This window comes from Sphingomonas sp. OV641, assembly GCF_900109205.1.
Taxonomy (GTDB): Bacteria; Pseudomonadota; Alphaproteobacteria; order Sphingomonadales; family Sphingomonadaceae; genus Sphingomonas.
Genome location: NZ_FNZB01000004.1, coordinates 1 through 57,671 on the forward strand (window position 1 = coordinate 1; position 57,671 = coordinate 57,671).

At 68.1% G+C, this 57,671-nt stretch carries 50 protein-coding genes (1 of these 50 running past the window's edge); 25 read left to right on the top strand and 25 right to left on the bottom strand.

Annotation, left to right across the window (positions count from 1 at the left end):
- A partial coding sequence (locus BMX36_RS16010) for an acyl-CoA dehydrogenase family protein (protein ID WP_256210850.1) occupies positions 1–243 on the top strand: 243 nt, incomplete at its 5' end.
- 43 nt (positions 244–286) lie between these two features.
- On the opposite strand, the gene BMX36_RS16015 is transcribed toward BMX36_RS16010, so the two are convergent.
- The 10 genes from BMX36_RS16015 to BMX36_RS16055 all read right to left on the bottom strand — a co-directional run bounded on the left by BMX36_RS16015 (position 287) and on the right by BMX36_RS16055 (position 10,416).
- Positions 287–688 carry a hypothetical protein gene (locus tag BMX36_RS16015; protein WP_218142188.1) on the bottom strand — a complete coding sequence of 134 codons (402 nt, stop codon included), beginning with the start codon at positions 686–688 and terminating at the stop codon, positions 287–289.
- A 255-nt stretch (positions 689–943) separates the two neighbouring features.
- Positions 944–1,303 carry a DUF4019 domain-containing protein gene (locus BMX36_RS16020; RefSeq protein WP_218142189.1) on the bottom strand — a complete coding sequence of 120 codons (360 nt, stop codon included), beginning with the start codon at positions 1,301–1,303 and terminating at the stop codon, positions 944–946.
- A gap of 179 nt (positions 1,304–1,482) precedes the next feature.
- Positions 1,483–2,079 (bottom strand): hypothetical protein, encoded by a 597-nt coding sequence (locus BMX36_RS21370; protein ID WP_143058594.1) that lies wholly within the window; start codon positions 2,077–2,079, stop codon positions 1,483–1,485.
- 229 nt (positions 2,080–2,308) lie between these two features.
- Positions 2,309–3,013, bottom strand: coding sequence for an MOSC domain-containing protein (locus BMX36_RS22395; RefSeq protein WP_371262922.1), 705 nt, complete (start codon positions 3,011–3,013; stop codon positions 2,309–2,311).
- Positions 3,014–3,453: 440 nt separating this feature from the next.
- Positions 3,454–5,100, bottom strand: coding sequence for a PepSY-associated TM helix domain-containing protein (locus BMX36_RS16030; protein ID WP_093067062.1), 1,647 nt, complete (start codon positions 5,098–5,100; stop codon positions 3,454–3,456).
- 4 nt (positions 5,101–5,104) lie between these two features.
- The gene (locus tag BMX36_RS16035) at positions 5,105–5,419 is read right to left on the bottom strand and encodes a hypothetical protein (RefSeq protein ID WP_066775906.1); all 315 of its coding nucleotides are present in this window, start codon (positions 5,417–5,419) and stop codon (positions 5,105–5,107) included.
- Positions 5,416–5,688: a hypothetical protein gene (locus tag BMX36_RS16040; RefSeq protein ID WP_156455330.1), complete on the bottom strand. Its 273-nt coding sequence runs from the start codon at positions 5,686–5,688 to the stop codon at positions 5,416–5,418. The genes BMX36_RS16035 and BMX36_RS16040 overlap by 4 nt, the downstream gene beginning before the upstream one ends.
- Positions 5,688–6,563, bottom strand: a complete 876-nt coding sequence (locus tag BMX36_RS16045; protein ID WP_093067064.1) for an alpha/beta hydrolase — start codon at positions 6,561–6,563, stop codon at positions 5,688–5,690. The genes BMX36_RS16040 and BMX36_RS16045 overlap by 1 nt, the downstream gene beginning before the upstream one ends.
- A gap of 2 nt (positions 6,564–6,565) precedes the next feature.
- The gene (locus BMX36_RS16050) at positions 6,566–8,839 is read right to left on the bottom strand and encodes a TonB-dependent siderophore receptor (RefSeq protein WP_093067066.1); all 2,274 of its coding nucleotides are present in this window, start codon (positions 8,837–8,839) and stop codon (positions 6,566–6,568) included.
- A 575-nt stretch (positions 8,840–9,414) separates the two neighbouring features.
- Entirely contained in the window at positions 9,415–10,416 is a 1,002-nt protein-coding gene (locus tag BMX36_RS16055) for an NAD(P)H-dependent flavin oxidoreductase (protein ID WP_093067068.1), read from the bottom strand.
- A 334-nt stretch (positions 10,417–10,750) separates the two neighbouring features.
- Between BMX36_RS16055 and BMX36_RS16060 the strand changes: the two genes are divergently transcribed.
- Positions 10,751–11,359 carry a hypothetical protein gene (locus tag BMX36_RS16060; protein WP_093067517.1) on the top strand — a complete coding sequence of 203 codons (609 nt, stop codon included), beginning with the start codon at positions 10,751–10,753 and terminating at the stop codon, positions 11,357–11,359.
- A 230-nt stretch (positions 11,360–11,589) separates the two neighbouring features.
- On the top strand, positions 11,590–13,188 hold the full coding sequence (locus BMX36_RS16065) for an ABC-F family ATP-binding cassette domain-containing protein (protein WP_093067070.1): 1,599 nt from the start codon (positions 11,590–11,592) through the stop codon (positions 13,186–13,188).
- 39 nt (positions 13,189–13,227) lie between these two features.
- On the opposite strand, the gene BMX36_RS16070 is transcribed toward BMX36_RS16065, so the two are convergent.
- Together BMX36_RS16070 and BMX36_RS16075 are read right to left on the bottom strand one after the other, a co-directional pair.
- Entirely contained in the window at positions 13,228–15,279 is a 2,052-nt protein-coding gene (locus BMX36_RS16070) for a M13 family metallopeptidase (protein WP_093067072.1), read from the bottom strand.
- 1,136 nt (positions 15,280–16,415) lie between these two features.
- Positions 16,416–17,855, bottom strand: coding sequence for an NAD-dependent succinate-semialdehyde dehydrogenase (locus BMX36_RS16075; RefSeq protein WP_093067074.1), 1,440 nt, complete (start codon positions 17,853–17,855; stop codon positions 16,416–16,418).
- 191 nt (positions 17,856–18,046) lie between these two features.
- On the opposite strand from BMX36_RS16075, the gene BMX36_RS16080 reads away from it, so the two are divergent.
- Positions 18,047–19,093, top strand: a complete 1,047-nt coding sequence (locus BMX36_RS16080; RefSeq protein ID WP_066781344.1) for an amidohydrolase family protein — start codon at positions 18,047–18,049, stop codon at positions 19,091–19,093.
- On the opposite strand, the gene BMX36_RS16085 is transcribed toward BMX36_RS16080, so the two are convergent.
- The 4 genes from BMX36_RS16085 to BMX36_RS16100 form a co-directional block, all read right to left on the bottom strand.
- Complete coding sequence (locus BMX36_RS16085) at positions 19,066–20,694, bottom strand: PepSY-associated TM helix domain-containing protein (protein WP_218142190.1); 1,629 nt, start codon at positions 20,692–20,694, stop codon at positions 19,066–19,068. The genes BMX36_RS16080 and BMX36_RS16085 overlap by 28 nt on opposite strands.
- A 41-nt stretch (positions 20,695–20,735) precedes the next feature.
- Positions 20,736–22,943, bottom strand: coding sequence for a TonB-dependent receptor (locus BMX36_RS16090; RefSeq protein WP_093067520.1), 2,208 nt, complete (start codon positions 22,941–22,943; stop codon positions 20,736–20,738).
- 307 nt (positions 22,944–23,250) lie between these two features.
- A complete protein-coding gene (locus BMX36_RS16095) occupies positions 23,251–23,703 on the bottom strand; it encodes a hypothetical protein (RefSeq protein ID WP_093067078.1) in 453 nt (150 codons plus the stop codon).
- Between the two features lie 105 nt (positions 23,704–23,808).
- Positions 23,809–24,534 carry a haloacid dehalogenase type II gene (locus BMX36_RS16100; RefSeq protein ID WP_093067080.1) on the bottom strand — a complete coding sequence of 242 codons (726 nt, stop codon included), beginning with the start codon at positions 24,532–24,534 and terminating at the stop codon, positions 23,809–23,811.
- A 107-nt stretch (positions 24,535–24,641) separates the two neighbouring features.
- Here BMX36_RS16100 and purT point away from each other — a divergent pair, with 107 nt between their 5' ends.
- From purT to BMX36_RS16140, 8 genes are all read left to right on the top strand, one after another.
- Positions 24,642–25,814, top strand: a complete 1,173-nt coding sequence (gene purT, locus BMX36_RS16105; protein ID WP_093067082.1) for a formate-dependent phosphoribosylglycinamide formyltransferase — start codon at positions 24,642–24,644, stop codon at positions 25,812–25,814.
- A gap of 35 nt (positions 25,815–25,849) precedes the next feature.
- Complete coding sequence (locus tag BMX36_RS16110) at positions 25,850–27,433, top strand: amidohydrolase (RefSeq protein ID WP_093067084.1); 1,584 nt, start codon at positions 25,850–25,852, stop codon at positions 27,431–27,433.
- A gap of 91 nt (positions 27,434–27,524) precedes the next feature.
- The gene (locus BMX36_RS16115) at positions 27,525–28,013 is read left to right on the top strand and encodes a GNAT family N-acetyltransferase (protein ID WP_093067086.1); all 489 of its coding nucleotides are present in this window, start codon (positions 27,525–27,527) and stop codon (positions 28,011–28,013) included.
- Positions 28,014–28,709: 696 nt separating this feature from the next.
- On the top strand, positions 28,710–29,525 hold the full coding sequence (locus tag BMX36_RS16120) for an enoyl-CoA hydratase-related protein (protein ID WP_093067088.1): 816 nt from the start codon (positions 28,710–28,712) through the stop codon (positions 29,523–29,525).
- Complete coding sequence (locus BMX36_RS16125) at positions 29,522–30,325, top strand: enoyl-CoA hydratase/isomerase family protein (RefSeq protein ID WP_093067090.1); 804 nt, start codon at positions 29,522–29,524, stop codon at positions 30,323–30,325. Before BMX36_RS16120 ends, BMX36_RS16125 begins: the two co-directional genes overlap by 4 nt.
- Positions 30,326–30,330: 5 nt before the next feature.
- On the top strand, positions 30,331–31,113 hold the full coding sequence (locus BMX36_RS16130; protein WP_143058595.1) for a VOC family protein: 783 nt from the start codon (positions 30,331–30,333) through the stop codon (positions 31,111–31,113).
- 196 nt (positions 31,114–31,309) lie between these two features.
- Positions 31,310–32,152 (top strand): phytanoyl-CoA dioxygenase family protein, encoded by an 843-nt coding sequence (locus BMX36_RS16135; RefSeq protein ID WP_218142191.1) that lies wholly within the window; start codon positions 31,310–31,312, stop codon positions 32,150–32,152.
- Entirely contained in the window at positions 32,149–33,000 is an 852-nt protein-coding gene (locus BMX36_RS16140; RefSeq protein WP_093067097.1) for a phytanoyl-CoA dioxygenase family protein, read from the top strand. Before BMX36_RS16135 ends, BMX36_RS16140 begins: the two co-directional genes overlap by 4 nt.
- Before the next feature lie 16 nt (positions 33,001–33,016).
- On the opposite strand, the gene BMX36_RS16145 is transcribed toward BMX36_RS16140, so the two are convergent.
- Both BMX36_RS16145 and BMX36_RS16150 read right to left on the bottom strand, forming a co-directional pair.
- A complete protein-coding gene (locus BMX36_RS16145; RefSeq protein ID WP_143058596.1) occupies positions 33,017–33,319 on the bottom strand; it encodes an antitoxin Xre/MbcA/ParS toxin-binding domain-containing protein in 303 nt (100 codons plus the stop codon).
- Positions 33,316–33,534: a hypothetical protein gene (locus tag BMX36_RS16150; protein WP_093067101.1), complete on the bottom strand. Its 219-nt coding sequence runs from the start codon at positions 33,532–33,534 to the stop codon at positions 33,316–33,318. The genes BMX36_RS16145 and BMX36_RS16150 overlap by 4 nt, the downstream gene beginning before the upstream one ends.
- A 211-nt stretch (positions 33,535–33,745) precedes the next feature.
- Between BMX36_RS16150 and BMX36_RS16155 the strand changes: the two genes are divergently transcribed.
- The 4 genes from BMX36_RS16155 (at position 33,746) to nagA (ending at position 37,456) form a co-directional block, all read left to right on the top strand.
- Positions 33,746–33,925 carry a hypothetical protein gene (locus BMX36_RS16155; RefSeq protein WP_066778221.1) on the top strand — a complete coding sequence of 60 codons (180 nt, stop codon included), beginning with the start codon at positions 33,746–33,748 and terminating at the stop codon, positions 33,923–33,925.
- 54 nt (positions 33,926–33,979) lie between these two features.
- Entirely contained in the window at positions 33,980–34,228 is a 249-nt protein-coding gene (locus tag BMX36_RS16160) for a hypothetical protein (RefSeq protein WP_066778202.1), read from the top strand.
- Between the two features lie 295 nt (positions 34,229–34,523).
- Entirely contained in the window at positions 34,524–36,332 is a 1,809-nt protein-coding gene (locus tag BMX36_RS22400) for a copper homeostasis protein CutC (RefSeq protein ID WP_177179186.1), read from the top strand.
- Positions 36,329–37,456 (top strand): N-acetylglucosamine-6-phosphate deacetylase, encoded by a 1,128-nt coding sequence (gene nagA / locus BMX36_RS16170; protein ID WP_093067105.1) that lies wholly within the window; start codon positions 36,329–36,331, stop codon positions 37,454–37,456. The genes BMX36_RS22400 and nagA overlap by 4 nt, the downstream gene beginning before the upstream one ends.
- A 3-nt stretch (positions 37,457–37,459) precedes the next feature.
- Here nagA and BMX36_RS16175 read toward each other — a convergent pair whose 3' ends face one another.
- The gene (locus tag BMX36_RS16175) at positions 37,460–39,880 is read right to left on the bottom strand and encodes a PAS domain S-box protein (protein ID WP_093067107.1); all 2,421 of its coding nucleotides are present in this window, start codon (positions 39,878–39,880) and stop codon (positions 37,460–37,462) included.
- A 296-nt stretch (positions 39,881–40,176) separates the two neighbouring features.
- On the opposite strand from BMX36_RS16175, the gene BMX36_RS16180 reads away from it, so the two are divergent.
- Both BMX36_RS16180 and BMX36_RS16185 read left to right on the top strand, forming a co-directional pair.
- Positions 40,177–42,258, top strand: a complete 2,082-nt coding sequence (locus BMX36_RS16180; RefSeq protein WP_177179208.1) for a TonB-dependent receptor domain-containing protein — start codon at positions 40,177–40,179, stop codon at positions 42,256–42,258.
- A 15-nt stretch (positions 42,259–42,273) separates the two neighbouring features.
- Entirely contained in the window at positions 42,274–43,266 is a 993-nt protein-coding gene (locus BMX36_RS16185) for a siderophore ABC transporter substrate-binding protein (RefSeq protein ID WP_093067111.1), read from the top strand.
- Positions 43,267–43,299: 33 nt separating this feature from the next.
- On the opposite strand, the gene BMX36_RS16190 is transcribed toward BMX36_RS16185, so the two are convergent.
- Positions 43,300–44,598 (bottom strand): class I SAM-dependent methyltransferase, encoded by a 1,299-nt coding sequence (locus BMX36_RS16190; protein ID WP_177179187.1) that lies wholly within the window; start codon positions 44,596–44,598, stop codon positions 43,300–43,302.
- A gap of 361 nt (positions 44,599–44,959) precedes the next feature.
- Here BMX36_RS16190 and BMX36_RS16195 point away from each other — a divergent pair, with 361 nt between their 5' ends.
- The 6 genes from BMX36_RS16195 (at position 44,960) to BMX36_RS16220 (ending at position 51,506) form a co-directional block, all read left to right on the top strand.
- Positions 44,960–45,940, top strand: coding sequence for a mechanosensitive ion channel family protein (locus BMX36_RS16195; RefSeq protein WP_093067115.1), 981 nt, complete (start codon positions 44,960–44,962; stop codon positions 45,938–45,940).
- 13 nt (positions 45,941–45,953) lie between these two features.
- Complete coding sequence (locus tag BMX36_RS16200) at positions 45,954–47,225, top strand: cation:proton antiporter (protein ID WP_093067117.1); 1,272 nt, start codon at positions 45,954–45,956, stop codon at positions 47,223–47,225.
- On the top strand, positions 47,222–48,628 hold the full coding sequence (locus BMX36_RS16205) for a DUF2254 domain-containing protein (RefSeq protein WP_093067119.1): 1,407 nt from the start codon (positions 47,222–47,224) through the stop codon (positions 48,626–48,628). Before BMX36_RS16200 ends, BMX36_RS16205 begins: the two co-directional genes overlap by 4 nt.
- Before the next feature lie 111 nt (positions 48,629–48,739).
- Complete coding sequence (locus BMX36_RS16210) at positions 48,740–49,303, top strand: sigma-70 family RNA polymerase sigma factor (RefSeq protein WP_066780683.1); 564 nt, start codon at positions 48,740–48,742, stop codon at positions 49,301–49,303.
- Positions 49,287–49,982: an anti-sigma factor gene (locus BMX36_RS16215; protein WP_093067522.1), complete on the top strand. Its 696-nt coding sequence runs from the start codon at positions 49,287–49,289 to the stop codon at positions 49,980–49,982. Before BMX36_RS16210 ends, BMX36_RS16215 begins: the two co-directional genes overlap by 17 nt.
- A gap of 156 nt (positions 49,983–50,138) precedes the next feature.
- On the top strand, positions 50,139–51,506 hold the full coding sequence (locus tag BMX36_RS16220) for a calcium-binding protein (RefSeq protein ID WP_218142192.1): 1,368 nt from the start codon (positions 50,139–50,141) through the stop codon (positions 51,504–51,506).
- 99 nt (positions 51,507–51,605) lie between these two features.
- Here the strand turns inward: BMX36_RS16220 and BMX36_RS16225 are convergent, their stop codons facing one another.
- The 3 genes from BMX36_RS16225 to BMX36_RS16235 all read right to left on the bottom strand — a co-directional run bounded on the left by BMX36_RS16225 (position 51,606) and on the right by BMX36_RS16235 (position 54,415).
- The gene (locus BMX36_RS16225; RefSeq protein WP_093067123.1) at positions 51,606–52,631 is read right to left on the bottom strand and encodes a ferritin-like domain-containing protein; all 1,026 of its coding nucleotides are present in this window, start codon (positions 52,629–52,631) and stop codon (positions 51,606–51,608) included.
- A 52-nt stretch (positions 52,632–52,683) separates the two neighbouring features.
- Positions 52,684–53,664, bottom strand: a complete 981-nt coding sequence (locus BMX36_RS16230) for a ferritin-like domain-containing protein (protein ID WP_093067125.1) — start codon at positions 53,662–53,664, stop codon at positions 52,684–52,686.
- 250 nt (positions 53,665–53,914) lie between these two features.
- A complete protein-coding gene (locus BMX36_RS16235; RefSeq protein WP_093067127.1) occupies positions 53,915–54,415 on the bottom strand; it encodes a hypothetical protein in 501 nt (166 codons plus the stop codon).
- 653 nt (positions 54,416–55,068) lie between these two features.
- Between BMX36_RS16235 and BMX36_RS16240 the strand changes: the two genes are divergently transcribed.
- Entirely contained in the window at positions 55,069–56,289 is a 1,221-nt protein-coding gene (locus tag BMX36_RS16240; protein WP_093067129.1) for a calcium-binding protein, read from the top strand.
- A 147-nt stretch (positions 56,290–56,436) separates the two neighbouring features.
- Here BMX36_RS16240 and BMX36_RS16245 read toward each other — a convergent pair whose 3' ends face one another.
- Both BMX36_RS16245 and BMX36_RS16250 read right to left on the bottom strand, forming a co-directional pair.
- Positions 56,437–56,862 carry a GNAT family acetyltransferase gene (locus BMX36_RS16245; RefSeq protein WP_093067131.1) on the bottom strand — a complete coding sequence of 142 codons (426 nt, stop codon included), beginning with the start codon at positions 56,860–56,862 and terminating at the stop codon, positions 56,437–56,439.
- A 228-nt stretch (positions 56,863–57,090) separates the two neighbouring features.
- Positions 57,091–57,671, bottom strand: the end of a protein-coding gene (locus BMX36_RS16250) for a GGDEF domain-containing protein (RefSeq protein ID WP_093067133.1). The gene runs 586 nt beyond the window's last position; only the last 581 of its 1,167 coding nucleotides appear in the window; its start codon lies beyond the right edge, outside the window — the gene reads right to left on this strand; its stop codon occupies positions 57,091–57,093.

The window sequence follows — 57,671 nt, forward strand, 5'->3', positions numbered from 1 at the left end:
CGCCTGATGGACGAGGGCCGCTTCGCGCCGGAGATGGTCTCGATCGTCAAGCGCAACAATGTCGGCAAGGCGCTCGACATCGCCCGCGTCGCGCGTGACATGCACGGCGGCAACGGGATCTCGGGCGAATATCAGGTGATGCGCCACGTGATGAACCTGGAAACGGTGAACACCTATGAGGGCGCGCATGACGTCCACGCGCTGATCCTCGGGCGCGCCATCACCGGGATTGCCGCTTTCTAGAAGTGGCCCTCGTTCGGCCCGGCGCCCCGCGATGCCGGGAGGATCAGCCGTGCCCCGTTCCCCGCGCCGGCAGCGCGAGGGACAGCATGATCCGGGTCGAGCACAAGGCGCAGTGCAGCAGGTCTGCCGATGGCGCCGGGCAATCGAGGCAGCGCGGCGGGAGGCCGCCGTCCAGCAATTGCGACAGGGTGCGCTCATCTTCCGAACAGGGCCGCCCGGCGCCGATGCGGATCGGCCGGCACAGCGCATGTTCGAACGCGCGGCACAGGCCGTCGAGCACCGGCGCCAGCATCGCCATGCCATGCCGCGCGAGCAGCCGGGCGAGATCGGGCTGCGGCGGCCGGGCACGATCATGCGCCCGCCGCCACACCCGCATCGAATGCGCGATCAGCCGCGTCTGGAACAGGTCCTGGTCAACGGGGCGCAGCGGCATGGCGACTTGCACGACAGGCTCCTGACGGGGCGCAACCGACCGGCCGCCGCCCTTGCTGATGATGCGGATGAGCGCGCCGGAGAAGCTGTCCGTAAGGCCCCGGCAACGCTCGCCATGCTCTTAGCTCAGGTGATAGTGGTTCGCAATAGCGGGAGTTGGCCAACCGCGTACGGGCGAGATGATCGCTATTCAGTAACGCCCCCTGCCCCCAGACCCGTTCGGCCCGGATGCCATCGCCCCGCCTCATGTCGGCAGGCCGGTAGTATTCTACTTGATGAAGTATCCCGCCACTTTCCAGCCATCGCCGTCACGCGCGAGCGTGATGGTCTCGATCGCGCCGGCTTTGCTGGCGAAATCGGTTCGGTATTGAATGATCTCGTAATCCCCGGCCGGCACGCCCGGGAGTGCGCTGGTGCTTGTCACATTCTGGAAGACACGCGATGATGCCGCGCCGAGCGGTCCTCTGACGGCTTGAACCGTCGAAGCCCATTGCGCCGCTGTAATCTGCGATTGGAAAACGCCTGCGGCCGCACGCCAGCTCGCGTCCCAATCTGCCTTGTCCAACAAGCGCAGCCAAGCGCGGGCCGCATCCTGGCTTAGCGAGGCCGACGCGTCGCCGCTCGTCACACGTGATCCCGAGTCCCGCGCGCCAGACGTCGCGTCCCCCTGAAAGGCCGCCGCAAGGATAGTCGCTGCAATCAAGAGTGACATGATCAGGTTTCCTCCGCTGACGAATAACCAGTTAAGCGGAATTGGAGCGCTCCTCCAAGTAGCCGGATAGGGGTGAAAAGCGGAACGGATGCTTTTCAGGCGCAAACGCCTGTTTCCGGACACTCCTTCAGTGAGATGACGCGGTCGACTATTATCTCGTGCCCAGACATTCCCAAGTGGCCATGGTCTCCGGCAAATTTTGTTTTCCGGCCGACAAATTCGATAATTCGTCTTCCGCGCCGCCGCTGCCACTTCGCGCCGAAGTTAACGCGGCTGGTGTTGATCCAGATACTTTTGAGCCGAGCCCGCTCGAATTGCTCTCTCCAGCCCTTGGAACGGACAGCCGTTCGCGGCCATTCAGGAGTCTGAGTGCCTTCCGGCACGAATTGCTGGTCCTCGAATTCATCGATCCACACGCCTCGATAAAGCTGTGCCGGCTCCATTTTGTAGCATTGGTCAGTAGGCAGGAATTCAACTTCACCATCGTCGTTATGAAAGGCACACGGAAGCTCCCGTTCTAGGCGCCCATCATACCGAAAGCAGCCACGCCCCTCGTCCGCTTCGGTGCATGGCGTGCCAAGCAGGCGTGCGCGTATCTGATCTTCCGTCAGTGCGAACTGTTCGGGGTTTGGTAGCGCAAATAACTGTGCGGCCGCGGACCCGCCGATTGCCGTTGATATCACGGCCAACATGAATACAGATCGAAATACCCCCATAACCGTTCTCGACCTCCGCTCGCATCGTCAGAATGCTTTCTACAATGCTGTATTGCAACTCGGCATCTGCAAGGCTCGTTTTCTGCCCTTCGTTACAGGATCAGCAAATGGCCACTTTCGACTGAGTAATTAGCGGAACTGAACGGCTGCTTTCGGAAGCCGATGGCACGATCACGAACGACCGAAACGGGGTGGGGAGCAGACCTCAGACACGCTCCAGAGGGAAATGTGGTTGCGGGGGCATTTCGATATGGATCTGGTCGCCCGGACGAACCACGCCGCCGCCCTTAACGATGCTCATAATCCCAGCCTTGCGGATCAACTCGTTGTTCGGTCCACGGTCGAGCACGGCGGCGAGCAAGCCCGATTTGAAGCGCTCTATCTGGGCGCACGGGTTCCTCAACCCGGTGACTTCCAACCTCACATCATGACCAATGAGTATCAATGTATGCCTTGGAAGCGTGAGCAAATCGATGCCGCAGGTCGTTATGTTCTCGCCGAGATCAGCGGGGCCAACGCTGAAGCCCTTCAATGCAAGCTCTTCGAACAGCTCAGCATGGATAAGGTGAACCTGTCGAAGGTTAGGTTGGCTTGGATCAACCGCAACCCGGGAGCGATGCTTGACCATCACCCCCTCATGCGCGTCACCTTTCACGCCGAGACCGGCCGCGACCTCGATAGTCGGGACAGCCCGCTTCGAGAACCGATGAGCTCCGTCGCAAGCAACCGACACTACCCGACCGTTCGACATATGCCCCTCTGCGAACTCTTCTAAGGGCCGCAGCTTACGTCCGCAAATGGGCGCTTTCCGCCCGACCGCCTTCGGGAGGCACTGGCACGATCGCGGACGGCCGGAACGGGTGGAAAGCGGACGTTGGCTGATAAGCGCAATCATCCCTGTCCTAAGCATCGAAAAAAGATCGCACGGTCTTTCGATCGAAGCCGGTAAGACGATCGAAGATACAGGCGTGCGCGGGTGCCGGCGCCTTTTGGCGTGAGGATCACTGTCAGGAACCGAACCTCGTTCACCAGTGGCTTGCTCGGATCAAGGCGTCCTCCTCGAACAAACAAGCTGAGAAATGACCGACGCCGCCCATGGACACGGTTGGCCACTGCCAATCCAACGCCGGAACGCTTTCCCAAACACGCAGCCACTTCACCAGGAGATTTTGGCCCAGCAGCATCAAACCTAAGAGACGAGGCGTAGCTACTTGGTAGTGCTTCGCCACGGCAGCTAAACGTTAAGAATGCCAGCACCAACAGAGCAGGTGCGAGGGGCTTTCGCTTCATAATCCGAGCGGTACTGGCGGCCTCAACGTCCGGAAATGGGCGTAACCAGACGCCTTCCCCCTACCGCACCGACACGCGCGCGCCAGCCGTTGCACTCGCGGCCACCGGTGCCGGCGCGGCCGACGGTGTCGCGGACCAGATGCTGTCGCGCGGTCCGCCGGCGGCGCGGCGGTGGGTGGCGCGGGCCATGATCGCCAGCAACAGCGCGCCGATCGCCGCGACCAGGTCGACCAGCCGGCTCGCGCCGTCATGGCTCCAGCCGGTGCCCGTGGCGACACTCGCCAACGTGGTGATCGGCACCAGCGCGGTCGCCGCGGCGGATAGCCACAACAGCTCCGCCCCGCTCCGCGCCGCGCCGCGCACCAGCGCCCAGCCGACCGCCGCCAGGAACACGGCATAATAGATCGCGCTATGCCACGTCTCCAGCGCGCCCGTTCCCGCAGGCAGCCACTTCGCCGCCGCGATGGTCAGCGAGATGCCGGCGACGCAGCCCAGCGGCACGCCCACCGTCAGCGCGCCCAGCACCCGCGTCGCGCGGGTCTGTTCCACCGCGCCCGCCTTGCGCTCCTTGCGGCGGCGGCTCTCGATCCACAGCAGGTTGCCCGTGTAGAACAGGAATGCGCCCGCCAGCCCCAGGAAGAAATAGGCCCAGCGCACCGGCGCCCCGCCGAAGCTGCCGAAATGAAGCGTGAAGAAGGATGTGACGGTGGCGAACCAGCCGTCCTGCCGCCCGGGCAGGTAATCCGCCTCCAGGATCGCGCCCGTGCGCGTGTCGATTTCCCCCATGCCATAGGTCGGCGCGCGCGCGCCGTAGCGCGGGTCGATGCCGGCGATATGGCCGTGCGGCCCTTCCTTGGCGTTATATTCGAAGCTGATGGTGCGCAGCTTGAAGCCGGGCAGCGTGCCCGCGAGTCGGCGCTGGAGCTCGGCCGGCGGCAGCGTGCCCGTCACCTCGGCGAGGGCCGGCGGCTCGGCCGGCCCGCCCGGCGGGGCCCCGCGCCGCTCCATCGCCGGCGCGCCGATCTGCTGCACCGCGCCCTGCACCGCATAGATCTGGTCGTGAAAGGCGAAGATCACCGCCGTCACTGCCATGATGATGTGAAACGGCAGGCTGAACAGCCCCAGAACATTGTGAAGATCCAGCCACATCCGCTTCAGATTCTTGCCGAAACGCAGCGCGAACAGGTCCTTCACCAGGCTCGGCAGCAGCACGATCAAGCCCGAGATGATCGCCACCGCATAGAGCAGCGAGATCACGCCCATGATCGGCATGGAAATCTCGTGATCGAAGGGCAGGCCGACCTGCTGGTGCAGCACGTCGATCAGCTGCGCCACCGGCGATGCCTGCTGCTCCACCACCTGAAGCGTGCCGTCGGGGGCGAGCGCGGCCAGATAGGTCGGGCCGGGATTGCGCCGGTTGCCGGTGGTCCAGCTGACCCGCGCGGGCATGTCCGGCCCCGGCTCGAGATGCACGGTATAAGCGGCGCGCGCCTCGGGATGGGCGCGCAGCACCTTGTCGACCAGCTCGGGCGTGCGCTCCAGCGGGACGGGCGCGGCGATCCTCGCCGACGCCGAGGCCCAGCGGTTGAGCGGCTCCTCGAACATGGTGATCGCGCCGGCGTAGAAGGCGATGAACAGCGCCAGGCCGGCGATGATGCCGACCCAGCTGTGCACGTCCTTGTAGGTCTTGATGACGTCGGTGCGCATGGTGTCAGCCCCCAGCCAGGCGAATGGCGGCGTAGAGCGCCCAGGCGGCGAGGTTGGCGAGCGCCAGCCAGCCCCAGGCGCGCGCGCCGCTGCGGAAGAAGAAGCACAGGCCCAGCAGCGTGCACCAGATCGGCGAGACCAGCCACATGGCAAGCTGCCCCTGCGCCGTGAAATAGCCGTCGCCTTCGGAAAAGATCGCGGCGAAGCTGCACGTCAGCGCGATCGCCAGCGTGAACCCAAGCACGGTCGCCGCCGATACCTTGCCGAACCAGTCGCGGCTGGTCAGCGCCCCATCCTTGCTGGCGCCGTCCTTGCTCATGCCGCCTCTCCCCGGAAGCGCCACCAGCGCGCGGCGACCGGCACCACGCTCCACACCAGCATCGCGCCCGTCGCCCAGGTGAACACCGCCGTCGCCGGCCCCTGCACGCAGAGCAGCAGGACGAGCGCCAGCGCGAGCAGCGCCGCCCCGCCCCACGCCCACACGCGCCGGCGCACGACATGGCCGGCGAGCAGCGCCTGATGCGGCGCGGCGACATAGAGCGCGGTCGCCCCCGCGATAATGGCGATCGCGGCGATCCAGCCCGGCATCATGGCGCCACCCGGCCAAAGGCGAAGGAGACCGCCGGCGCCATCCCCGCCAGCATCGTGCCGCCATGCGTCTGCCCCGGCAGCGGCAGGAAACGGGCCTGCGCCATGCGCGCCGCCAGCGCCGCCGCACCCTCGCCCCGCTCGCCTTCCGCGATCAGCGCGCGCACGCGCGCCGGCGCGGCTTCGGCCTCGCGCTGGAGCAGCCCGTCGCCGAACCAGGTGGAGGGGCTCACCGCCACCACGGCGCCGAACATCGCCGGCCGCGTCAGCGCCGCGTGCAGCGCCAGCAGCCCGCCGAAACTATGCCCCATCATGGTCTGGCGCGCCGGATCGACCCGCCAGCGCGCCGCCACCAGCGGCTGGATCCGCTGCGCGACCATATCAAGAAACGCCTCGCCGCCGCCCGTCGCCAGCCCGGCGGCCGGCTGGCCCTGCGGGATCGTCCAGCCCGGCGTCGCCGGCGTATAGTCGCGCACGCGGCGCGGCAGCGGCCCGGCGTCGATGCCGACCACCAGCCCGGCATCCACGCCGCTGCGGACCCCCGCGCGCGCCAGCCGCCGTGCCGTCACCGCGGCGATCGCGAAATTGTCCTCGCCGTCCAGCACGTACAGCACCGGCCAGCCCGCCGCCGGCGGCTCGCCTTCCGGCCAGGCCACCGTCACGCGATATTGCTCACCCGCCGCGCTGCGCACCTCCAGAACGGCGCTGTTGGGCAGCGTATAAGGTGCCGCCCCAATCCCGCCCGGCCGATCCGCCCCACCCGGCCGATCCGCCCCGCCCGGCGAGCCTCCCGCGTGCGCCGCCCCCGGCACCGCGATCATCGCCGCCGCCATCATCGCGGCCGCCAGCGTCGCCAGCAGGGCGTGACGCGTCATGCTCACCACCGATATTGCAGCCGCGCGATCACGCTGCGGCCCTGGCCGTAATAGCAGGCCGATGTCGCGGTGCAGGTCGCGACAAAGCGCTTGTCGGCGATGTTGCGCGCGTTGACCGACATGGTGACGCCCGACAGCTCCGGATTGGCGACGCCCAGGTCGTAGCGGACGAACAGGTCGAACAGCGTGTAATCGGGGATGCGCAGCGTGTTGTTGGTCTCGCCCCAGCTCTTGCCGGTGTAGCGCACGCCGCCGCCGAAGCCGAGCCCGGCCAGCCCGCCGGACCGGATCCGCTGGTCGACGAACAGCGAGGCGAGCCATGACGGCACCTGCGCCAGGTCATTGCCCTCCTGCTGCAGCGGGCCGGACACGCCCGGCACGGTATAGGTCGCGTTGCTTTCGGTGATCTCGCTCCACTGGCGCGATCCGGCGGCGATCACCGCCATGCCCCAGGGCAGGTTCGCCTTCGCCTCCAGCTCCACGCCGCGGATGCGCCCCTCGCCCGTCTGCACCTGGCAGGTGCTGGTGCCGCATAGCGTGCCATTCGGATCGGGCGTGACGATATTCTGCTGCGTGATCTGATATCCGCCCAGCGTCACATAGATGCCGCGCCCGCCCTGATAGCGGATGCCGCCTTCCCATTGCTGCCCGGTGGTGGGCACGAAAGGCTCGCCGTTCAGGCTGGACGAGGGGTCGCTCACCTGCGGCAGGAAGCTGGTGGCATAGCTGACATAGGGCGCCAGGCCCGACGGATGCAGATACACCGCGCCCGCGCGCCAGGTGAACTTGTCGTTCTTGTTGATGTAGCGGCGGTTGTTGACCGGGTTGAACGTATCGTCCTCCGCCCAGTCGTACCGCCCGCCCAACGTGACGCGCAGGTCGCCCCAGGAAATCTGGTCCTGCAGGTACACGCCCTTCTGCGAGCTGACCGTTTCGGTATAGATCTGCGGCGACAGGGCCGCCTCGAAGCCGGCGCTGCCGCGCGACACCGGGTTCAGGATGTCCAGCACCGGCAGCACCAGCGCGCCGTTCACCAGGTCGCGATAATGCTCCCATTCGGTGTGGAAGTAATCGAATCCGCCCAGCAGCACATGCTCGGCCGGCCCGGTGTTCACCCGCGCCTCCAGCTGCGTGTCGGTCGCCCAGCCGTCGGATTCGCCCACGCCCTGCACGGCGCGCCGGTTGATCGTCTGGTTGGGGATACAGCCGCGGATGTTCGCCGGGCAGGCCGTCAGCGTGTCGCCGGACAGCACCACCACGCGGTACAGCGTTTCCAGCCGTGTGTAGCGCGTGTTGTTGCGCAGCGCGAAGCGCCCGTCGCCGAAACGCTGCTCGAAGAAGCTGGCGGCGAGATACTGGTTGCGGTCGAACGTGTTCCAGCCCGGCTCGCCGATGTTCGCGTCCTGGTCGATATAGCCGCCGTTCGCCGATACCAGGGTGCCGATGCGCGGCAGGAACTGGAAGGTCGCGCCGCCCTCGTCGCGCTGGTGCTGGCCCAGCAGCGTCCATGTGGTGTTGTCGCTCGGGCGCCAGGTGATGCTGGGCGAGATATATTGCCGCCCGATCTTCACGTCATCGACCTGCGTCTCGCCATAGCGGGCGAGCGCCACCACGCGCGCGGCTAGCGTGTCGCTGAGCGGCCCGGTCACGTCCGCCGCGCCCTGATAGGTCCATTTTTCCAGGTCGGTGACGCCCCAGCCCTGCAGCAGCACCTCGCCATGCGGGGTGAAGCTGGGCCGCTTGGTCACGATGTTGACGATGCCGCCGGGGGCAGACTGGCCGTAAAGCGCGCCGGACGGGCCCTTCAGCACCTCGATCTGCTGAAGCGCGAACGTGTCGAAGCCGGGGCGCGTCCACTGCCCGCCGGTGGGCAGGCGAAGCCCGTCGACGAAATTGTTATTGGACGAAAACCCGCCCGCGCCAAAGCCGCGCACCGACACTTCGTCGACCCGGCTGTCGAGCCCGAACGCCTCCGCCTGCACGCCGGCGGTATAGCTCAGCGCATCGGCAATGGTCGGCGAGGCGCGCAGGTCGATCTCGTCGCGGCTGATGACGGAAATGGTTTGCGGCGATTCGATGATCGGCGTGTCGGTCTTGGTGGAGGAACTGGCGGTCGACTGGCCGGTCGCGGTGACGATGATGTCGCCACTCTGCACACCGGGCGTCGCCGCTTCCTCCGTCTCGCGCTGCTGCGCCGACCCGGGCGCCCCCTGCGCCACCGCCACCGCCGGCCAGATCGCCACGGACGCCAGAAGAACAACCGCACTCGATTTCATCGTCAAACCCCACCCTTTAGGCGCGGCCTTATTGCTAGCAGGTTGCAATAGCAAGCTCGTTCAGCAACCGTTCGGGTCCTTCCCGGCACAATCTTTCCCGCGCTCGGCAACGCCTCCCCGGCGAAGGCCGGGGCCCAGTTGGGAAAGCGCCAATGAAAGCCCTCAAGGCCAGCCTAAACAACCCTCCCCCGTCATGCCGGGCTCGTCCCGGCATCCAGGGTGCCACAAACCCCAAACCGTCGGATCCGCGGAACACTGGATCCCGGCACAAGGCCGGGATGACACAGCGCGTGAGCCACCGCAAAACGTCCACGAACCGCTTAGCCGCCCTCCCCCGTCATGCCGGGCCTGCCCCGGCATCCAAGGCGCCGCATACGACAGCCCGGTGAGTGCGCCCCAACCCGGCGCGCCCCAGGGCCTGCCCTAAACCAACCTTCCCCCGTCATGCCGGGCTCGTCCCGGCATCCAGCGCGCTGCAAACCCCAAACCGTCGGATCCGCGGAACACCGGCCCCGCCACGAGGCCGGATGACTCAGCTCGTGAGCCACCGCTCAGCCACCCTCAACCGCCACCCCTCACGCCGCGCGCGCCGCGCGCTCGCTCACCATCGCCGGCAAGCGCTGCGCCACGATCGCCTCCGCCTCGGCCACCATCCGTTCGATCAGCGCCGCGACGGTGGGAATGTCGTGGATCAGCCCCTGCGCCATCGACGCCCAGTAAATGCCCGCGTCCAGATCGCCCTGTTCGATCACGATCTGCCCCTTGGCGCCCGCCACCAGATGCTGGATGTCGGCAAAGGTCGATTCCGGCTGCGCGGAGATCCGCACCACTTCGTCCGACACGGCGCTTTTGCCCACGCGCGCGGTGTTGTGGAACTTGCGAAAGATCAGGTTGGTGCCGCGCTCGTCATTGTCGACATAGGCCTGTTTCACGCGCGGGTGGATCGGCGCTTCTTCCGTCGCGCAGAAGCGGGTGCCCATGTTCACGCCGTCCGCGCCCAGCGCCAGCGCGGCGACCATGCCCCGGCCGTCGGCGATGCCGCCGCTGGCGATCAGCGGGATCTTCACCTCGTCGGCCGCGGCGGGGATCAGGATCAGGCCCGGGATGTCGTCCTCGCCCGGATGGCCGGCGCATTCGAAACCGTCGATCGAGATCGCGTCCACGCCCTTGCGCTCGGCCGACAGCGCGTGGCGCACGGAGGTGCATTTGTGCAGGATGCGGATGCCGTGCGCGCGAAACATCTCCCACAATTCGGCGACGGCGGGCGTGCCGGCGGTTTCCACCGCCTCGATCCCGGCATCGATGATCGCCTGGGCATAGGCCTTGTAGTCCGGCGCGTTGATCGTCGGAAACACCGTCATGTTCACGCCGAACGGCTTGGACGTCATCGCGCGGCAGCGTTCGATCTCCTCGCTGAGCGCCGCCGGCGTCGGCTGGGTCAGCCCGGTCAGGATGCCGAACCCGCCCGCGTTGGAGACGGCGGCGGCGAGCGGCGCGCGGCCCACCTGCTGCATCCCGCCCTGCACGATTGGATGCTCGATGCCGAGCATGTCGGTGATCCGCGTCTTGAAAGCCATGGCCATCCTCTCCTGCGCGCGCCCTCCACCGGGGCCGTCCTGCCGATTGAAAGGCGTCGCAGGCTCCGGCCCCGCAGGCAAGACAGGTTCGCCTTGCCGCCGCCCAACCTCACCTCCTTCGCATCGAGAGCATAAGGGGCAGCCGAAGATCGCCGGCGCGCAAGGCAAAAGCGCCCGCCGCGCGACCGGGCGGTCCGCTCGCGCGACGCAGGCGCGCCCGGCGCAATCCGGTCGCCCCCGTCGCGGCGCGGTCCGGCTGCGCCAGCCCGTCCGCTACAACGGCGCCATCGAATAAGCCGCCACCTGCCCGCCGTTGAACAAGGGGAATGACGCGATGAAAACGCTGCTCGCCGCCGCCGCCATGCTTCTGCCGCCCGCCGCCGCCCTGCTCGCCGGCGCCCCCACCAGCGCCGCCGCGCAGGCCGTGGTGATGCCCGCCGCCTCGCCGAATGTCCTGCGCGCCGGCACGCCCGTCGCGCTGCGGCTGATCGAAGGGCTCACCACGCGGGAAAAGAACGCGCGCATCAACGATCGCGTCCGGCTGGAGGTGGCGGAGGCCGTCGCCGTCAACGGCGCGGTGATCATCCCCGTCGGCAGCCCGGCAATCGGCGAGCTGACCGACGTGCGCAACAAGGGCATGTGGGGCAAGTCGGGCCGCATCGTCGGCCGCGTACTCAGCGTCAACGCCAACGGCCGCACCATCCGCCTGTCGGGCACGTTCGACAGCAAGGGCGGGTCGGGCACCGCCGGCGCGGTGGCCGTCTCCGCCGTGGTCTTCGCGCCCGCCGGCTTCTTCATGACCGGCAAGAGCGCGGACATGCCCGCCGGCACCATGCTGCGCGGCTTCATCGAGGAAGACGTGCCCTTCGCCCTGACCTACGCCGCCCCAATCACCGCCCCAGTCGCCGCGCCCGTCGCCGCCCCGATGCTGGTGTCCCGCTAGCGCTGCGGCGCCTGCAACCGATCCGTTCGTCCGGGCCTGTCGAACTGCGCTGGCAACGACTCTCCTGCGCAGGTCAGGACGAACGGACCGTCACCCTCCGCCCGCCGCCCCCGCTGGCGCCCGCCGCGCGTGGCCGCTATATCCGCCGCTCACCTGCACAGGAGCCACGCCCGTGAACAAGCCGATGATCAGCGCCACCCGCCCTGCTCCTCGCTTCTGTTCCGGTGCCCATGTCCAGCTTTCTCACCTTTTCGGATCTCGCCGCCGCCGCGCCTGACGGGCGCGCGCTCTTTCACGGCCTCACCCTGTCGGTCGGGGCCGAGCGCATCGGCCTGGTCGGGCGCAACGGTTGCGGCAAATCGACCCTGCTCAGCATCGCGTCGGGCGAGGCGGCGCCGCGCGCCGGCACCATGCATCGCGCCGGCACCTGCGCCATGCTCGTCCAGCACTGGCCCGGCGAGCAGAGGCTGGCCGAGGCGCTGGGCGTCGCCGCGCCGCTCGCGGTGCTGCGGCGGATCGAGGCGGGGGCGGGCAGCGCGGCGGATTTCGACGCCGCCGACTGGCCGCTCGCCGCCGCCATTGACGCCGCGCTCGCCGATGTCGGGCTGGCCGGGATCGATCTCGACCGCCGCATCGCCACCCTGTCGGGCGGGGAGCGCACGCGCATCGGCATCGCGCGGCTGGCGATCGCCCGCCCGGATCTCCTGCTGCTCGATGAGCCGACCAACAATCTCGACGCCGCCGGCCGTGCCGCGATCGCGCGCCTCGTCGCCGGCTGGCGCGGCGGCGTGCTGGTCGCCAGCCATGACCGGCAGTTGCTGGAGGGCATGGACCGGATCGTCGAGCTGAGCCCGGTCGGCATCCGCATCGTCACCGGCGGCTGGTCCGCCTTTGCCGCGATCCGCGCGGCGGAGCTCGCCCGCGCCGCTGCGGAGCGGGATCGCAGCGAGGCGGCGCTTCACGCCACGCGCCAGGCCGCGCAGGCCGCGCGCGAGGCCAGGGATCGCCGCGACAAGGCCGGCCGCGCCTTTGCCGCAAAGGGGTCGGAGCCGAAGATCCTGCTCGGCGCGCGTGCCGAGCGTGCGCAGAACAGCGCCGGCGAGGGGCGCCGGCTGGCGGCGCGGCAGATCGACGAGGCCATGCGCCAGCGCGACGCCGCCCGCGCGCAGGTGGAGGTGCTGACCCCGCTCACCATCGATCTGCCGCCCAGCGGGCTGCCGTCCCAGGCGGAGGTGCTGGCGCTCACCGATGCGACGGTCGATCTCGGCGGCCGCCGCTTCGGCTCCTGGACGCTGGCGATCCACGGGCCGGAGCGGGTGGCCGTCGCCGGGCCGAACGGCGCGGGCAAATCCACCCTGCTGCGGCTCGCCGCCGGATCGCTCGCCCCCGCCGGCGGCAGCGTGCGGCGGCGCGGCGAGCGGATCGCCCTGCTCGACCAGCATGTCGCCTTGTTGGCCGATGACGACACGATCCTCGCCAACATGCGCCGGCTCCACCCCGGTCTGGACGCGGAGGAAGCGCACGCCGCCTGTGCCCGCTTCGCCTTTCGCGGGCGCGATGCGCAGCGGCTGGTCGGCACGTTATCCGGCGGGGAGCGGCTGCGCGCCGGGCTCGCGGCGGCGCTGTCCGGCGTGCGGCCACCATGGCTGCTGATGCTGGACGAGCCGAGCAATCACCTCGACCTCGCCGCCATGGAGGTGCTGGAACAGGCCCTTCGCGCCTTTGACGGCGCGCTGCTCGTCGTCAGCCACGACCCCGCGTTTCTCGGCGCGATCGGCATCCAACGCACCGTGGATCTCGCCGCCATGCCCCGCGCGTCGGCCGGGTGACGCGCGCGCCGGCCCGCCCGGCCCGCCCGGCCAGCCCGATCACCAGATGCGCACGCGCTGCTCCGGCGCCAGGTACAGCGGCGCCTTCTCGTCCGGCGTGAACGCAGGATACCAGGGGTCCAGGTTGCGCACGATCCCGGCGCGCTGCTGCGAGGGCGAATGCGGGTCGGTCAGCAGCCGCTGGCGCAGGTTCGCCTCGCGGTAATTGCGCCGCCACACCTGCGCCCAGCCGAGGTAGAAGCGCTGGTCGGCGGTGAAGCCATCGATCACCGGCGCCGCCTTGCCGTTCAGCGAGGCCATATAGGCATCATGCGCCACGGTCAGCCCGGCCAGATCGGCGACATTCTCGCCCAGCGTCAGCGCGCCCTTCACCTTCATGCCCGGCAGCGGCTCATAAGCGTCATATTGCGCCACCAGCGCATCCGTCCGCTTCTTGAACGCGGCCACATCGGCCGGCGTCCACCAGTCGGTCAGCCGCCCTTCGGCATTATATTTCGCGCCCTGGTCGTCGAAATGATGGCTCAGCTCATGGCCGATCACCGCGCCGATCCCGCCGTAATTCACCGCCGCATCGGCATTGGGGTCGAAGAACGGCGGCTGCAGGATGGCGGCCGGGAAGACGATCTCGACCATGCCGAAATTGGCATAAGCGTTCACCGTCATCGGCGTCATGCCCCATTCCCAGCGCTGCAGCGGCTTGCCGAGATGGCCGACGTTCCACTCATGCGCCCAGTTCGCCGCGCGCACCTTGTTGCCGAAGGCGTCGCCGGACACGATCTGGAGGTTGGCATAGTCGCGCCAGCGGTCCGGGTAGCCGATCTTGGGGGTAAAGGCGGCGAGCTTCGCATGCGCCTTCACCTTGGTCTCGGGCGCCATCCAGTCGAGCTGGTCGATCCGCCGGTCCATCGCCGCGATCACGTTGCGGACCAGCGCGTCCGCCCCCGCCTTGGCCTCGGGCGGGAAATAGCGCGCGACATAGACCTGGCTCACCTCGTCCGACAGCGCCTCGCTGGTGAAGTCCACCGCGCGCTTCCAGCGCAGCTCCTGCTCGGGCGTGCCGGACAGAACGGTGCCCTCGAACGCGAACACCGCCTGGTCGATCGCGGCCGGCAGCACATCGGCATAGCCTTCCAGGCTGCGCACGATCAGCTGGTCGCGCAGCACCCCGATCGGCGCGGCGGCGATCAGCCGCGCCTCGCCCGCGATGGCGGTCGGCTGCGCCACCAGCAGTTCGCTCACCGGCGCGCCGATCCCGGCGAGATAGGCGGCATAGTCCAGCCCCGGCGCCATGCGCGCCAGTTCCGCCACCGTCATCTTGTTATAGGTCTTGTCGCGGTTGCGGCTGTCGATCCGCGTCCAGTGCGCCTTGGCGATGCCGGTCTCGAGATCAAGGATCGCCTTCGCCCGCGCGGCGGCATTGGCCTCGCCCGCCAGCGTCAGCATCCGCGTCAGATGCGTCAGGTAAGCGGCGAGCGTCTCGGCCAGCTTGGCGTCGGTCGACAGGTAATAATCGCGGTCCGGCATCCCCAGCCCGCCCTGGCCGATCCGCACGACATACGTTTCCGGCGACTTGTCGTCCTGCCCGACATAGCTGCGCAGCGGGATCGCAATCCCCATCCGGTCCGCCTCGGCCAGCAGCGCGGCATAGCCCGCCTTGCCGTTCAGCGCCTTGATCCTGCCCAGCCACGGTTGGATCGGCGCCAGCCCCTTGGCGTCGATCGCCGCCTGGTCGAGATAGGTGGCATAAGCCGTGCCGATCTTGGAATCGCCCTTCGTCCGCGCCTCGTCCAGCAAGCCGCGCGTCCGCTCGGTCGACAGATCCTCCAGCAGGGTGAACATGCCATAGTTGGACTTGTCCGCCGGGATCGGCGTGGTCGCCGCCCAGGTGCCATTGGCATGGCCGTAGAAATCGGTCCCCGGCGCGATCGACCGGTCCATCCCCGCCACGTCAAAGCCAAAGGTGCCGATCTTCGGCGCATCCGCCTTCGGCTGCGCAGCCACCGCGCCCGCCACGGGCCGCTCGACATTGGCGCAGGCCGCTACCAGCGAGACGGAGGCGAGCAAGGCGCCGTTACGAAACAGGGTCAGCATGGAAATTCCCAATTCTTTTCGGACGTTCGCCCACCGGTGTAGCGCGAAGCACACGCCAAGGCCAACATGGTAACATTCTTTACGACCCGCCCGGGCGCACGCGGGATCGCGCGATGATAACCACCTTCGGCGAAGGTCGGGGCCGGGTCACGGAACAAGAGACAGCAGGCGCAACGGCGATCACCACCGCGTCCCCAACTGGAAACCGTCCTCGGCCAGGGCACGACATCAATCACAAACCCCGCCCCGGCGAAGGCCGGCGCCCAGTTACGGAACGAGAAGTGGCAGGCACGGCGGCTATTACGACCGCCTTCCCAACTGGGCCCCGGCCTCCGCCGGGGCACAACACCTGGCAAGGGACCACCCCCCTCCGCTCGCCCCAGAAAACCACGTCATCCCGGCCCCGCGCCGGGATCCAAGGTTCCGCAAACGCAACGCCGGAAAGTCCGCGCGCCCCCTGACTGCCGGAACAAGCCCGGCATCACGGCGCGATCGTGCGAGAGCGCAGATCACCAACCCGCAGACCGTTCCCCGGCGAAGGCCGGGGTCCAGTCACGGAACACGAGACAGCAGGCGCAACGGCCATCACTACCGCCTTCCCAACTAGGCCCCGGCCTCCGCCGGGGCACAACAGCTGACAAGGGACCGCCCCCCTCCGCTCGCCCCAGAAAACCACGTCATCCCGGCCCCGCGCCGGGATCCAAGGTTCCGCAAACGCAACGCCGGAGAGTCCGCGCCCCCCTGACTGTCGGAACAAGCCCGGCATGACGGCGCGATCGTGCGAGAGCCAGATCACCAACCCGCAGACCGTTCCCCGGCGAAGGCCGGGGTCCAGTTACGGAACACGAGACAGCAGGCGCAGCGGCCATCACCGCCACCTTCCCAACTGGACCCCGGCCTCCGCCGGGGAAAGACGCCGGAAGGTCCGCGCCCCCCTGGCTCCCAAAACATCCCGGCATGACGGCACGATCGCGCAAAGGAACGGATCAACGCCCCCCCCAAACCCACCCCGGCGAAGGCCGGGGCCCAGTTACGGAACAAGAGGCGGCAGGCGCAGCGGCTATTACGACCGCCTCCCCATCCGCCCCCCGCCTCCGCCAAGGCACAGCAAGGGACACCCCCCGCCCGCCCCGTCATCAGGCGTTGTTGATCACCACCGCGCGGGTGTTGAGATACGCGTCCAGCGCCTCCGGCCCGCCCTCGGTGCCATAGCCCGAATCCTTGATCCCGCCGAACGGCAGCTCCGCGGTGCCCGCTGCGGGCGTGTTGACCCACAACATGCCCACTTCCACCCGCCGCGCGAGCAGGTCCGCATTCGCCAGCGAGCGGGTGAAGGCATAGCCGGCGAGGCCGTAGGACAGGCGGTTCGCCTCCGCGATCGCCTCGTTCAGATCGTCATAGCCGCGAATTCCCGCGACCGGGCCGAACGGCTCCTCGTTGAACAGCTTCGCCTCCAGCGGCACGTCGGCGAGCACGGTCGGCGCCCAGTAGTTGCCGGCATCGCCGATGCGCGCGCCGCCCGTCAGTACGGTGGCGCCCTTCGCCACGGCATCCTCCTGGAATTCGGCCATGGCGGCGAGCCGGCGCGGGTTGGCGAGCGGGCCCATTTCGGTGCCTTCCTCCAGCCCGTTGCCCACCTTGATCCCCTTGGCCAGCGCCGCCATCGCCTCGGCGAAGTCGCGCTTCACGCTGTTGTGGACCAGGAAGCGCGTGGGCGAGATGCACACCTGCCCGGCGTTGCGGAACTTGGCGCGGCCGACGCTCTTCACCGCGAGGTCGAGGTCCGCATCCTCGCAGATGATGACTGGCGCATGGCCGCCCAGCTCCATCGACACGCGCTTCATCTGCTTGCCGGCGAGCCCGGCGAGCAGCTTGCCGACCGGCGTCGATCCGGTGAAGGTGATCTTGCGGATGATCGGGCTGGCGATCAGATATTCCGAAATCTGCGCCGGCTCGCCGAAGACGAGGCCAAGCACGCCTTCCGGCAGGCCGGCATCCTGGAATGCGCGGATCAGCGCGGCGGGGCTGGCGGGGGTTTCCTCCGGCGCCTTGACGATCATGGAGCAGCCGGCGGCAAGGCCCGCGCCGATCTTGCGCACGATCTGGTTGATCGGGAAGTTCCACGGCGTGAAGGCGGCGACCGGGCCTACCGGGTCCTTCACCACCATCTGCCGGATCGACAGGTTCGTGCGGTGCGGGACGATCCGGCCGTACACGCGAAAGCCTTCCTCCGCGAACCATTCGATGATGTCCGCGGCGGCCATCGCCTCGCCCTTGGCTTCCACCAGCGGCTTGCCCTGTTCCTGCGTCAGCAGCGCGGCAATGTCGCCCGCACGCTCGCGCATCAGGGCGGCGGCCTTGCGCATGATCGTGCTGCGCGCGGCGGGGGTATAATCGCGCCACACCTCGAAGCCGTGCTGCGCCGCCGCCAGCGCCGCGTCGAGATCGGCGATGCCGGCATGGGCGACCCGGCCGATCTCCGCCCCGGTCGCCGGGTTCTGCACGGCAAGCGAGCGGCCGTCGGCCGCGTCCTGCCAGCGGCCCTGGATGAATAGCTGCGTATCGGGGTAGGTCATGCTTTCTCCATGGGAAGGCGAGCCGGTGGGCGGCGCGTCGTCGCGCCCCAGATAGCGACCACGCCCGCCGGAATGTACCCCCCTTCCCCCCGCAAGCGCGGTTGCGCCACGCCCCGGCGCGCGACAAGATGCCCCGCAACGGCAGCGGCGCCCGCGAAGGCAGCCCGCGCCGCGCGCGAGGGGATGACGCCATGACCGAAGAGATTCTCGAACCCGATCTGCCGATCATCGATCCGCATCATCACCTGTGGGATTTCACCCCGGCGCTGCCGCGCATGCCGGAAATCGCCCATCCCTTCGGCCGCATCACGCGTCAGAGCCCGCGCTATCTGTTCGACGAGCTGCTCGCCGACTGCCGCGGCGCGGGCCACAATGTGGTCGGCACCGTCTTTCTCCAGTGCGGCGCCTTTTACCGCGCCGATGGCCCGGCCGAGCTGAAGCCGGTGGGCGAGGTGGAATTCGTGAACGGCGTCGCGGCGCAATCCGCCAGCGGCGTCTATGGACCGTTCCGCGCCTGCGCCGGGATCGTCGGCCAGGCGGATCTCACCCTGGGCGAAGGCGTCGGCGCGGTGCTCGATGCGGAGATCGCCGCCGGCAACGGGCGCTTTCGCGGCATCCGCCACATCGGCGCGCATGATCCCGATCCGGAGGTGCTGGGCCCGCTCGGCCACGCCCCGGCGAACCTTTATGCCGATCCGCGCTTTCGCCAGGGCTTCGCCGAACTTGGGCCTCGCGGCCTCACCTTCGATGCCTGGGTGGTGGAGCCGCAGATCGGCGAGGTCACCGCGCTCGCCCGCGCCTTCCCCGATCAGCCGATCGTGCTCGATCACGTCGGCACGCCGCTGGGCCTGGGCAGCTACGCCGGCCGCCACGACGATCGCTTCGCCGCGTGGCGGGCGGCGATCGGGGATCTCGCCACCTGCCCCAATGTCACGGTGAAGCTGGGCGGCCTCGCCATGCCCTTCTGCGCGCTGGGGGAGCTTGGACCCGATCATCGCACCACCGCCGCCCGCCTTGCGGACCTCTTCCGCCCCTATGTCGAAACCTGCATCGCCGCCTTCGGCCCGGCGCGCGCGATGTTCGAAAGCAACTTTCCGGTGGATCGCTGGGGCGCCGATTACGCCACCTTGTGGAACGCCTTCAAACTGGTCGCCAGGGGCGCCAGCGCGGACGAGAAGCGCGACCTCTTCGCCGGCGCCGCCGCGCGCTTCTACAAGGTGGAGCATCTCCTCGCCTGACGCCGGCGTCGCAACCAGTGCATCAGCCCCGTCACGAACAGCACCGCCGGCATCAGCCCCATCAGCAGCGCCAGCACGCGCGTCGCCATGCCGCCCACCGTGCCGTCATGCAGCGCGCGTACCCACAGATTGACCTGCGCGCCCACCCCGCCGCGCCGCGCGTCATGCACGCCCAGCACCCGGCCCGTCACCTGATCGAGATACACATAGCTTGCCGGGAAGCGCGCATGTGGATCGCCGGGCACCTGATAGCGCGCGCGGATCGGCGCGCTGCCGCCGATCGGCATGTCGACGAACACCAGTCGCCCATCCGGCAGCGCGCGCTGCGCCGCGTCCAGCGCCTGCACGATCGAAACCGGCCGCGCGCCCGCCGGCACCTCCGCCGATGCCGGCACCGCAGGCTTGCCCGGTGCGAGCAGCGCCTGCATCACGTTCGGCAGCGCCAGCAGCACGCCCGTCACCACCAGCACGACAAGCAGCAGCGCGCTCCCCACGCCGCTCAACTTGTGCAGGTCGCGCAAGCGGCGGATCGGCGCGGCATCGCGCTTGAACGCCAGCGCCTTGCGCCAGCTGCCACGCGGCCACCAGGCGACCACGCCCGACACCAGCAGCACCAGCATGACGACGCCCGACCAGCCGACGATCTGAAGCCCAGCCTCGCCCGCCAGCAGCTCCATATGCAGCTGGTAGATCCAGCTCATCAGATAGCCGCCCCACCGCTCGACGCGCACGATGCGCCCGCCGTCGGGCGAAAACCACACCATCAGCCGCTCGGCATGGTGCCCCGGCATGGCGGCGGGATAATAACGCGCCGGGATCGCGCCGCCCCCGCCGGTCACCTCGAACGTCCATTTCCCGCCCGGGTGACGAAAGCGCGCGCTGCCAGTTGCAAAGGCACGATCCAGCCGCTCCCCCAACCCCTCTGCGGCCCAACCCCGGCGAAGGCCGGGGCCCAGTTGGGAGACCTCGCTGGCGGACGCGACGCCAGTTCCCACCGCTATCCCACCTGGACCCCGGCCTTCGCCGGGGAGACGCGTCAAGCCGGCCACGTCACGCGCCGGCACCCCGCCGCGCAAAGCACGCACCCCCGCCCCCTCCTTAACACCACCCCGGCGAAGGCCGGGGCCCAGTCGCGAGACCTCGCTGGCACGCGCCACGGCAGTTCCCACCGCTATCCCATCTGGACCCCGGCCTCCGCCGGCGAGGCGAGGCAAGCCGGCCACGTCACGCTCCAACAACCCGCCACGCAGAGCCCGCAACCCCGCCCCCTCCTCAACGCCACCCCGGCGAGGGCCGGGGCCCAGTTGGGAGACCTCGCTGGCAGGCGCCGCGGCAATTCCCACCGCCTTCCCATCTGCACCCCCGCCACCGCCGGAAAGGCGAGGCAAGCCGGCCACGTCACGCGCCGGCACCCCGCCGCGCAAAGCGCGCGCCCCCGCCCCCACCACCGGATGAAGCGCCGCATCGATCGCGGTGTAGAACACCAGCGCCGAGCCGGTCGCGCCGATCACCGCGAACAGCAGCCCCAGCGTCAGCCCCAGCCACAGATGCACCCGCCGCACCGCCAGCCGCATCCGTGATCCCGCCGGGCGTGGCGCCACGTCCGGCGCCTCCGCCCCGGAAAGAAGCGTTGCCACCGCCCTCAAAACCGCGCCGCCAGCGACAGCTCGAACGATCGCGGCGCGCCGATATAGATGTTGGTCGCCGGATAGCCCGAATATTCGCCGTAAAAGGCATCGGTCAGGTTGCGCCCGCGCAGCGCAAGCGTCGCGTTCGCCGTGACCGGCATCGAGATGCTGGCGTCCAGCACCTCATGCCCCGCCACGCGGATGCTGTTCGCCGTGTCGGTGTAAAAGGCCCCGGCATGGCGCAGGAACCCGCCCAGCGTCACCTTGCCGGCGATGGTGTAAAGCGCGGACGCAGTCAGCGTCGTTTCCGGCACGTTGATCGGGCGATTGCCGGCGCGGTCGATGCGCACGCCGCCGATCAGCTCCGACAATTCGTCATATTGCGCATCGGTGTAGGAAAACCCGGCCGACAGGCGCAGCGCCTTTACCGGATTGACCACGGCGGACAGTTCCACGCCTTGCGAGGATTGCCGCCCGCCCTGCACCGTCAGCGACGGGTTGGCGGGATCGCGCGTCAATATGTCGCGCTGCTCGATGCGATAGGCCGCGCCCGTCACGCTGGCGCGCCCGCCCCAGCCGCTCGCCTTGAACCCCGCCTCATAGGCCCGACCCTTGGTCAGCCGAAAGCGGCTGTTGGCGACCGAGGCGAGCAGGATCGAGGATACCGGCGACACCGCGGTGGTATATTGCGCGTAAAGCGTCAGGCCGGGGGCCGCGTCCCAGCTCGTTCCCGCGCGCCACGATAGCGGGTCGAATGTCGGGCTGTTGCGATCGACGGAGCCCGTCACGTTCTGGATCGTCTCGCGGGTCAACGCGATGTGATCCCAGCGCACGCCCCCCACCAGCAGCCATTTGGGCGTCAGGTTCAGCGCATCCTCGGCGAACACCGATGTCTGGCGCAGCCGGGAGTCGAACGTCACATTGCCGCTGGTGAAGATCGCCGTGCCGGTCGGCAGCAGCACCACCGCCGGATCACGCACGTCCACCGCTGGCAGCACCGATGTTGGCGCCTGTTGGCGCAGGCTGACGAAATCGGTCTGGTTATGCTCCACGCCAATCGTGAAGCGGTTGCGCATCCCCGCGATCACGCCGTTGTTCGTCGCCGCCCCGCGCGCATTCCAGAATTGGTGATCGTGGCGGAAATCCTGATAGCTTTGCCGAAAGCTGCCGTGGGGAAAGGTCGCGTCCGGCGCGACGAAGCTCTGGCTGTCGGCCAGCAGGAAGGCGCGGTCCGCGGTATAGGCGGTCAGGTCCAGCGCCAGCGACCAGCCGCCGCCCGCCGCCCAGTCCAGCCGCGACCGGATCGTCGTCTCGTCCGCGCTCGAATAGGCGCCCTGCGGATTATAGTTGCGCCGCCGCAGCGCGCGATCGGCCACCAGCCCCGCCTCGCTCGTGACCGCATCGCTCGGGTCCAGCGCATATTGGCCGGGGATCAGCGGCAGGCCCTGATAGGTCGCGTCATAGCTATCCTCGAAATGGTCCACCGCGATCAGCAGCGAGACGCGATCGCTCGGCCGCCACAGCGCGCTCGCCGTCAGCCCGGCGGAAAACGTGTCGTTATTCTCCACGTCATACAGGCTGTCGGATCGCTGGTAGCTCGCGTCCGCGCGCACCGCGAGCGTGTCGGAAACCGGCAGGTTGACGCCGCCCGCCGCCGTCACTGTGTCGAAGCTGCCGATCGACAGCAATGTATCCAGCCGCCGCTCGCCCAGCACCGGCTTGCGCGTCACCTTGTTGATCACGCCCGCCAGCGCGCCCTCGCCGTACAGCACGGACGCCGGGCCCTTCAGCACCTCCACCCGCTCGTAATGCCAGTTGTTGCTGTCCCGCTGCACCACCGTGGAGGTGGAGACGCGCACCCCGTCCTGCAGGATCGACACGGTGTTGCCGGCAAAGCCGCGCAGGGAAACGACCGCCGGATTGCCCGGCACGTTGCCCGAGATCGCGCCCACCACCTGGTTGAACGTCTCGCGCGCGGTGCGCAGGCCCTGCACCTGAAGATCGTCCTGCGTCAGCACCTCGACGCTGGCCGGGGTTTCGCGAACGGTCAGCCCCAGCCGGCTCGCCGCCTGCGGCCGCTCCTCCAGCCGCAACGGATCGCGCTGCCCGGTGACGATGATGGCGGGATCGGCCTGCTCCCCCTCCACCGGCGTCGCGGCAAGGGAAACGGCGGGCAGCAGGCATGACGCCGCCGCGCCGGCCAGCAGATGAAAACGGAACATGGATACTACCTCTGACCGGCCCGCCGCGTCAGGCGCCCGCGAGCCGCAGTTCATGGACGCGCCACAAGGCACGCGAACGATGAAAGTCCGATCCAGATCGCGCGAAACACCGCCCCGCGAGCGCCCTTAACCGGCCCGTCGATCACCCCGCACAATCGTCATCCCGGCCTTGCGCCGGGATCCAAGGCTCCGCAATCGCAACGACGCGTGATTGCGCGGCACCCTGAAAGCCAAAACAAATCGGCATAACGAAATACAAAGGCGTCGCGGCGGCCGACCCTCGACCAGCCGAACCAGACTTCCAAAATCAAAGGAAAGCCGGCGGCCCCCGCAACGGCGGCCTCAGATGAACCGACCGCACCACCGTCGGCACCACCACCGGCGCCATGCCGATGGCCAGCACAAAGGCGATCAGCGCGGCAAGCTGGATCGGGTCGATCGCGCCCAGCGCGGCGGCGGACAGGCCGGCGAAGGCGCAGGGCATTTCCACCTGCCCATGCTGGCCCGAGCCGTCATGCTGCCCCGGCGCCTCATGATCCGCCATCGCCTGGTGATGCCCGGCCATCGCGCCATGCATCACCGCGCCGGCGGCGGGCGACGCCGCTTGCGGCACCACGCCCGGGCAGACGATCACGGACAGCTGCCCGCCACTGGCATCGATCATGTAACCGGTCGGCACCAGCAGCTTCAGCAGCAGCGCCGCACCCAGGATCAGCAGGGCAAGATGGCGTTGCGCCAGAAGGTGCCGGATGGCGTCCACGACCCCGCGGTATCGCCAACGAGCCACCCTGTCACTTGGACATTCTGTCCCTGGGGCATTCTGTCACCGGAACAATCTTTCACCGGGACAATCCGCCCCACCGTGTCAGCAGCCGAGCTGATCCGCCAGTTCGGTCAGGCTCCCTGCCGACCATTCCCAGTCCTGCGCCAGCTTCGCGTCGGGCGCTGGCCGGCCGCCATATTCCTTCGGCCGCGCGATGAACGCGGTCTTCAGCCCGCAGCGGCGCGCCGCCGCCAGGTCGCTGTGATGCGCCGCGACGAGGCACAGTTCGTCGGGCGCGAGGCCCAGAGTTTCCGCGGTGCCCAGATAGGCGCGTGGATCAGGCTTGTACGCGCGCGTCACTTCCGCCCCCATGATCGCGTCCCAGGGCAGCCCGCCGCGCCGCGCCATTTCCAGCATCAGCGCGATATTGCCGTTGGACAGCGTCACGATCGGGAAGCGCCGCTTCAGCCGCGTCAGCCCCTCGATCGAATCCGGCCAGGGCTTGAGCCGCCGCCACGCGAAGGTCCAGTCCTGCAGCAGCGCGGGGTCGAGCGTCGCCGGATCGATGCCTTTGTCGCGCAGCGTCTCGTCCAGCATTTCGCGGTGAAGCACGTCCAGGATCGTGAAGTCGCGGCCCGATTTGGCATAAGCCGCCATGCCGCTCAGATACTTTTTGCGCCAATCGTCGGTGAACTGGCCGGCGTCGATGTGCTGCTGGCCGATCTTCGCCAGAAACAGGCCGCTTTCCGCCGATATGCTGCTGCGCCAGTCCACCACCGTTCCGAACACATCGAATGCCAGCACCGTCGGTTTTCGGGTTTCGGTCATGCATCCTCCCGCCGCTTTTCGCCGAGTGCTAGTGCGCGTGCCCCCCGTGGACAAGCCGCGCCATTCCCGCCACTCCTGTCCTTGTTGCGATACAGACGGGTGCGGACATGGCGTTCACGGCAAGGATCCTTTTGCTCGGATCGGGCGAGCTCGGGCGCGAATTCGTGGTTTCCGCCAAGAGGTTAGGCTGCCACGTCACCGCCTGTGACAGCTATGACAATGCTCCTGCGATGCAGCTTGCCGACGCGCGCGAGGTCTTCTCGATGCTCGATCCCGACCTGCTGCGCGCCGCCGTCGAAAAGCACCGCCCCGACTTCGTCGTCCCCGAGGTGGAGGCGATCCGCACCGAAGTGCTCGCCGAACTCGAAGCCGCCGGCACCACCATCGTCCCCTCCGCCCGCGCCACGGTGGTGACCATGAACCGCGACGGCATCCGCGAGGTCGCGGCGGTCGAGCTTGGCCTGCGCACGTCGCGCTACCTTTATGCCGAAACGCTGGAGCAAGTGCGCGAAGGCGCGGCGCACACCGGCCTTCCTTGCGTGATCAAGCCCGTCATGTCCTCCTCCGGCAAGGGCCAGAGCACGGTGCGTGCCGAGGCCGATCTGGAGCCGGCATGGGATTATGCCGTCGCCAACATGCGCGGCGACCGGGCGCGCGTGATCGTCGAGGAATTCGTTGATTTCGATTACGAAATCACGCTTCTGACGGTGCGAACGCGCGAGGGCGTCCTGTTCTGCCCGCCGATCGGCCACCGGCAGGAACGCGGCGATTATCAGGAAAGCTGGCAGCCCGCCGCCATGTCCGCCACGGCGATCGCGGCGGCGCAGGACATGGCGCGCAAGGTGGTGGACGATCTGGGCGGCTATGGCCTGTTCGGGGTCGAATTCTTCGTCAAGGATGACGCGGTGATCTTCTCCGAACTGTCGCCGCGCCCGCACGATACCGGCATGGTGACGCTGATCTCGCAGGATCTGACCGAGTTCGACCTTCACACCCGCGCGATCCTCGGCCTGCCGATCCCGGCGATCACCAGCCATGGCCCGTCCGCCTCCGCGGTGATCCTGGCCGATCGCGCGTCCGATACCGTCGGCTATGAAGGCCTCGCCGACGCGCTGGCGACGCCCGGCGGCACGGTGGAGGTGCGGATCTTCGCCAAGCCGACCACCCGGCCTTATCGCCGCATGGGCGTGGCGCTGGCGCTGGCCGAGAGCACGGATGCCGCGCGGCGCGTTGCCGCTGAGGCGGCCGCCAGGGTGCGCCTGCGCTACGACCCGGCCTGACATTCGACTGCTGATTTTCTGGGGGGAGAAGAACGATGCGTCCAAGCCGAATTGTTGCCACCGCGCTGATCGCCGCCATGGTGGCCCCTTCCGCGATCGCCGCGCCTGCTGACGACGCCGCCAAGGCGCGGCTGAAGGCGGACGCCATCGTCGGGGTCGAGCGTCAGGCGAAGCTGGTGCAGGAGATGGTGGATTCGGTCTACAGCTTCGCCGAGCCGGGCTTTCAGGAATTCCAGACCATGGAATATCTGACCGGCATTCTCGCGAAGAACGGCTTCCGGATCGAAAAGGGCGTCGCCGGCATCCCCACCGCCTGGACGGCGACATGGGGCAGCGGCGGCCCGCTGATCGCGCTTGGCAGCGACGTGGACGGACTGCTCGGGCTCAGCCAGATCCCCGGCTCCCCGGCACTGAAGCCACAGGTGGAAGGCGCGCCGGGCCATGGCGAGGGCCATAATTCGGGTATGCCGCTGGTGATCGCCGCCGCGATCTCCGCCAAGCAGGTGATGGAGAAGAACCGGATCCCCGGCCGCCTGATGCTGTGGCCCGGCATCGCGGAGGAGCTGCTCGGCTCCAAGGCCTATTATGTTCGCGCGGGCCTGTTCAAGGATGTCGACGCCTGCATCTTCACCCATGTTTCCAGCGACTTCAGCACCGGCTGGGGCGATCTTGGCAACACCGGCATGGTCTCCGTCGAATATACCTTCCATGGCAAGACCGCGCATTCCGCCGGCATGCCATGGGAAGGGCGCAGCGCGCTTGATGCGGTGGAGCTGATGAACGTCGCCTGGAACATGCGGCGCGAGCATCTGCCGCTGACCCAACGGTCGCATTATGTGGTGACCGAGGGGGGCGGCCAGCCCAATATCGTGCCGGACAAGGCCAGCGTCTGGTATTATTTCCGCGACAAAGATTTCGCGAGCGTCCGCACCCTGTTCGACACGGGCAACACCATCGCCAAGGCCGCCGGGATGGGCACCGGCACCACGGTGACGCAGCGCACGCTGGGTTATGCCGCGCCCAATTTCGGCAACAAGCCGCTGGCCGAGGCCGCCTGGGCGAACATCAAGGCGGTCGGCATGCCTGAATGGAGCGCGGGCGACCAGGCCTTCGCCAAATCGGTGCAGCAGGCGAACGGCCGCGAGCTGAAGCCGCTGTCGACCGAGGTCAAGCCGCTCTCCACGCCCGACAATCGCGAAAAGACGATGGGCGGCGGGTCGGACGATATCGGCGACGTGATGTGGACGGTGCCGACGATCACCGTGCGCTACCCCTCCAACATCCCCAGCATGATCGGCCACAACGTGCTGTCCGCCATCGCCATGGCGACGCCGATCGCGCACAAGGGCGCGGTGCAGGGCGCCAAGGCGGTGACGGCCACCGTCATCGACCTGATGACCACCCCGTCACTGGTGACGGAGGCGAAAACCTTCCAGCAGACGGTGCAGTTCAAGGATCAGAAATACGATCCCGTGCTGACCGATGCGGATAAGCCGGCAGTGCATCTCAATGCCGAAGTGATGGAGCGTATGCGCCCCAGGCTGAAGCCGTTTTATTATGATCCGGCGAAGCACCCGAGCTATCTGGAACAGCTCAAGGTCGCCTATCCTTCGTCCTGAGCATGGCCGTCAGCCGCCCGCCGGGTGCCGCCCGGCGCGCGAGGCGTGACGCGGCCGCGATCGGCGGGCGACCGGGCTAGGGAGGTTGAACATGCGGATCCGCCCGTTTCGTCCCGCCGATGCGCCGGCGCTCGCGGCCTTGTTCCACGCCGCCGTGCACCGCGCGGGCAGCCGGTACTATACGCCCGAACAACTGCACGCCTGGAGCCCGGCGCCGCCCCCGCCCGATCGCTACATCGAACAGGGGCACGGCCGCACCTTCCTGGTCGCGCAGGACGCCGCCGGGCGCGTGATCGGCTATGGCGATCTGGAGCGCGACGGGCATATCGATCACCTTTATTGCCACCCGGACGTGATCGGCACCGGCGTCGGCGGCGCGATCCTCGATGCGCTGGAACAAGCGGCGCGCCGCGACGCAATCGCGAGCCTGTACGTGGAAGCAAGCGAGAACGCCCGCCCCCTCTTCGAACGCCGCGGCTTCACGCTCGATGCGCGCAACGATTTCGAGCGGCGCGGCGTAGCGATCCACAATTATCGCATGTCGAAGCGGCTGGTGCAGGCAAGGACGCCCGTTCCCTGATCCAGGCATTGCGGCGACGGCGGCGGATTGAGGGGCAGCTGTCGCCCAGTTGCGGACATCAAGTTGAGCCGACCTAGCGCTTTGGAGGGGCTATAAATGAGATATTGGAACGTACTCCTTCGGCTGCTTCTCGCGAGTGCGTTGGGACAAGCCGATGCTTCTGCGTCGCCGAAGATGAAGAACTTCTCTCCCGATGTGTTGCGTTTGAAACTTGCAGACCCGGCTCGGGCACCGCTTTCGGCAAAAATGCTACGAGAGGCTATTTCTGGCAGGCAGCTACTACCAGACGATAAGGTGATTATGCCGAAAAGTTTATACCTACACATTTCCTATGGTGAATGTGCACCAGTGGAGAGCTTCTATTCTGATGGTAGATGGCAAAGGCAGTACTGCGGCCGAGCGCCTATGGAAGAAACCGGAACATGGTCTGTAAAGTCCAGTGCTTCTAGAGCCGAACTATGCGTGATCAATGAGAATAAGGAGGAATATTGTCGAACTGCGTGGGGTCGCTTGTCACCGGATACACTGATCATGACAGTCAGAGGGCGCCTACTTGAAAGCGACCCAGAGTATAACCCCTACCGTACGGTGCCCCTGAAGGTCCGCTAGCCACCCCCTCCCGCCGTTGCTCCCGATCAACCCTGATATTGCGCCGCGCCGGCATTCGGATAGCATTACCGCACAGGAGAGGCGGCCATGACCGATATTGAGACGCTTGCCGCGTCGATCGAGGGCAATCTGTGCGTCATCCGGCTGCAACGGCCCGACGTGCTGAACGCCTTTGATTACGACATGCTGCTCGCCTTTCGCCGCGCGGTGGACGATGCCGCCGCCGATCCGCGCGTCTTCGCCATTGTCGTGACGGGCGCTGGCCGCGCCTTTTGCGCCGGGATCGACGTGTCGCTGCTGGAACGTGCGGCGAGCGGCGGGGCGACGGGCGCTGGGGACGGGCTGCATCGGCCGGAAGGACCCGCGCTGTTCGCCTTTCTGCTGCGCACGCCCAAGCCGGTGATCGCGGCGGTGAACGGCATCGCGGCGGGCGGTGGCTTTGTCCTGTCGATGATGTGCGACCTGCGCTTCATGGCTGCCGACGCCAGCGTCACCACCGTTTTCTCGCGCCGCGGGCTGGTGGCGGAACATGGCATGAGCTGGCTGCTCCCGCGCCAGCTTGGCACCAGCCGCGCGCTCGATCTGCTATGGAGTTCGCGCCGCGTCGGGGCGGAGGAGGCGCTGCGGCTTGGCCTGGCAGATCGGGTGGCAGAGCCCGATGCGCTGCTCGGCGCCATCCACGCCTATGTCGATGACATGGCCGCCACCGTGTCGCCGCGCGCGATCGCGACGATCAAGCGCCAGGTCTATGATCATTGGGCGCAGGATTTCCTTGCCGCCTCCGTCCAGTCCGAGCAGTTGATGCAGGCGGCGCTCGCCCATCCCGACGCCGCCGAGGGCGCGCGCAGCTTCATCGAGCGGCGCCCGCCGCGCTTCCAGCCTCTGGGGGAAAGCCAGCCATGACCGACTATCGCACTATCCGCCTGACGGTGGCGGGCCGCGTCGCCCGGCTCACCTTTGCCCGGCCCGAAGCGCGCAACAGCCTGACGGGCGAATCCGTGCTGGAGATCCAGGACGCCGCCGCCCGCGTCGCCGCGATGCCCGACATTCAGGTGCTGGTGGTGCGCGGCGAGGGACGGGATTTCTGCCCCGGCGCGGACGTGAAGGGCTATAACGCTGCCGACGCCGAGAAGGGCGACGCGCCGCGCGCCGAGCCCGCCCCCCCTTCCCTGCTGCCCTATCAGACGACCGTGCTGCTGCACGAAATGCCGGCGGTGACGATCGCCGCGATTCAGGGCGGCTGCGCGGGGGCGGGCTTCGGCTGGGCCTGCGCGTGCGACATCCGGGTGTGCGACACGGGCGCACGGTTCAACACGGCCTTTCTCGACGTGGGCGTGGCCGGCGACATGGCGGTGCCCTGGCTGCTGCCGCGGATCATCGGCTCGGGCGTGGCACGCGACCTGTCCTTCTTTCCGCGCAAGTTCGACGGGGCGGAGGCGCATGCCATCGGGCTCGTGTCACGCCTGTGGTCGCCGGAAGCGTTCGATGCCGAGCTGGAGGCGCTGGTGGAGCGGCTCGCCGGGGCCGCGCCGCTCGCGCTCAAGGCGCTGAAATCGCACTATGTTCAGGCGGAAACATTGGGGCTCGCCGATTATGTCGCGGTGGAAAGCGAGCGGCACCATGCGCTGTTCGCGACCGAGGACCGGGCCGAGGCCTTCGCCGCCTTCGTGGAAAAGCGCGCCCCGCGCTACGCCGGCCGGTGACGGGCGTGGCTGACCTGCGCCTGCGCCAGATCGCCTTTGCCGCGCACGACATGGAGCGCGCGGAGGCTGAGCTTCGCGCCGCCTTTGGATTGCCGCCCGGCTACAACGATCCCGGAATCATCCATTATGGCCTGCGCAACACCGTGCTGCGAACCGGCGGCGATTTCCTGGAGATCGTGCAGCCGGTGCGCGCGGAGGCGTCCGCGGCGCGCTACCTCGCGCGGCGCGGCGGCGATGCCGGTTATATGGTGATCTTCCAGGCGGCGGATGCGCTGGCGCATCGCGAGCGGACGCGGGCGCAAGGTGCGGCGATCGTCGACGTGCTCGACGGTGCCGAGCATCAGGCGACCCATTATCACCCGCGCGACTTCGATGGGGTGCTGGTGTCGATCGACGCCGCGCCGGGCGTGGCGGACTGGCGACGACCCGACAGCTTCTGGCAGCCCGCCGGGCCAGACTGGCAGGCGGCGGACGCCGGCGCGGTGCAGGGCATCGCCGAAGTGACGATCGCCAGCGCCGATCCCGCCGCCACCGCCGCACGCTGGGGCCGGATGATCGACGCAGAAGCACGCGAGGCGGCGGATGGCTGGCGCATCGACCTGCTGCATGACGCCGCCGTGCGCTTCGTTTCGGCCACAAGCAGCGCCGCGCCGGGCATCGCGGCGCTCGCGCTTTACGTCAGCGATCCCGATGCGGTGCGCCGCCGCGCCGAGGCGGCCGGCGTGCCGATCAGCGGCGACGCCGTGGTGATCTGCAACGTGCCCGTGCGCCCCCTCGCACCCGCCTGAACGCGGCAGGACCCGCCAGGCAGCCAACCGGCCCCACTCGTGGAGAGCCTGTCGAACTACGTGTCGCGGGAACGATGGCCCCCTGCGACGAGCCGTCACCCCCTACACCGCAACTCTGCCGTTGACTCGGCGCCAGGTTCGGCGGAACCTCGCCCGCGATCGAACCGGCACAGACCGGTGCGGCAGGAGAGTGATGATGGCGACGGCCTTACGCCCACCAGCGGCGGCGCCCGCAGCGTCCCCGCCCGTTGACGCGGTGCGCATTCCCGAACCGGCCCGGCAGCAGCTGCATGACGAGGGCTGGTGCGTCATCCCCGACGTGATCGACCCTGAAACCACCAGCGCCGCGCTCACCCGGCTCCACGCCGCCGCCGCCCGCAGCGAGGCGCAGGGCATCGCCACCTTCATGCCGGTGCTGGATCCGAACGCCAGCAACGTGCGCGTCTTCTACCTGCTGGAACATGATGCGATCTTTCGCGACCTGATCCGCCACCCCGCCGCGCTGGCGCTGGTGCGCGCGGTGCTGGGGCGGCAGTTCCTCATCTCCAACTTCACCGCCAATATCGCGCGGCCCGGCGCGCGATCCATGGCGCTTCATTCGGACCAGTCGATCGTCGTGCCCGAGCCGTGGAATGCCGCCTGGGCGATCAACGTCATCTGGTGCCTTTCCGACGTGCGCTTCGAGAACGGCGCAACCCTGTTCATTCCCGGCAGCCATCGCTGGCGCACGCATCAGGACGTGCCGGCCGACGCCAAGGCGCGGCTGCGCCCGTTCGAGGCGCGGGCAGGCTCGATCGTCGCGATGGACGGGCGGCTGTGGCACACGTCCGGCGCGAACATCACCGCGGATGAGGAGCGCGCCTTGCTGTTCGGCTATTACAGCAAGGCATTCCTTCGCCCGCAGGTGAACTGGAATGCGGCGCTCTCGCCCGAAACGCAGGCAGGGATCGACGGCGAGCTGTTCGACCTCCTTGGCCTGGGCGTCACCGCCAACACGGGCGAGGCGAAACATATCAACCAGCAGGAGCCACGCGCATGAGGAAAGTGCCCGCGCTCCATGCCGAGGTGTTGCCGGAAACGGTCGTTCATGCGGAGCTTGCGCCGGTGATCCCGCCGCCGACGCGCGATCTGGCGCAGGGGCTCGCCAATATCGCCGAGTACGGCCTCACCATCGTGCCGGACGTGCTGACCGGCGACACGCTGAAAGAGACCCGCGACGCGCTCTATCGCGCCGCCGCGTCGGATCGGGCGCGCGGGCGCGAGCAGAAGTTCGGGCTCGATTACGCGCATGACGACAGCAATCAGCGCGTGTGGAACGTGCTGAACCGCGATCCTTTGTTCGAGGATCTGGCGTTTCACCCGCTGGCGGTGGCCTATGTGAAGGCGCTGCTCGGCTGGCCCGCGCTGCTGGGCAATCTGTCGGCCAACATCACCGGGCCGGGCGGCGGGGAGATGATCCTCCACGCCGACCAGATCTTCGTGCCTGAGCCCTGGGCCGCCGAGCCGCAGGGGCTCAACGTCGCCTGGTGCCTGGATGATTTCACGGAGGCGAACGGCGCGACGCGCTTCGCGCCCGGCAGCCACCGCCTGAACCGCGCGCCGACCGCCGCCGAGGCCGACACCGCCACCGTCCCAATCGAGGCGCCGGCCGGCTCCATCGCGATCTTCGAAAGCCGCGTGTGGCACAAGACCGGGTTCAACCGGACGACGGACCAGCATCGCGCCGGCGTGTTCGCCTGGTACACGCGGCCGATCTATCGCACCCAGGAGAATTGGTTCCTGTCGCTGCGCCCGGAGATCCGCCAGTTCGCCAGCGAGGATGCGCTGATATTGCTGGGCTATCGCGCGGAGGGGCTTGGCCTCGTCAACGGCGCCTCGCCGGCGTAACGGGCGCAGCGCCCGGTCATTCCGCGGCCGATGCGCGCGGGAGCGCCGCGATGGCGCGTTCCACAGCCTCGGCGCCGGCGGGGGAAGCGGTGGCGAGTTCCAGCGGCCGGCCGCCGAGCGCGGCATGGGGCGTGTTCAGGAACTGGCGCGCTGCCTCCGAGCCCAGCCGGTCAAAGGCGATCCGCACAATCCGTCCCTCGCGCGCCACTTCATCGCCCGACAGGCGCGAGGCCACGCGTGCCGGCCTGAACATGCGGCGCGGCCGGGACGCGGCGGGCGTTTCTGCTGCCGATGCGGCGTCGCTCGCACCCGCGCTCACGCGCGCATCCCTCCGCCGCCGGACTGGCGCGGCACCGGTTGCGGTGCGATCGTCTGAGGTGCGACTTTCTGTGGCGCCATCGTCTGGGCCTCCTGGATCCGCCGGGCATAGCCATTGGCCAGCTCCAGATGCGCATGGCGCGCTTCCACGCTGGCGGCATTGGCGGCGCGTTCCAGAGAGATCTGGTGGCGCTGAAACAGCTCGTTGAGGTCCATCGGACATCTCCACACGTAAGCGGGAGCACGTTTGGTCTCTCAGCCACCGGCGCCTACGGATCGGAACTGCCGGCGGTCTTGATTATGTGGGTGTCAGAGACCCTTTTCGCAAGATCTGCCGCTGCCCGGTGGAGGTGCGGCATTTTTGCGTCAGCCGCCGGAATTTACCATGCGGGAGGGACCTTAACACCGATCAAACGTTAGAATGTCGATGACTGACAACCGGATCGTGGCTGTGGGACTGTTGACCCAGAAGGACCTTGAGGTCCTGGGCACGGGGTTCACGCGCGCCTTCCCGGTGGAGGACATTTCCGGCTTCGAGGACGTGCTGGCGCGGCTCGACCAGATCGAGGCGGTGCCCACCCGGCCGGAGCCGCGCCACACCCGTTAAGCGAAACCCCGTTCAACCAGACAGGGTCGGCGACCCTTCAGATAAAGGGACGCGATGGACATAGAGGTGAGCGCAAGCGGCGGGATGGTCCGGCTGGGGTTCGGCGCCCCGGTGTTCCTGACGCCAGAGGAAGCCCATGCGCTGACCACCCGGCTGGTGGCGGTCCTGGCTGAACTTGCCGAGCCGATGCGCGCGCCGGATCGATGCCAGCGTCCGCATCTGGTGCTGGTCGCATCGCGCGATGCCGCTTCCCCGCCCCCTTCCCCGTCCGACACGCCGCCTCCCGCGCCGCAGCGCACCTGAGACCATCGCCGCCCGGCGTTCCGCCGCGCCCGTCGCGCGGGCGGGGCGGTGCGTCGCGCCGGCATCAACAAAGCGTTTGACCTTTGGCGGGCCGGCCCCCTAGCCGGCGCCTCCTTTTCACGCTTGTCCGGCCCCAAGGCACATGCGCCATTACAGACCCTGTTCCTGATGCCGACCCGCGCCGCCTGGGATTATATCCGCCCCGACGCTGGCCGGGGGCTGCAATCCAAAAGCGCCATGGGTCACCCGGATGCCTGCATCGCTGTCGCACCGGGTCGGGCAAAAGGCTGGATCCATGGCTGAGGTTCTGATCGAGATCTGCGTCGACAGCCCGGAGGGGCTGATCGCCGCCATGAAGGGCGGGGCCGATCGCATCCAGCTGGCCTCGTCGCTGGCATTGGGCGGCCTCAGCCCCTCGGCCGGGCTGCTGGCGCTGGCGCAGGAATGCCCGCTGCCGGTGCGCGCCCTGATCCGCCCGCGCGAAGGCGGTTTCATCTATGACGCGCGCGAGCGGGTGGCGATGTTTCGCGATATCGACGCGGCGCGCGCGGCGGGGCTGGAGGGCGTGGTGATCGGCGCGCTGTCGCCGGCGGGCGGGCTGGACCTGACGCTGCTCGAGGCGCTGGTTGCCCATGCCGCCGGGCTGGAGGTGGGATTGCACCGCGCGGTCGATCTGCTGCCCGATCCCGCCGTGGCGGTGACGGCCGCCGCCGATCTCGGCATCGCCACCATCGCGACCGCCGGGGGGGCGCGTGTCGCGAAGGAGGGCGTGGCGACGATCAAGGCGATGCAATGGCTGGCCGGGGAGCGGGTGGAGATCATCGCCGCGAGCGGGATCCATCCGGGCAATGTCGCCTCGCTGGTGGCCGCGACCGGGGTGCGCGCCGTTCACGCCTCCTGCTCCCGCCCGATCCGCAACGCCTCGCCCCGCGCCATCGAGTTCGGCTTCGATTCCGAACTGGCGCGGGTCACGGACGAGGCGGAGGTGGCCGCCATGCGCACCGCGCTAGGCCGCCCTGCCCCCGCTTCCGTCACCTCGGCCCCGGCCGCAGCGGAAGGCGCGCTCCCGCGGGATCCCGCAGCCACGCTGATGCATGCCGAAGCGGCAGAAGCACCGGACGTGGTCGCGCGACTGGTGGGTCGCACCCAGGCCGTGATCGCGCGCATCGCCGCCCGGCTGCGCGATCGCCCGCCGCCCTTCATCGTCACCTGCGCGCGCGGCTCGTCCGATCACGCCGCAACCTATGGCAAATATCTGTTCGAGACGATGACGGGCATCCCCGTCTCCTCGGCCGCGCCATCGGTGTCCTCGATCTTCGGCGCGCCGCTTCGCGCCCGGGGCGCCTTGTGCCTCGCGATCTCGCAATCCGGCCAGAGCCCCGACCTGCTCGCCAGCGTCGCCGCCTATAAGTCCGCCGGCGCCTTTGTCGTCGCTTTGGTCAATGACGAAGGCTCGCCGCTCGCCCATGCGGCGGACGAGGTGCTGCCGCTGTGCGCCGGGCCCGAGCGGTCGGTCGCGGCAACCAAATCCTGCATCGCGGCGCTTGCGGCGCAGGCGTCGCTGGCCGCCGCCTGGTCGGGCGACGATGGGCTGCAGGCCCGCCTCGCCGCCTTGCCGGAGGCGATGACGCGCGCCTTTGCGCTTGACTGGCACGCGGCGCACCTGCCCCTGCTCGGCGCGCGCAACCTGTTCGTGCTCGGCCGCGGCTATGGCTTTGGCATCGCGCAGGAGGCCGCGCTCAAGTTCAAGGAAACCTGCGGCCTTCATGCGGAGGCCTTTTCCGCCGCGGAGGTCCGGCACGGCCCGATGGCGATCGTCGGGCGCGGCTTTCCGGTGCTCGCCTTCGCCACGTCCGACGTGTCCGGCGATGGGGTTCGCAGCGCAGCGGTGCAGTTCGCCGAGCGCGGCGCGCAAGTGATGCTGGCCGATGCCGCCGGCGAATGGGCGGCGGGCGGCAACCTGCCCGCGATCGCCGCCGCGCCCGCGCTGGAGCCGATCCTGATGCTCCAGAGCTTCTATCGCCTGGCGAATGACCTTGCCGTCGCGCGCGGCATTGATCCCGATGCGCCCCCGCACCTAAAGAAGGTGACGGAAACGCGATGACCGGCATCATCTTCGACAACGGCAGGATCCTTACCGGCGATGGTGCGATCGCCGGGCAGCTGTGCGTGGCGGACGGGCTGATCGCGGAGCACGCACCCTCGGGCGCGACCCGCATCGATCTCGCCGGCGGATGGCTGCTCCCCGGCTTCATCGATACGCAGGTGAACGGCGGCGGCGGCGTCCTGTTCAACGACGATCCGGGCGTGGAGACGATCCGCCGCATCGGCGCGGCGCACGCCCGCTTCGGCACCACCGCCTTTCTGCCGACGCTGATCTCGGACACGCTGGACCGCGTGGAAATGGCGATGCGCGCCACCGAACAGGCGATCGAGGAGGGCGTGCCGGGCGTCGTGGGCATCCACATCGAAGGGCCGTTCCTCAATCCGGCGCGCAAGGGCACGCACGATCCCGCCCGCTTCCGCCAGCTCGATGCGGCGGCGATCGCGCTGCTCGGCAGCCTGAAGCACGGCCGCACGCTGGTGACGCTGGCGCCCGAAATGGGCACGCCCGACGATATCGCCGCGCTGGTCGCCGCCGGGGTGATCGTTGCCGTGGGGCACAGCGATGCGGATTATGCCACCGCCGTTCGCGCGTTCGCGGCCGGGGCGACCGGCGTCACCCATCTGTTCAACGCCATGTCGCCGCTGCACCACCGCGAGCCGGGCGTGGTGGGCGCCGCGATAGAGAACCAGCGGATCTATGCCGGCCTGATCGTGGACGGGCACCATGTCGCGCCGGCCGCCCTGCGCATCGCCCTGGCCGCCCGCCCGCACGATCGCTTCATGCTCGTCACCGATGCCATGTCGCCGGTCGGCACCGATGCGACCAGCTTCGAATTGCAGGGCAAGACGATCCGCGTGGAGGACGGCGCCTGCGTGGAGGAGAATGGCACGCTTGCCGGCTCCGCGCTGGATATGGCGACGGCGGTGCGCAATGCGGTGACGATGCTGGGGCTGAACGTGGCCGACGCGGCCGGCATGGCCGCCACCGCGCCCGCCGCCTTCCTGTCTTTGGCCGATCGCGGCACGCTGCGTCCCGGCGCGCGCGCGGATCTTGCCTGGCTCGATCCGGATCTGAACCCGCGCGGCACGTGGATCGCCGGCACCCGCGTGTACGGCAACTAGGGTTCACGCCGACAGCTGCGCCAGGCTCGCCGCCAGTTCGTCCTTGCGGAACGGCTTGGTCAGGCGAAGCAGGTCCGGGCCGACGTCCTCGCGCTCGGCAAAGCCCGACACCAGCAGCACCGCCATGCCCGGCCGCTGCCGCCGCGCCGCGCGGGCCAGCTCCGCGCCGGTCAGGCCGGGCATCAGGTGGTCCGTCACCATCAGGTCGAACGGCTCGCCACGGCTGATCCGTTGCAGCGCCTCCTCGCCGGACGCGGCCTCGGTGACGCGATAGCCAAGGTCGACCAGCATGTCCGCGGTGGTGATCCGCACCGCTTCCTCATCGTCCACCAGCAGCACCTGCCCGCCCGCGGGGCGCGCCGGCACGTCGGGCCGGGCCGCTTCCACCCGCCGCGGCGGCGCCGCGCTGCGCGGCAGCCACAGTTCGACGTTGGTGCCCCGCCTGGGCCGGCTCTGGATCGTCAGCGCCCCGCCCAGCTGCGACGCGAGCCCATGAACCATGGACAGACCCAGCCCGGTGCCCTTCCCCACGCCCTTGGTGGAAAAGAACGGCTCCACCGCGCGGGCCAGCGTCGCCGCATCCATGCCGCTGCCGGTGTCGGCGACAGACAGGCGCACATAATGGCCCGGCGGCAGCTTGGCGCGGTGGCCGGCGCGAACCGCCTCCGCCGTCGCCGCGATGCGCAACGTGCCGCCATCGGGCATGGCGTCACGCGCATTCACGGCGAGGTTCAGCAGCGCCATTTCAAGCTGGTTCGCATCGCATTCGGCGGCCGGCACGTCCGGCTCGGCATCCACCACCACCTTGATGTTCGGACCGGTGGTGCTCGCCACCAGATCGCCCATGCCCGAAACCAGCTCCACCACGTCCACCGCCACCGCCTGCAACGGCTGGCGGCGGGCAAAGGCGAGCAAGCGCTGCACCAATGTCTTGGCATGGTCGGCGGACTGGATCGCGCCGGCGATCAGCCGCTGCTCACGCTCCGTGCCGATGCCGCGACGCTGCAGCAGATCCAGCGAACCGACGATGGGGGCGAGCAGATTGTTGAAATCATGCGCCACGCCGCCGGTCAGCTGGCCCATGGCCTCCATCTTCTGCGCCTGGCGAAGCGCCTCCTGCGCGGTCGCCAGCTCGTGCCGCCGCTCCCGCTCGGCCGTCACGTCGCGGGTCACGCAATACAGCTTGCCGCCCTCGGGCACTGCGACCCAGGACAGCCACCGCCACCGGCCCTGCCGGGTGCGATACCGGTTCTCGAAATGGAGCACGGCATTGCCCTGCTGCAGGTTCCGAAAGGCATCGCGCGTTTCATCGCCATCATCGGGGTGAACGAAATCGAAGAAGGGCCGGCCCTCAATCTCCGCGATCGGCCAGCCGAGCGCCTTGTGCCAGGCCGGGTTCACCGCATCGAACACCGCCGTTTCGAGGTCCACCACGGACAACAGGTCGATGCTGTGCTGCCACACCAGGCCACGCTCGCGCGAGCGCTGGATCACCTGATCCTCCAGCTCCGCGTTCAGCGCGGTCAGCGCCTGCTCCGCCGCCTTTCGGTCGTTGATGTCGACCGAGGCGCCGAACCAGCGCACGATCTCCCCCGTCTGCGGATCGCGATACGGCTCCGCGCGGACCAGGAACCAGCGATATTCGCCCGCCGCCGATCGGATGCGGTGCTCGGTCTGGAAGGTGGTGCCGGTGCGCCGCGCCTCGTTGAACGCGGCCATGGTGCCTGCCACGTCATCCGGGTGCAGGTGATCCGCCGACACCTTGGCTGCGTTGGTCGGCGCATGGGCTGCGCCGGTATAGTCCCACCAATGTTTGTTGAAGAATTCCGCCTGCCCGTCCGCATCGGTGATCCAGGTGATCTGCGGCACGGCATCGGCCATCAGGCGGAACCGCATTTCGCTGTCGCGCAAGCCTTGCTCGGCGCGCACCCGCTCGGTCGTTTCGGCCAGGATGCACAGGACGCCGGCGGGTTGGCCGGTCTCGTCCAGCACCGGGGAATAATCCAGGTCCATCCACACCGGCTCGGACACGCCGTTGCGATACAGGGTCAGCTGCTGATCACGATAACGCAGCGTCCCGCCCGCCAGCCCGACCTTCATCACATGATCGTTGAAGTCGGCCACCTCCAGCCAGCCTTCGCGCACGCGGGCGCCCATCAGCTCGGGATGGCGCTGCCCGGCGAACAGCGAATAGCTGTCGTTATACAGCATGATGCCTTCCTCGCTCCACAGCATCACCATCGGCACGGCGGCGCGCAGCAGGATGGAGGTGGCGGTGCGCAGGCTGGCGGGCCAGGCGCGGATCGGCCCCAGCGGCGTCACGGACCAGTCCCGCGACGCGATCATCCGCCCGCACGCGCCACCGGCAAGCAGGCTGGTCTGAAACGCATCCGTGTCAGCTTCGGCCAAAACTGCCTCGTTCATTGAAACTCAGGACCAGGAACGCATCAGCGCGGCGATTGGTGGCGGGGCGCTCGATAGCAGCGGGCGGCCACCTCCGTTCCCTGACCAGCCTGTACGATCAAGGCGTCAAAAACGAATAGCGGAAATTCAGGCGTGATCGTTGTGCGCGGCACGCGCCACAGATAACGGCTGCGATCAGTTCTCATTAGCAGGCATTCGCCGAATGTCTGCCGGGCGTATCAAAGCATGCAAGGGGGCGTCGTCATACCCGGCCAACGGTCGCGGCTGCACGGCTGTGCCCGCACCGGGGGGAAATGATGAAGTTGAACACCATCCTATATGCCACGACGGCGCTGTCGCTCACCGTCGTGATGCCGCAGCAGGCCAGCGCCGCGCAGCAGAAGGATATCAAGGCCGCGTCGAACGCCGGGGACAAGGACATTCCGGCGGACATCGTCGTCACGGCGACCGGCTATGAGCTGAATGTCCGCGAGGCGCCCGCGACGGTGTCGGTCATCACCGAAAAGGAGATCCGGCAGCGTTCCTACACCGACATTACCGATGTGCTGGCGAATATCCCGGGCGTCCACATCCAGGGCGGCGGCGTCGAACAGTCGATCATGATCCGCGGCATGAGCTCGGATTACACGCTGTTCCTGATCGACGGGAAGCGCGTTCAGGACAATCAGGCCTTCGGGCTCAATGGACAGCAGGCCGGCACGCCGATCAACTTCCTGCCGCCGCTCGACACGATCGAGCGGATCGAGGTGATCCGCGGGCCAGCGTCGTCGCTGTACGGGTCGGACGCGATCGGCGGCGTCATCAACATCATCACCAAAAAGGTGCTGAACGATTTCGGCGGCAGCGCGACCGCCGAATATATCGCGGCCGGACCGGGCAATGATGTCACCAAGGATGGCTTCAACGGCAGCTTCGCCCTGAACGTGCCGATCCTGCGCGACCGCCTCTCGCTTCAGGTCACGGGCGGCCTGCGATTGCAGCAGGAGGCCGACTTCGTCGGCGGCGGCGATTCAGCTGCCGCGGATCCCGATTTCGAGCGCCGCAACATCGCGGGCAAGCTCGGCTTCCGCCTGGATGATGCCAACACCTTCACCGCCGGCATCGGCCACACCATTCAGGAACGGACCGCCCGCCCCGGCCGCAGCCTCGCGCCGACCGCCGCGCGTACCTACAGCAAGACGCTGCGGGACAATTACTTCCTGACGCATGAGGGCCAGTATGGCGCGGCGGTGTGGAGCAGCTACGTCACTTACGACACCTCTTCGAACCCGACGCGGATCAACGCGACGACCGGAAACGGCATCGAGTTCGATACACTGGTGGCGAACAGCCAGGTCGCGGCATCGATTGCCAACCACAAGGTCGTGGGCGGCGTCAATTTCTTCCACGAGAAGCTGCAGGACGGCGCCACCAACGGCCTGAACCTGCCGGGCTTCGTCGTCCCCACCGACATCGTGACGATGGATCGCAAACAATATGCAGCGTTCCTGGAGGACAATTGGGAGATCATCGACGATCTTTCGCTGCTGCTCAGCGGGCGCGTCGACCACAGCGACGATTTCGGCACGCGTTTCAGTCCAAAGGCCTATGCCGTGGTCAACCTGACGGAGACGCTGACGCTGAAAGGCGGGGTGACGCGCGGCTACAAGGTGCCGAGCCTGCGCATGGCGGCAACCGATTTCGGATCGACCTCGATGGGCGGGGTGATCATCGGCAACCCGGACCTCAAGCCCGAGATCACGACCAATTACGAGATCGCCGCCGCGTACGTGAACCCTGACCTTGGCCTTTCAACCAGCCTGACCGCCTATAAGAGCGACTTCAAGGACAAGCTGCTGCGAACCGGCCGGATCTGCGCGCAGAACACCATCTGTGAATATATGGGCACGACCTATCCCGCCCATCAGTTCGGCTACACCTCCTACATCAACGTCGACACCGCGGAGCTGAAGGGTGTCGAGTGGACGGTGGACTGGAAGCTGGTGCCCTCGCTTCGCTACCGCCACAGCTATACCTATGCGCAGACGGAGCAGACCTCCGGCGTGAATGCGGGCAAGCCGCTGAACGACATCCCCGAACACATGTTCAACGCATCGCTCGACTGGTCGGCGACACGCGCGCTGCGCTTCTGGGGCCAGCTGAACCATCGCGGCCGAACATCGGGACGGACGGTGAACTCCAGCGGCTCGGGCACCAATGACTTCCGGTATCCGGCCTACACCTTCTACAATCTGGGTCTTGGATATGATCTGACGCGGCAGATCGTCCTGAACGCCGGCGTCTACAATCTCACCAACAAGCAGGTCACGCCCGAGGACGGCTTTGCCTATGTGCTCGACGGACGCCGCTTCAGCGCCTCGGTCAACTTTCGGTTCTAAGGGGGAAGCAACATCATGACATCACGAAGCAGGTTCGCGGCAGCAGCCGCCATCGCGCTCGCCTTCAATGGCCTGACCACACCGGCCCTGGCGCAAGGCGTCACCGTCCCGCACGCAAAGGGCGAAACCGTTCTGGCAAGCACACCGCGCCGTGTCGCCGTGTTCGACCTTGCCACGCTCGACAACCTCACGGCGCTTGGCGTCGATGCGGTCGCCGGCGTGCCGAAGGGCGCGGGGGGCAAGGGCAATTTCCCACCGCACATCGCGCGCTATGCGGATGCGTCATACCAGAATGTCGGCACGTTGTTCGAGCCCGACACGGCGGCGCTCACCGCGCTGAAGCCCGACCTGATCGTCGTCGGTGGCCGGTCTGCGCGCAAATATGCGGAGATGCAGGCGATCGCGCCCACCATCGACCTGTCACCGTCGCAAAAGAGCCTCGCGACCACGGCGATCGAGAACACGCGGACGCTTGGCCGGATCTTCGGCGTGGAGGATCGCGCCGCGACGCGCATCGCCGAGTTCGAGGCGAAGCTTTCGGCGCTGCATGCGCGGGCGAAGGGGGCGGGCACCGGGCTCGTCCTGTTCGTTGCCGGCGGCGGCGCCATGGTTCACGCGCCCGGCGACCGTTTCGGGACGGCTTACGACTTCATCGGCATCCGTCCGGCGGTCGCGCCAGCCGCCCCGACCGCGGCCGGTCTGCGACCGGAGGCAGGCTCGCCGGAGGCCGAGGCAGCGGCGCGCGCACGCGATGCGGCGCTCCAGGCGGGCCTGGCAAGCGATCCGACATGGCTGATCGTTCTCGATCGCGCAGCGGCGACCGGCGCCCCGCCCAGCCCGATCGCGCAGCGGCTCGCCGCCGATCCGCGCATCGCGGCCAGCGCCGCATGGAAGGCCGGGCGGGTGATCTACCTTGATCCGAAGAGCTGGTACCTCGTCGGGCCGGGGATCACTGCCCTGTCCAAGAGCGCCGACGATACGCTGGAGGCCCTCACCGCCGCCCGTTGAACGCCGCAAATTGACGCGCGGCGCAGGCGGGGATCACCCCGCCTGCGCACCGGGTACGGCGGTGCCCGCGTTCGCGATCAGGCGAAGCGCGATGCCGCGCTCGGCAAGGCATCGCTCCAGGCTGTCGATCCGCTCCCGGGCGGCCGCGGCGACATTGAGGACCGGGTGGGCCATTTGCTGCATCATCAGCAACTGGATCGCCTGAAGCAGCGCGTTGGGGTCGCTTGAGAACACCGGGAGCCGCATCAGCTCCGCGCCGCTCGCCGGGCCCGTTGCGAGCCGCTCCAGCAGGGGCGTGAAGATCGCCTCCGGGCCGATAACCGGGCCGATCGGCGTTGCAAAGGTCACCGGGCCGCGAAGCGGTGCGCCCGGCAGCGCGGTGACGCGGATCGCCTCCAGCGCGGCCATGATGGCGGCCGAATCCGCCCGACGCGGATGCTTCTGGAACAGGTCCATGCGCTGATGCGCGTTGCGGGCGATATCCTTCAGCGCCTCGGCGAGCGCAGGCACGGCGGTCCGCCGGATCAGCGGCTGCATGCGCGCGGGGATCGACATCGACAGGTCGAGATTGTTGAAGACATCGGCGCTGCCGACATAGGCCAGCCCCGCCGCGCCGACCCGCTGGTGCAGGTCCGCGCAATGCTCCGGCCGCCAATGGTCGGTCAGGAACTCATGGGCAAGGTCGGCGGGATCGCGCCGCATCATGTTGGTGAAGTGGCGGCGCATCGCCGGCTGATCGGCAAAGGCGCCATGTTCCACCATCGTCTCGAGCAGCTTCATCCCGGTCTGCACCTTGCGCACCGAGCCGCCGGGCATGTGATGGGCGCACAGGTTGAGCATGTGTTGAAAGGGCGCCAGCTCGGTCGAGCCGGGATGGCACATGTAATGCAGATAGAGCAGGCCCCCTGCCGCGAGGCTGCGCGAGGCAATGTCGAGAATGCGCGCTTGCTGCTCGGGTGCGACCCAGGACCACACGCCGTGGCAGGTGACGAAGTCGAAGCGTTGCTGGTCGCGCGCGGCGAAGGACGCGAAGTCGGCATGGACGAACGCGACGTTGGCGATCCCGCTCGCCGCGGCCGCGTCACGAGCGGCGTCAAGGTGCGCCGCGTTGAAGTCGACACCGACGAAGCGTGCCTGCGGATGGCACGCGGCGGCCACCAGCAGGTTGATCCCCTGCCCGCATCCCAGCTCGCACAGCGAGAAGGCCCCGTCCACATCCGGCGGCGTCATGCCCAGGAAGCGTGCCACGGTTGCGAGCCAGAGCGGCTGCATCTCCTTGTAGAAGAACGCCGGGTAACGGGTGTCGGTGACATAGCCGGCCGTCCAGCTCATGCCCGCCTCTGCCTTGAGGTGTTCACCATGTGACGATGGTCGTGCAACAGATTGTCCCCCGGCGTCGCGGTCCACCGCCGATAGATCGACGTCGAAAGGCTTGATCGCACCGCCCCAGCTGCGAATGGCTCTCAATAGTTGCCGATGCGCCATGGTTGCAAGGGGCTCGGCCAAAGAGACACAGATCGACAAAGAAACAGGAGCCCCCCGTTCGGCGGGATCATGAAGGGCTCTGCCCGCACGCCGCTCCTGCCCCTGAATGCGGCGCACCGCCGACGGAGCACGTCACCCGATCGGGCGGCCAATATCGCGTCGCGCCACCCTCGCCGGAACCGGCGCCAGATCGGCCCGTTCGCTTGCCATGCAGCCCGTCACCCCGCCGCCGGTGAAGAACCCGGTCGATCTGATCACCGCCAAACTCCACATCTTCGCCAACGATTTCTTCCTGCAGCTGCCAAATATCCTGGGCGGCTTGGTTTTCATCGTGATCGGCTGGTTCGCGGGCAAGCTGATCGCGCGGGGGGTGCGCAAGGCCTTCCGCCACAAGGGGCTGGTGGACCTCGGCGGCGTGCTCGCCTCGCTGGTGTTCGGTCTGGTCGTCGCCGCCGCGGTGATGGTCGCGGCCGTGATCGTCTTTCCCAGCGTGAAACCGGTCACGATCATCTCCAGCCTCGGCATCGGCACGGTGGCGATCGGCTTCGCGTTCAAGGATATCCTGCAGAACCTGCTTGCCGGAATCCTGCTTCTCATCAACCGGCCGTATCGTCGCGGCGACCAGATCGTCGTCAAGGATTTCGAAGGCACGGTGGAGCACATCCAGAGCCGCGCCACGCTGATCAAGACCTATGACGGGCGCCGCGTCATCATCCCCAATGCGGACGTCTATACCTCGCCCGTGGTGGTCAACACGGCGTTCGAGCACCGCCGCAGCCAGTTCGACGTCGGGATCGGGTATGGCGACGATCCGGCCGAGGCCTGCCGGATCTTCACGGAAGCGGTGGCCGGGGTGGAGGGCGTCGAGGCGGATCCTGCGCCCGAGGTGCTGCCATGGGGGCTCGACGACAATTACGTCACGCTGCGCGCACGCTGGTGGACCGATTCCAAGCGCACCAACGTCGTCCACATCCAGGCCAAGGTCATCCTGGCGATCTACCAGGCCGCCAAGGACGCTGCGATCGACCTGCCGTTCCCGACCACGGTGATGCTGTTCCACGATCAGAGCGAGGAAAGCGATGGCGACCGGGAGCGCCAGCGCGAAGGCTGGCCGGCCGGCGCGAAGCCGCCCCGTCCGCGTCGTCTCGCCGCCCGCCCCCGCGCCGATGCTGACGCCGACGCCGAATGAACGGCGGCGCCCGATGACCAACGCCTTAAGGCTATCGCCGTTCGACGCGGCCGCGATCCTGATCGTGCTCGCCGCCGCGCTCGGCTATCTCAACTTCCGATTTCTGAAGCTGCCCTCCTCGATCGGGCTGACGATCATGGGGGCGGTCGCCTCGCTGATCGTCGTCGCGCTGGATCGCGTGCTGCCCGGTTCGGGGCTGGCGCATGACGTGGCCGGGTTCATCGCCGGCATCGATTTCCACACCACGCTGATGGAAGGGATGCTGTCGTTCCTGCTCTTCGCGGGCGCGCTGCACGTCGACTGGCATGAAATGCGGCGCGGGCGCTGGGCGATCCTGGTCCTCAGCACGATTGGCGTGGTTTTATCGACCGTGCTGGTCGGTGGCGGCTTCCTGCTGCTCGCCCGCGTGATCGGCTTCGACGTGCCGGCGATCTGGTGCTTCGTGTTCGGCGCGCTGATCAGCCCGACCGATCCGGTATCGGTGATGGGCGTGCTGAAACGTGCCAAGGTTTCTCCGACGCTGGAGGCGACCGTGGCGGGCGAAAGCCTGTTCAATGACGGCGTTGGCGTGGTGATCTTCTCGATCCTGCTCGCGTCCGCCGTGTCGGGCGCCGACTTCTCGATCCTCGAAGGCGTCCGGCTGTTCGCGGTCGAGGCCGGCGGGGGCATCCTGCTCGGGCTTGCCATCGGCGGAATCGCGTTTCGCGCGATGCGCTCGATCGACGATTACAAGGTGGAGGTGCTGATCAGCCTGGCAGTCGTGATGGGCGGCTATGCCGTCGCGCACCCGCTTCACGCCAGCGGCCCGGTAGCCATGGCGGTCGCTGGCCTCATCATCGGCAATGCCGGCGTGGCGCATGCCATGAGCGAGACGACGCGCGATTACCTGCACAAATTCTGGGATCTGGTCGACGACATCCTCAACACCGTCCTGTTCCTGCTGATCGGGCTGGAGGTGGTGACGATCCCCGCGGACCTGCGGCTCCTGATACTGGGCATCGCGGCCATCCCGCTGGCGCTCGCTGCGCGCGCATTGTCGGTGATCCTGCCGCTGCGCGCGATCCGGCCGACCCGCGCCCATGACGTCGTGGTTCCGGCGACCTTGATCTGGGGCGGGCTGCGCGGCGGCATCTCGGTGGCACTGGCGCTCGGGCTGCCGGAGGGGCCGGCGCGAGCGTTGATCCTCGCCGCGACCTATGTGGTCGTCCTGTTCTCCGTCATTATCCAGGGCGGCACGATCGAGCGCCTGCTCGATCGTCTGTCCGCCCGCGGAACCGCGTCGTGAAGGCGCACCTGCTGCGCATCGCCGACCGGCTGCGCGAAAGCTATTGGTTCGTGCCGACGATCATGGCGATCGGCGCTCTGCTGCTGGCGCTGACGATGGTATATATCGACAGCCATAGCGGGTCGCACTGGATGGATCGCTTCCCGTGGCTCTACGCCGCCCGGCCGGAGGGGGCGCGCAGTCTGCTCTCCTCGGTCGGTGGCGCGATGATCGGCGTCGCCGGTACCACCTTCTCGGTCACCATGGCGGCGGTGGTCTACGCCTCCGGCCAATATGGCCCGCGGCTGCTCAGCAACTTCATGTCCGATCGCGGCAATCAGGTGACGCTGGGCACGTTCATCGCGACCTTCATCTATTCGCTGATGGTCGTGCGCACGATCCGCTCGCCGGGAGAGACGGTCGGCGAGGTGGGCTTCGTGCCGCAGCTCGCGGTGCTGGTCGGCGTCATCCTCGTGCTGTGCTCGATCGCCGTCCTGATCTTCTTCATCCACCACGTCCCCAGCCGGATCCACATCAACAGCGTGATCGAGCGGATCGGTGATCGGTTGCTCGCCGAGATCGACAATCGCTTCCCGGTGTTCGTCGGCCGACCGCTCGACGAGAGCGCCGACGATGATCGCATCCCGGATGCGTTTCGCCTCGATGCGAGCCCCGCGGCGATCGAGCGGCGTGGGCCGGTGCGGGCGAAGGATAATGGCTATATCCAGCTGATCGACGAGGAAACGCTGCTCGATACTGCGCGCGCCAATGACCTGATCCTGCGCCTGCAATATCAGCCGGGCGACTTCACGCATCGCGGCAGCGTGCTGGTCGAGGCGTGGCCGGCCGAGGCGCTGGACGAGGATGCCACGGCGGCGCTGCGCACCGCCTTCGCAATCGGATCGCGCCGCACCGCGCTGCAGGATCTGCGCTTTCTGATCGACGAGCTGGTGGAGATTGCGGCGCGGGCACTGTCGCCCGGCGTCAACGATCCGTTCACGGCCAATTCCTGCCTCGACTGGCTCGGCGCAGCGCTGGCGGACCTTGCCCGGCGCGACCTGCCGTCGCGGCTTCGCGCAGACGAGGACGGCGTCTTGCGCATCATCGCCCATCCGATGACGTTCGCCGGTTTCGTCGAGCGCGGCTTCGGGGCGCTCGCGCAATATGCCTCGGCCGACAAGATCGCCGGCCAGCATTTCCTTGCGGCCCTCGGTGATGTCGCGCTGAGCTGCGAGGCACCCGAACGGATCGCCACGCTGGTGCTGCAGGCCAAGCAATTCCGTGATCTTGCCGAGCGCGCCTTGTCCGGCGCCAGCCGCGAGGCCGTCCTCACCCGCGCCGACGAACTGCTCCGCGCGCTTGCCGAACCCGATTACAAGCGCCGGCTGCGCGACGGCAATGCATGGCTGGGCGGCACCGCGTGATGCCGTGGCGCTCCAACCTGGTACTATGGTGCCGGCGTGCGGCTGGTTTCCGCTTACATTCTAGTGACTTTCATTCCATGATCCCCGAAACGCGACAAGGCGAGTGAGGGGATGCCGGTGGACGAGGTGACAAGGGCGCGGCTCACCGACGCGCTGCATCGCACCGCCAGGCGCGATCCGCGCGCCTTTCGCCTTGTCTACAAGATGACGGCGGCGAAGCTTTTCGGCATTTGCCTGCGTATCTGCGGCGAACGAAAGGCAGCAGAAGACGTGTTGCAGGACGTCTATCTCACGGTGTGGACCAGGGCCGACGGCTTCGATGTCGCGCGCGGCAGTGCGATCGCCTGGCTGGCGACGATCGCGCGCAACCGCTCGATCGATTGGCGCCGCACCAACGGCCGCCCCCATGCGCCGGTCGAGGCGCTCGACGCGATCGCCGATCCGGCCCCGCTGACGTCCGAGGCGCTGCTGGCGGACGAGCGCGAGCGGTTGCTGCACTTCTGTCTTGGAACGCTGGAGACGAACCAGCGCACGGCGATCCGAACCGCTTTCTTCGAGGGGCTGACCTATGCGGAACTGGCCGAGCGCGTGGCGGTGCCGCTCGGCACGATGAAGAGCTGGGTTCGGCGTGGCCTGATGAAGCTGCGGGAGTGCCTCGATGCCGCTGACGCCTGACGACAGCATCACCGCGGCGGAACTCGCGCTCGGCCTCCTCGAGGGGGAGGAGCGCGCTGCTGCCCTGCGCCGCGTCGCGGCCGAGCCGGAGTTCGCGCAGGAGGTGGACACGTGGCGGACGCGCTTCGCGGCGCTCTACCCGAGCTACCCCGAGGTAGAGCCACCCGCGTGGATGGAGGGGCGCTTGATGGCGGCGGTCGACAATGCGCGGCCCTGGCGCTGGGCGACCGGCGCGGCTTCGGCGCTCGCCGCGTGCCTTGCGCTGGCGCTCGTTCTGCGTCCCGCGGACGTGCCACCGCCCTCCCCTGGGCCAGCACCACGACCAGCCGCGCCGGCGCCGATCACCTATGCCGCCGCGATGACGCCGGCCGATGGCAAGGAGGGCGCCGCGTTTGCGGCGCTGTTCGACGCGGCACGCGGCCAGGTGCGCGTGCCGACCGCGATCGAGGTGCCGACCGGCAAGGTCGCCGAACTGTGGCGCATCGGCGCGGATGGCGTGCCGCATTCGCTGGGCCTGCTGACCGCCACCGGAACCACGGCGATCGCGCTCAGCGCCGCCGATCGCGCCGCGCTCGCCGCCGGTGCCACGCTGGCGATCTCTATCGAGCCGCCCGGCGGCTCACCGACCCGGCTGCCCACCGGGCCGATCGTAGCAACGGGCGCGCTGACGCGGATATAATCGGCACAAAGAAGCGCGAAAGTATTAACCTAGCTATTCAGCGCCTCGTAGCAAGTCTCCATAGTAGTAGCGCGCAAGACTTCGCGACTTTTCATTGCTGGTGCATCCCATGTGAGAAATATTCGTATCTTCCGCGGTCACATGGGAGAGACTGAAATGGCAACGATCAACGGCAGCCGGACGCGTGACGATTCGGCAGGGTACAGCCTCGCCTACCTCAACGGCGTCGCGAGGGATTTCGGCACCGGTTACGACTTTGTGAGGTTCGGCAACCGCGAAGGACTGTTCACGCAGGTTCGCCTGACCTTCACCAGTGCCGAGGTCGGCAACAATGTGGCCAATGATGCCGGCACGCTGGCCAATCAGGATGGCGGGCTCGCGGTGCGCGTACAGGGCGAGGATGCGTCCGGCGCGCTGACCGGCGGGATCGGCCGCTTCGACGATGAAGGCATCAGCTTCGTTTCCGACGGCACCTTCACCTTCGACGTGCGCGATCTCGTCAGCGGCACCGCGCGCGGCGACCAGTTCGACATCGTGCGCCTTGGCACATCCGGCGCCGACTACTACGCCGAGGGCGGCACGACGGCGAACGTCTACATCAACGGCGGCCAGGGCAATGACGACATCAAGGGCGGCCTGGGCAATGACTTCCTGGTCGGCGGCGCGGGCAATGACACGCTGAACGGTGGCCGCGGCGGCAACGACAGCTTCCTTGGTGGTGGCGGCAACGACACGATCACCGGCGGCGCCGGCGACGACATCGCGATCTTCAACATCTCGACCGACGGGATGGACATGGTCGATCTGGGCAAGGGCAGCGACACGGTGATCGTATCCGCCGCCGCGGAGACCACCCAGGTGCGCCTGACGTTCACCAGCGCCGAGGTCGGCAACGGCAGCGCGCTCGACGCAGGTACGCTCGCCAATCAGGACGGCGGGCTTGCGGTACGGATGCAGGCGGAGGGCCGCGGCGACGCGCTGGTCGGCCAGGTCAGCCGCTATGACGACGAAGGCGTCACCTTCACCTCCTCCACGCCGACGCTGACCTTTGACGTGCGCGATCTCGTCAGCGGCACCGCGCGTGGCGATCAGTTCGCATCGGTGCACCTGGGCACCAAGGCGGGCGAGATCATCGACTTCAGCACCGCCACGACCGCCACTTATGTCAACGGCGGCGCGGGTAACGATCGCATGACCGGCGGCGAGGCGAACGATTTCCTCGTCGGCGGCGCGGGCAATGACCGGCTGATCGGCGGGCTGGGTGACGACCAGCTGCTCGGCGGTGCCGGCAACGACACGTTCGTGTTCCGCGACACGCCGGGCGATGACACGATCGTCGACTTCGTATCGGGCACCGACAAGATCGACCTCAGCGCGTTCGACATCGCCGCCGAGGATGTGACCGCCGTGACGAACGGCGCGAACACGACCTTGTTCGTCAACGTTTCGGGCGATCTGACACCCGATTTCACCATTACGCTGACGAACGCGGGGCCGCCGGTGGCAAGCGACTATATTCTCTGAAGGCGGATGAGGCGGCGCTTCGGCGCTGCCCCGGTCGGCGACATGAAAGGGCGGTCGATCCACGCGATCGACCGCCCTTTTCACTGTGTCACGCGTCGATCAGGACGGCAGGCCCACACGCAGGCTGGGATTGCCGTTGTTCGTGCCATTGGGGAAGAAGCCGCCGCCGTTCACATTGGCGCCCGTCGCGTTGAGGTACACGATATTGTGCACCTGCTGGCTGTTGCGGCTGTAGGCCACGCCATCGCCATCGGCGAGGACGATGTTCGAGGCACCGTTGCTGCCGGCGACCCCCTGGTCGGAGTCCCCGTTCTTGTCGAGCACGTCGCGCGCGTCGGAGATCCTGGTGGTGGCGGTCACCAGCGCCGCGGTCGACATGCCCTTGGCGTAGAGCACCGTGCGCACCAGCCCCGCATGATAGGCCTCCGCCGCCAGGATGCCCGCCGCCGCCTCCAGATACACTTTGCTCGACAGCAGCGGCGCAGCGCCCTTGTAGGCGCTCACCCCCACGTCCTCGAACAGATAGGCGCCGAGCAGGAAGTTCTCGGGCGAGGAATAGGGATTGAACGTCTCGTTCGCCCCGACCACGCCGGCAGCACGCGCCGCCGCGGTAAAGGCGCCATTGGCGTCGCCCGAGATGTTGATGTTGGGCATCGCCACGGCGGCGGATCCGAGCGCGGTGCGCAGGAAGGCGACATGCGCCGCCTCGTCGGCCGCGATCTCGCGCGCATAGGCACCGACCAGCGGATCGCCGGAAAAGTCCACCCTCGCGCCGCCGATGACGGTTCCGCCGGCAGCGCCGCTCCCGCTCGCCGTCTGCGCCGCCGCAAGGCCGGTGCCGTTGACGGCGAACAGATAGAATTGCGCCTCGAGATACTCCAGGTTCAGCGCGAGATTGAGGATATCGGCGTCGGTCACCGGCGCCGCCGTTGGCGTGGGCGTTGGCGTCGGGGTGGGTGTCGGCGCGAAGATATTGTCGTCATCATCGTCGAAACAGCCGGACAGCAAGGTGGCGCCAGTCAGCGCCAGCGTGCTGCCGCCCGCCACCTTGATGAAACGGCGCCGCGCCGCCCGCCGCGCGTCGGAAGCGGCGAGGATGTCGAGGGCCTTGCGATGGTCGATCATGGTCTGTGTCCCGGAAAAAGCGTGAAAAAAGCCGATGGAAGCGCAGCCACGCTCATGCGGTGGACCGGATGTTGCCGTTCACGCCATTGGGGAAGAAGCCGCCCATCGTGGCACTGGCGGCATTGAGATAGACGATGTTGAGCACCTGGCCCGTCGTTCGGCTGTAGGCGAGGCCATTGGCGTTGAGCGGCGCGATATTGGACGTCAGCGTCGCGCCGCTGCCCGACGGGGCGATGCCCTGATCCGCGTCAGGCGCAATGCCGCGCACGCGATCCTCGGCCGGGCTGCCGTCCAGCGTATCGCGGGCGGTGGAGATCTTCTCCGTCGCATCGACCAGGGCGCTGACGCCCTTGGCATAAAGCGTCGTGCGGACGATCGCCGCGTGATACGCCTCCACCGCCAGGATGCCGGCTGCCGCCTCAAGGAACGTCTTGTTCGAAATCAGCGGCGCGGCGCCCTTGTAGGCGGTGACGCCGACATCCTCGAAGATGAACGCGCCGAGCAGGAAGCTGTTGGGATCGGCATAGGGGTTGAACGTCTCCGTCGCGCCAACGACGCCCGCCGCGCGTGCGGCGGCGGTGAACGGCCCGGACGCGTCGCCGGAAATGTTGATGTTGGGCATGGCCACCGCCGCGCTGCCCAGCGCGGTGCGCAGGAACTTGACGTGCGCTTCCTCGTCCGCGGCGATCTCGCGGGCATAGGCACCCACCAGCGGGTCACCGGAAAAGTCGACCCGCGCTCCGCCGGTCACGGTGCCGCCAGCAGCACCCGAGGGTGCGCCCGTCAGGCTTGCCGAAAGCCCGGCGCCGTTCACGGCATAAAGGTAGAATTGTGCCTCGAGATATTCGAGGTTCAGCGCGAAGTTGAGCACGTCCGCATCGGTGAGCGCCTGCGCCTTCGCCGGATCGGCATAGACGAATGCCCCGCCGACCGCCGCGGCGCCGAGTGCCGCCGTGAAGAACGCGCGTCGATCACGCCGCCGATCGGCGCGCTCCTCGAACGCCTCGATCAGTTGGTCCTGTTGCGTCGTCACTTGGCACCTCCCGTAAGCCCGCAAGGGGTTGGGATTGCTTTTCGTCGTGCGGGCTGTGGAGAGGTACGGCCGCCGGGTGATGGCGGATGCAGGCGGGCAGGCAAATTTGTTGTTTGCCGTCTCTCACCCGGGAAGCGCTCGACGCGCGCCGTTAAGGCAAGGTCGCGGATCCCCAGCCGTGATCGGGGCGCTGCCACCCCGGCCATCCGATGCTCGCCGGCTGGCTGGCGCCGTGGTCAGACCGCCGTGGTTAGACCAGCGTTGGACGGGAGCGGATCGCGTTGAGCACCGGCGGGTCGACGCGATAGACCGCCAGCCGCCGGCCGCCCCGGTTGCAATGATCGGTGATCCGGCCGGCATAGTGGCGGCGCACCAGCCCCGCGCGGACCAGATCGGATACCGCGCGGCTCACATTGGCCTTGCCGATCGCCAATGCCTCTTCCGCCAGCGCCGCCTCCACCCGGTCGGGATCGCTGCTGCCGAGCCGTGCCGCCACCTTGGCGCGAAGCCCGGCGCGCCGCCGGTCCCGTGCGGCCAGCGGCAGCAGCTGGCGCGCCAGCCAGTCACGCAGCGACACCCGCTCCGCCCCGGCCGCCCCGGACACCTGCACCCACGGCCCCGCCTCACCATCCGCCCGCGCCGCCTCGGCAATCAGGCCGAGCACGAGAAAGGCATAACGCGGGCGGCTGGACGCAGCCGCGAGCGCGGCGAGGATCGAGCCGAGATCGGGACGGGGGGTGGCCACAGTCATGTTGGAGAATCAAGCACATGCGGAACGCAACGTGAATCCCCTTCGTGCATGCCGAAGCGACTTTGTCGTCCATGACACTTTGCCACGCGCCCGCCGGCAGAGTGTCACGAATGACGCTTCACCGCGGCGGGGCGGCGCTGGAGTGGTCGCACCGATCCGGGCCGCTGGCGGGAATGGAGCTGACGGCAGGGAAGGATAGCGATGCGACGGCCGCGGCTGACGAGCCCCCCTTCCCCGCCTCCTGGCCGCCTACGCAGCCCCGCAAAGATGGATTACGCTGGCGGGATGATGGCTTGAAGCGCCCTCGCACACCTGAACCCCTCCCCATCCGTACAAAGCCTGTCGCGCCATGGGCCGGATCCCACTGGTCCGGCGCAGCTCATCACAGACGTCAACCAGCTAAGCATGAACGGATCAAAAAGGTCGAAGGCCGCGCCGATGAACGGTTTCGTGACAGGCTTACACGCGCAGCCTAGCGGCACCGGCAAACGCGCGCCTCAAGGCAAAGTGTCAGCCATTCCTCTTTCTGGACCAAGGCCCTGCCCCCCTCACATCTTGCAGCTTGGCAGGTTCATGGTCCTGCGACATGCTTCGGGAACAAGGGGCGCACGGAACACTGGCAATTAGCCGGTACAACAGGGGGCAATGCCATCATGGCTGAATATTACGGCGACGATTCCGACAACAACTCCTTCGGTACGAGCGGCGACGACATTGCTTATGGCTATGGCGGAAACGATTATCTGCGCGGTGCGGCCGGCGATGACATCCTTTACGGTGGCGCCGGCGACGACATTCTGCGCGGTGGCGAGGGTATCGACCGGCTGTACGGCGGATCGGGCTTCGATCGAGTGAGCTTCGCTGATGCGGGAACACAGGGCGTGATCGTCGACCTGCGGCGGCAGCTCATCATCAACGACGGTTTCGGCAATCGCGAAAAGATCGTCTCGATCGAAGCGCTCGGCGCCAGCACCCGCTTCCGCGACATCTTCCATGGCGATGATGGCAAAAACATGCTCCTGGGCAATCAAGGCGATCGCCTGTTCGGCCACGGCGGCAATGATCAAATTCAGATCGACGGGATCGTCGACACGGTGGTGGATGGCGGCGAAGGGCGCGACCTCCTCGCGCTTCTCGGCGACCAGACCGTCTTCTCGACCGACGGCAGCCAGGAACAGCTCGCGGCAACGTCGCGCGTCGTGGTCGACCTGTCGCGTGGGCTGATCGCGGACGATGGCTTTGGCGGCACCGGGCGCATCCGCGGCATCGAGGATTTCAGTTTCTACGCCCTGACCGGCGGGCGCGTGACCGGATCGGACACGGCGAACCGGCTCGAAGGCGGCAATGGCGATGATCGCCTGATGGGGCTCGGCGGCGGCGACGAACTCGTTGGCGGCGGCGGCAGCGATCAGCTGTTCGGCGACAATGGCAATGACGTGCTGATCGGCGGCCTGGGCAAGGATCAGCTGACCGGCGGTCAAGGTGCCGACATCTTTGTCTTTGCGGGCTTTTCCTTTGTCGGCTTTCACATCGACGAGCAGGGGCAGCAGTTCGAGGAATATTTCCTCCCGGGCGACAGCGGCGCGTCTCAGAAAGACGCCGACCGGATCATGGATTTCAGCAGCAGGCAGGGAGATATCATCGACCTGTCCGCGGTCGACGCAGTGGCGAACCTGGACAGCGCCAACCTGCCCGACGATGCCTTCACCTGGCTGGGCACCGGCGCCTTTACCGGCGCGGGCGGCGAGGCGCGCTACCAGATCCGCAACGGCAACACCTTCGTGCTGCTCGACATTGGTGGTGATCGGGGCGGCGAAATGGTGATCCGGCTGGACGGCGAGCATGTGCTGACCGCGTCGGATTTCATCCTCTGACCGGACGGGGAGCGTCGCCGTCGTTGGCGGCGCTTCCTCTGCTCCTGCTGTCGTTCAAGGCCCTAAGGTGCAGCGAGCTTGGCCGTCTTCCGGACAAGGCGGGACTGCTGCAATCCTTGCTTCGTCAGGTCGGGCGATGTGCGGCGATCAGCCCGGCGGGGTCAGGCGTTTGGCCATGATCACACGCGGTTCCTCGGCATAGCCAAGCCGGTCGTAGAAGCGTGCGACGGCGGTGTTGGTGGGGCGGATCATCAGCTGCACCTTGGGCACGCCGCGTACCCGCAGCCACGCTTCCGCCGCCGCCACCAGCGCGCGGCCGATCCCCTGCCCCTGCCGCCCGGGCGCGGCGGCGAGGTAGTAAAGCCAGCCGCGATGCCCGTCATGCCCCACCATCACGCTGCCGATGATGCCGCCCTCTCCCTCCGCGACCAGCACGGCAGAGGCGGGACCGGCCAGCGCGAAGCGGAAGTCCGCCGCGGGATCATTGTGGCTCACCACCAGCCCGCAGGCATGCCAAAGCGCGATGATATCGGCCTGATCGGCGTCGACGGCGGCCCGGATCGGGATGGTCATGGCCAGCAGCTAGGCGCGGATCCGCATGTTGTTAAGCACCCGCATGATCCGCCAGGCACTCCGGCGGTACCTGCCGTGTCCCGATCGCGCTCCGACCCCCGCCAGCGCCTTCACACCGACGCGCCCTGCCTGGATAAGAAGCTCGGGTGAAGCGCCGGATCGACGGTGAGCCCCCTCACCGTTCGTACCGAGCTTGTCGAGCTACGTGCCCAGCCCCCGCCCCTTCGCTCAGCAGGCCGGCGCGAGCGCCAGCGGCATGTCCAGTTCGATGCGATTGCGCCCGCGCTCCTTGGCCAGATAGAGCGCGCGATCGGCGGAGGAGAGCATGTCGCCCAGCGTCGTGCCGCCCCCGCCGAACGCCGCCACGCCGATGCTGACGGTCGCCTCCACCCCGGCGGAGCGCGGGTCGCGCGGCACCGCCTCGGCGAAGCGCGCGGCCAGCACGCGGCCGATGTCGCGCGCATGGGTCCGCTCATAGCCGGGCAGCAGCGCCACGAACTCCTCGCCGCCGATCCGCGCCAGCGCCGCCTCGGGCCCCAGCGTGTGGCGCGCGATGCGGGCGAACGCTTTCAGGATCTCGTCCCCCATCGCATGGCCGTGGCGGTCGTTGATCGATTTGAAGTGATCGAGATCGAACGCGAGCAGCGCCACCGGCTCGTCCGCGGCGCGCTGGCGCAGCAGCCGCTCGCCCTGTTCGAAGAACCATTGCCGGTTGCCCAGGCCCGTCAGGAAATCGCGGCGCGAGGATTCCAGCAGCTGCGCGTGCGATTCCTCGCGAACCACCGCCAGCAGCGCCATTGGCATGCCGA

Bases quoted from the DNA above. Each gene is read 5' to 3' on its own strand.
- BMX36_RS21370 (WP_143058594.1), bottom strand. From the start codon at position 2,079: ATGTTGGCCGTGATATCAACGGCAATCGGCGGGTCCGCGGCCGCACAG.
- BMX36_RS22395 (WP_371262922.1), bottom strand. From the start codon at position 3,013: ATGCTTAGGACAGGGATGATTGCGCTTATCAGCCAACGTCCGCTTTCC.
- BMX36_RS16030 (WP_093067062.1), bottom strand. From the start codon at position 5,100: ATGCGCACCGACGTCATCAAGACCTACAAGGACGTGCACAGCTGGGTC.
- BMX36_RS16035 (WP_066775906.1), bottom strand. From the start codon at position 5,419: ATGAGCAAGGACGGCGCCAGCAAGGATGGGGCGCTGACCAGCCGCGAC.
- BMX36_RS16040 (WP_156455330.1), bottom strand. From the start codon at position 5,688: ATGCCGGGCTGGATCGCCGCGATCGCCATTATCGCGGGGGCGACCGCG.
- BMX36_RS16045 (WP_093067064.1), bottom strand. From the start codon at position 6,563: ATGACGCGTCACGCCCTGCTGGCGACGCTGGCGGCCGCGATGATGGCG.
- BMX36_RS16050 (WP_093067066.1), bottom strand. From the start codon at position 8,839: ATGAAATCGAGTGCGGTTGTTCTTCTGGCGTCCGTGGCGATCTGGCCG.
- BMX36_RS16055 (WP_093067068.1), bottom strand. From the start codon at position 10,416: ATGGCTTTCAAGACGCGGATCACCGACATGCTCGGCATCGAGCATCCA.
- BMX36_RS16060 (WP_093067517.1), top strand. From the start codon at position 10,751: ATGAAAACGCTGCTCGCCGCCGCCGCCATGCTTCTGCCGCCCGCCGCC.
- BMX36_RS16065 (WP_093067070.1), top strand. From the start codon at position 11,590: ATGTCCAGCTTTCTCACCTTTTCGGATCTCGCCGCCGCCGCGCCTGAC.
- BMX36_RS16070 (WP_093067072.1), bottom strand. From the start codon at position 15,279: ATGCTGACCCTGTTTCGTAACGGCGCCTTGCTCGCCTCCGTCTCGCTG.
- BMX36_RS16075 (WP_093067074.1), bottom strand. From the start codon at position 17,855: ATGACCTACCCCGATACGCAGCTATTCATCCAGGGCCGCTGGCAGGAC.
- BMX36_RS16080 (WP_066781344.1), top strand. From the start codon at position 18,047: ATGACCGAAGAGATTCTCGAACCCGATCTGCCGATCATCGATCCGCAT.
- BMX36_RS16090 (WP_093067520.1), bottom strand. From the start codon at position 22,943: ATGTTCCGTTTTCATCTGCTGGCCGGCGCGGCGGCGTCATGCCTGCTG.
- BMX36_RS16100 (WP_093067080.1), bottom strand. From the start codon at position 24,534: ATGACCGAAACCCGAAAACCGACGGTGCTGGCATTCGATGTGTTCGGA.
- purT (WP_093067082.1), top strand. From the start codon at position 24,642: ATGGCGTTCACGGCAAGGATCCTTTTGCTCGGATCGGGCGAGCTCGGG.
- BMX36_RS16110 (WP_093067084.1), top strand. From the start codon at position 25,850: ATGCGTCCAAGCCGAATTGTTGCCACCGCGCTGATCGCCGCCATGGTG.
- BMX36_RS16115 (WP_093067086.1), top strand. From the start codon at position 27,525: ATGCGGATCCGCCCGTTTCGTCCCGCCGATGCGCCGGCGCTCGCGGCC.
- BMX36_RS16120 (WP_093067088.1), top strand. From the start codon at position 28,710: ATGACCGATATTGAGACGCTTGCCGCGTCGATCGAGGGCAATCTGTGC.
- BMX36_RS16125 (WP_093067090.1), top strand. From the start codon at position 29,522: ATGACCGACTATCGCACTATCCGCCTGACGGTGGCGGGCCGCGTCGCC.
- BMX36_RS16135 (WP_218142191.1), top strand. From the start codon at position 31,310: ATGGCGACGGCCTTACGCCCACCAGCGGCGGCGCCCGCAGCGTCCCCG.
- BMX36_RS16140 (WP_093067097.1), top strand. From the start codon at position 32,149: ATGAGGAAAGTGCCCGCGCTCCATGCCGAGGTGTTGCCGGAAACGGTC.
- BMX36_RS16150 (WP_093067101.1), bottom strand. From the start codon at position 33,534: ATGGACCTCAACGAGCTGTTTCAGCGCCACCAGATCTCTCTGGAACGC.
- BMX36_RS16155 (WP_066778221.1), top strand. From the start codon at position 33,746: ATGACTGACAACCGGATCGTGGCTGTGGGACTGTTGACCCAGAAGGAC.
- BMX36_RS16160 (WP_066778202.1), top strand. From the start codon at position 33,980: ATGGACATAGAGGTGAGCGCAAGCGGCGGGATGGTCCGGCTGGGGTTC.
- BMX36_RS22400 (WP_177179186.1), top strand. From the start codon at position 34,524: ATGGCTGAGGTTCTGATCGAGATCTGCGTCGACAGCCCGGAGGGGCTG.
- nagA (WP_093067105.1), top strand. From the start codon at position 36,329: ATGACCGGCATCATCTTCGACAACGGCAGGATCCTTACCGGCGATGGT.
- BMX36_RS16175 (WP_093067107.1), bottom strand. From the start codon at position 39,880: ATGAACGAGGCAGTTTTGGCCGAAGCTGACACGGATGCGTTTCAGACC.
- BMX36_RS16180 (WP_177179208.1), top strand. From the start codon at position 40,177: ATGAAGTTGAACACCATCCTATATGCCACGACGGCGCTGTCGCTCACC.
- BMX36_RS16185 (WP_093067111.1), top strand. From the start codon at position 42,274: ATGACATCACGAAGCAGGTTCGCGGCAGCAGCCGCCATCGCGCTCGCC.
- BMX36_RS16190 (WP_177179187.1), bottom strand. From the start codon at position 44,598: ATGAGCTGGACGGCCGGCTATGTCACCGACACCCGTTACCCGGCGTTC.
- BMX36_RS16195 (WP_093067115.1), top strand. From the start codon at position 44,960: ATGCAGCCCGTCACCCCGCCGCCGGTGAAGAACCCGGTCGATCTGATC.
- BMX36_RS16200 (WP_093067117.1), top strand. From the start codon at position 45,954: ATGACCAACGCCTTAAGGCTATCGCCGTTCGACGCGGCCGCGATCCTG.
- BMX36_RS16210 (WP_066780683.1), top strand. From the start codon at position 48,740: ATGCCGGTGGACGAGGTGACAAGGGCGCGGCTCACCGACGCGCTGCAT.
- BMX36_RS16215 (WP_093067522.1), top strand. From the start codon at position 49,287: ATGCCGCTGACGCCTGACGACAGCATCACCGCGGCGGAACTCGCGCTC.
- BMX36_RS16220 (WP_218142192.1), top strand. From the start codon at position 50,139: ATGGCAACGATCAACGGCAGCCGGACGCGTGACGATTCGGCAGGGTAC.
- BMX36_RS16225 (WP_093067123.1), bottom strand. From the start codon at position 52,631: ATGATCGACCATCGCAAGGCCCTCGACATCCTCGCCGCTTCCGACGCG.
- BMX36_RS16235 (WP_093067127.1), bottom strand. From the start codon at position 54,415: ATGACTGTGGCCACCCCCCGTCCCGATCTCGGCTCGATCCTCGCCGCG.
- BMX36_RS16240 (WP_093067129.1), top strand. From the start codon at position 55,069: ATGGCTGAATATTACGGCGACGATTCCGACAACAACTCCTTCGGTACG.
- BMX36_RS16245 (WP_093067131.1), bottom strand. From the start codon at position 56,862: ATGACCATCCCGATCCGGGCCGCCGTCGACGCCGATCAGGCCGATATC.